The sequence below is a fragment of the Mesobacillus subterraneus genome (assembly GCF_023715485.1).
Classification (GTDB): Bacteria; Bacillota; Bacilli; order Bacillales; family Cytobacillaceae; genus Mesobacillus; species Mesobacillus subterraneus_B.
Genome location: NZ_JAMBOF010000007.1, coordinates 1 through 57,671, shown reverse-complemented (window position 1 = coordinate 57,671; position 57,671 = coordinate 1). Strand labels below are relative to the sequence as shown.

Annotated in this window: 59 protein-coding genes and 1 pseudogene (1 of these 60 running past the window's edge); 19 read left to right on the top strand and 41 right to left on the bottom strand. The window is 40.8% G+C overall.

Annotated elements, in window-relative coordinates:
- From M3204_RS11655 to M3204_RS11635, 5 genes are all read left to right on the top strand, one after another.
- A protein-coding gene (locus M3204_RS11655; RefSeq protein ID WP_251481778.1) for a DUF438 domain-containing protein crosses the window boundary here: on the top strand, positions 1-759 show its 3' portion. The gene continues 471 nt to the left of window position 1, outside the view; 759 of the gene's 1,230 nt are visible here — the last part of the coding sequence; the start codon falls outside the window, past its left edge; it ends in the stop codon at positions 757-759.
- Between the two features lie 426 nt (positions 760-1,185).
- A complete protein-coding gene (locus M3204_RS11650) occupies positions 1,186-1,692 on the top strand; it encodes a DUF2269 family protein (protein WP_251481775.1) in 507 nt (168 codons plus the stop codon).
- 165 nt (positions 1,693-1,857) lie between these two features.
- Complete coding sequence (locus M3204_RS11645) at positions 1,858-2,073, top strand: DUF1659 domain-containing protein (protein WP_251481772.1); 216 nt, start codon at positions 1,858-1,860, stop codon at positions 2,071-2,073.
- A 36-nt stretch (positions 2,074-2,109) separates the two neighbouring features.
- Entirely contained in the window at positions 2,110-2,328 is a 219-nt protein-coding gene (locus M3204_RS11640; protein WP_251481770.1) for a DUF2922 domain-containing protein, read from the top strand.
- 110 nt (positions 2,329-2,438) lie between these two features.
- Positions 2,439-2,639 (top strand): YvrJ family protein, encoded by a 201-nt coding sequence (locus M3204_RS11635; RefSeq protein WP_251481767.1) that lies wholly within the window; start codon positions 2,439-2,441, stop codon positions 2,637-2,639.
- A 257-nt stretch (positions 2,640-2,896) separates the two neighbouring features.
- Here the strand turns inward: M3204_RS11635 and M3204_RS11630 are convergent, their stop codons facing one another.
- The gene (locus M3204_RS11630; protein WP_251481764.1) at positions 2,897-3,514 is read right to left on the bottom strand and encodes an acetate uptake transporter; all 618 of its coding nucleotides are present in this window, start codon (positions 3,512-3,514) and stop codon (positions 2,897-2,899) included.
- 958 nt (positions 3,515-4,472) lie between these two features.
- On the opposite strand from M3204_RS11630, the gene M3204_RS11625 reads away from it, so the two are divergent.
- Positions 4,473-4,748, top strand: coding sequence for a transporter suffix domain-containing protein (locus M3204_RS11625; protein WP_251481760.1), 276 nt, complete (start codon positions 4,473-4,475; stop codon positions 4,746-4,748).
- 39 nt (positions 4,749-4,787) lie between these two features.
- Here the strand turns inward: M3204_RS11625 and M3204_RS11620 are convergent, their stop codons facing one another.
- Both M3204_RS11620 and M3204_RS11615 read right to left on the bottom strand, forming a co-directional pair.
- A complete protein-coding gene (locus M3204_RS11620) occupies positions 4,788-5,660 on the bottom strand; it encodes an AraC family transcriptional regulator (RefSeq protein WP_251481758.1) in 873 nt (290 codons plus the stop codon).
- A 283-nt stretch (positions 5,661-5,943) separates the two neighbouring features.
- Positions 5,944-6,267: a winged helix-turn-helix transcriptional regulator gene (locus tag M3204_RS11615; protein ID WP_251481755.1), complete on the bottom strand. Its 324-nt coding sequence runs from the start codon at positions 6,265-6,267 to the stop codon at positions 5,944-5,946.
- A 168-nt stretch (positions 6,268-6,435) separates the two neighbouring features.
- On the opposite strand from M3204_RS11615, the gene M3204_RS11610 reads away from it, so the two are divergent.
- Both M3204_RS11610 and M3204_RS11605 read left to right on the top strand, forming a co-directional pair.
- Positions 6,436-6,933 carry a lactoylglutathione lyase family protein gene (locus tag M3204_RS11610; RefSeq protein ID WP_251481753.1) on the top strand — a complete coding sequence of 166 codons (498 nt, stop codon included), beginning with the start codon at positions 6,436-6,438 and terminating at the stop codon, positions 6,931-6,933.
- Positions 6,934-6,948: 15 nt separating this feature from the next.
- Positions 6,949-7,929 carry a zinc-binding dehydrogenase gene (locus M3204_RS11605; RefSeq protein ID WP_251481751.1) on the top strand — a complete coding sequence of 327 codons (981 nt, stop codon included), beginning with the start codon at positions 6,949-6,951 and terminating at the stop codon, positions 7,927-7,929.
- Between the two features lie 40 nt (positions 7,930-7,969).
- Here M3204_RS11605 and M3204_RS11600 read toward each other — a convergent pair whose 3' ends face one another.
- Positions 7,970-8,704, bottom strand: a complete 735-nt coding sequence (locus tag M3204_RS11600) for a sulfite exporter TauE/SafE family protein (RefSeq protein WP_251481748.1) — start codon at positions 8,702-8,704, stop codon at positions 7,970-7,972.
- Positions 8,705-9,100: 396 nt separating this feature from the next.
- On the opposite strand from M3204_RS11600, the gene M3204_RS11595 reads away from it, so the two are divergent.
- Positions 9,101-10,642 carry a vanadium-dependent haloperoxidase gene (locus M3204_RS11595; protein ID WP_251481745.1) on the top strand — a complete coding sequence of 514 codons (1,542 nt, stop codon included), beginning with the start codon at positions 9,101-9,103 and terminating at the stop codon, positions 10,640-10,642.
- A 402-nt stretch (positions 10,643-11,044) separates the two neighbouring features.
- Here M3204_RS11595 and M3204_RS11590 read toward each other — a convergent pair whose 3' ends face one another.
- Entirely contained in the window at positions 11,045-12,520 is a 1,476-nt protein-coding gene (locus tag M3204_RS11590; protein WP_251481743.1) for a c-type cytochrome, read from the bottom strand.
- 488 nt (positions 12,521-13,008) lie between these two features.
- Between M3204_RS11590 and sda the strand changes: the two genes are divergently transcribed.
- On the top strand, positions 13,009-13,143 hold the full coding sequence (gene sda, locus M3204_RS23865; protein ID WP_353056037.1) for a sporulation histidine kinase inhibitor Sda: 135 nt from the start codon (positions 13,009-13,011) through the stop codon (positions 13,141-13,143).
- A gap of 65 nt (positions 13,144-13,208) precedes the next feature.
- Here the strand turns inward: sda and yiaA are convergent, their stop codons facing one another.
- A complete protein-coding gene (yiaA, locus tag M3204_RS11585; RefSeq protein ID WP_251481740.1) occupies positions 13,209-13,679 on the bottom strand; it encodes an inner membrane protein YiaA in 471 nt (156 codons plus the stop codon).
- Positions 13,680-13,872: 193 nt separating this feature from the next.
- On the opposite strand from yiaA, the gene M3204_RS11580 reads away from it, so the two are divergent.
- Positions 13,873-14,769: a carbohydrate kinase family protein gene (locus tag M3204_RS11580; RefSeq protein ID WP_251481737.1), complete on the top strand. Its 897-nt coding sequence runs from the start codon at positions 13,873-13,875 to the stop codon at positions 14,767-14,769.
- 73 nt (positions 14,770-14,842) lie between these two features.
- Here the strand turns inward: M3204_RS11580 and M3204_RS11575 are convergent, their stop codons facing one another.
- The gene (locus M3204_RS11575) at positions 14,843-15,316 is read right to left on the bottom strand and encodes a GyrI-like domain-containing protein (protein WP_251481735.1); all 474 of its coding nucleotides are present in this window, start codon (positions 15,314-15,316) and stop codon (positions 14,843-14,845) included.
- A 197-nt stretch (positions 15,317-15,513) separates the two neighbouring features.
- Between M3204_RS11575 and M3204_RS11570 the strand changes: the two genes are divergently transcribed.
- Complete coding sequence (locus M3204_RS11570; protein WP_251481732.1) at positions 15,514-15,954, top strand: YtoQ family protein; 441 nt, start codon at positions 15,514-15,516, stop codon at positions 15,952-15,954.
- Positions 15,955-16,073: 119 nt separating this feature from the next.
- The gene (locus M3204_RS11565) at positions 16,074-16,232 is read left to right on the top strand and encodes a hypothetical protein (RefSeq protein ID WP_251481730.1); all 159 of its coding nucleotides are present in this window, start codon (positions 16,074-16,076) and stop codon (positions 16,230-16,232) included.
- Between the two features lie 204 nt (positions 16,233-16,436).
- Here the strand turns inward: M3204_RS11565 and M3204_RS11560 are convergent, their stop codons facing one another.
- On the bottom strand, positions 16,437-17,330 hold the full coding sequence (locus M3204_RS11560) for a GNAT family N-acetyltransferase (RefSeq protein WP_251481727.1): 894 nt from the start codon (positions 17,328-17,330) through the stop codon (positions 16,437-16,439).
- A gap of 222 nt (positions 17,331-17,552) precedes the next feature.
- Between M3204_RS11560 and M3204_RS11555 the strand changes: the two genes are divergently transcribed.
- Positions 17,553-18,227, top strand: a complete 675-nt coding sequence (locus M3204_RS11555; protein ID WP_251481724.1) for a DNA alkylation repair protein — start codon at positions 17,553-17,555, stop codon at positions 18,225-18,227.
- A 51-nt stretch (positions 18,228-18,278) separates the two neighbouring features.
- Here M3204_RS11555 and ppsA read toward each other — a convergent pair whose 3' ends face one another.
- From ppsA to M3204_RS11530, 5 genes are all read right to left on the bottom strand, one after another.
- On the bottom strand, positions 18,279-20,873 hold the full coding sequence (gene ppsA / locus M3204_RS11550; RefSeq protein WP_251481721.1) for a phosphoenolpyruvate synthase: 2,595 nt from the start codon (positions 20,871-20,873) through the stop codon (positions 18,279-18,281).
- Between the two features lie 439 nt (positions 20,874-21,312).
- Positions 21,313-22,980 carry a hypothetical protein gene (locus M3204_RS11545; protein WP_251481718.1) on the bottom strand — a complete coding sequence of 556 codons (1,668 nt, stop codon included), beginning with the start codon at positions 22,978-22,980 and terminating at the stop codon, positions 21,313-21,315.
- 371 nt (positions 22,981-23,351) lie between these two features.
- Positions 23,352-23,771, bottom strand: coding sequence for a GNAT family N-acetyltransferase (locus M3204_RS11540; protein ID WP_251482341.1), 420 nt, complete (start codon positions 23,769-23,771; stop codon positions 23,352-23,354).
- Positions 23,765-24,205: a GNAT family N-acetyltransferase gene (locus M3204_RS11535; protein WP_251481717.1), complete on the bottom strand. Its 441-nt coding sequence runs from the start codon at positions 24,203-24,205 to the stop codon at positions 23,765-23,767. The genes M3204_RS11540 and M3204_RS11535 overlap by 7 nt, the downstream gene beginning before the upstream one ends.
- Positions 24,206-24,496: 291 nt before the next feature.
- Positions 24,497-25,483, bottom strand: a complete 987-nt coding sequence (locus tag M3204_RS11530) for a Gfo/Idh/MocA family protein (RefSeq protein ID WP_251481715.1) — start codon at positions 25,481-25,483, stop codon at positions 24,497-24,499.
- 193 nt (positions 25,484-25,676) lie between these two features.
- Between M3204_RS11530 and M3204_RS11525 the strand changes: the two genes are divergently transcribed.
- Positions 25,677-26,693, top strand: coding sequence for a serine hydrolase domain-containing protein (locus M3204_RS11525; protein ID WP_251481713.1), 1,017 nt, complete (start codon positions 25,677-25,679; stop codon positions 26,691-26,693).
- Positions 26,694-26,757: 64 nt separating this feature from the next.
- On the opposite strand, the gene M3204_RS11520 is transcribed toward M3204_RS11525, so the two are convergent.
- The 3 genes from M3204_RS11520 to M3204_RS11510 form a co-directional block, all read right to left on the bottom strand.
- The gene (locus tag M3204_RS11520; RefSeq protein ID WP_251481712.1) at positions 26,758-27,408 is read right to left on the bottom strand and encodes a YcnI family copper-binding membrane protein; all 651 of its coding nucleotides are present in this window, start codon (positions 27,406-27,408) and stop codon (positions 26,758-26,760) included.
- Between the two features lie 126 nt (positions 27,409-27,534).
- The gene (locus M3204_RS11515; protein ID WP_285856943.1) at positions 27,535-29,061 is read right to left on the bottom strand and encodes a copper resistance CopC/CopD family protein; all 1,527 of its coding nucleotides are present in this window, start codon (positions 29,059-29,061) and stop codon (positions 27,535-27,537) included.
- 443 nt (positions 29,062-29,504) lie between these two features.
- Complete coding sequence (locus tag M3204_RS11510) at positions 29,505-30,923, bottom strand: hypothetical protein (protein ID WP_251481708.1); 1,419 nt, start codon at positions 30,921-30,923, stop codon at positions 29,505-29,507.
- Positions 30,924-31,675: 752 nt separating this feature from the next.
- Between M3204_RS11510 and M3204_RS11505 the strand changes: the two genes are divergently transcribed.
- On the top strand, positions 31,676-31,873 hold the full coding sequence (locus M3204_RS11505) for a hypothetical protein (protein WP_251481706.1): 198 nt from the start codon (positions 31,676-31,678) through the stop codon (positions 31,871-31,873).
- Between the two features lie 89 nt (positions 31,874-31,962).
- Here M3204_RS11505 and M3204_RS11500 read toward each other — a convergent pair whose 3' ends face one another.
- The 6 genes from M3204_RS11500 to M3204_RS11475 all read right to left on the bottom strand — a co-directional run bounded on the left by M3204_RS11500 (position 31,963) and on the right by M3204_RS11475 (position 37,475).
- Complete coding sequence (locus tag M3204_RS11500) at positions 31,963-32,337, bottom strand: YciI family protein (protein ID WP_251481703.1); 375 nt, start codon at positions 32,335-32,337, stop codon at positions 31,963-31,965.
- 562 nt (positions 32,338-32,899) lie between these two features.
- Positions 32,900-34,180, bottom strand: coding sequence for a TRAP transporter large permease (locus M3204_RS11495; RefSeq protein ID WP_251481700.1), 1,281 nt, complete (start codon positions 34,178-34,180; stop codon positions 32,900-32,902).
- 15 nt (positions 34,181-34,195) lie between these two features.
- A complete protein-coding gene (locus tag M3204_RS11490) occupies positions 34,196-34,774 on the bottom strand; it encodes a TRAP transporter small permease (RefSeq protein ID WP_251481698.1) in 579 nt (192 codons plus the stop codon).
- Positions 34,775-34,786: 12 nt separating this feature from the next.
- A complete protein-coding gene (locus M3204_RS11485; RefSeq protein WP_251481696.1) occupies positions 34,787-35,782 on the bottom strand; it encodes a DctP family TRAP transporter solute-binding subunit in 996 nt (331 codons plus the stop codon).
- Between the two features lie 203 nt (positions 35,783-35,985).
- A complete protein-coding gene (locus M3204_RS11480; protein ID WP_251481693.1) occupies positions 35,986-37,143 on the bottom strand; it encodes a UxaA family hydrolase in 1,158 nt (385 codons plus the stop codon).
- 2 nt (positions 37,144-37,145) lie between these two features.
- On the bottom strand, positions 37,146-37,475 hold the full coding sequence (locus tag M3204_RS11475; RefSeq protein ID WP_251481692.1) for a UxaA family hydrolase: 330 nt from the start codon (positions 37,473-37,475) through the stop codon (positions 37,146-37,148).
- Positions 37,476-37,766: 291 nt separating this feature from the next.
- Here M3204_RS11475 and M3204_RS11470 point away from each other — a divergent pair, with 291 nt between their 5' ends.
- Together M3204_RS11470 and M3204_RS11465 are read left to right on the top strand one after the other, a co-directional pair.
- Positions 37,767-38,837: a YeiH family protein gene (locus M3204_RS11470; protein ID WP_251482338.1), complete on the top strand. Its 1,071-nt coding sequence runs from the start codon at positions 37,767-37,769 to the stop codon at positions 38,835-38,837.
- A 176-nt stretch (positions 38,838-39,013) separates the two neighbouring features.
- Positions 39,014-39,706: a FadR/GntR family transcriptional regulator gene (locus tag M3204_RS11465; RefSeq protein WP_251481689.1), complete on the top strand. Its 693-nt coding sequence runs from the start codon at positions 39,014-39,016 to the stop codon at positions 39,704-39,706.
- A 54-nt stretch (positions 39,707-39,760) separates the two neighbouring features.
- Here M3204_RS11465 and M3204_RS11460 read toward each other — a convergent pair whose 3' ends face one another.
- The 8 genes from M3204_RS11460 to M3204_RS11425 all read right to left on the bottom strand — a co-directional run bounded on the left by M3204_RS11460 (position 39,761) and on the right by M3204_RS11425 (position 46,969).
- On the bottom strand, positions 39,761-40,831 hold the full coding sequence (locus M3204_RS11460) for an Ldh family oxidoreductase (RefSeq protein WP_251481687.1): 1,071 nt from the start codon (positions 40,829-40,831) through the stop codon (positions 39,761-39,763).
- A 65-nt stretch (positions 40,832-40,896) separates the two neighbouring features.
- Complete coding sequence (locus tag M3204_RS11455; RefSeq protein ID WP_251481684.1) at positions 40,897-42,054, bottom strand: UxaA family hydrolase; 1,158 nt, start codon at positions 42,052-42,054, stop codon at positions 40,897-40,899.
- A gap of 2 nt (positions 42,055-42,056) precedes the next feature.
- On the bottom strand, positions 42,057-42,389 hold the full coding sequence (locus M3204_RS11450; RefSeq protein WP_251481681.1) for a UxaA family hydrolase: 333 nt from the start codon (positions 42,387-42,389) through the stop codon (positions 42,057-42,059).
- A 44-nt stretch (positions 42,390-42,433) separates the two neighbouring features.
- Positions 42,434-43,384: a hydroxyacid dehydrogenase gene (locus M3204_RS11445; protein WP_251481679.1), complete on the bottom strand. Its 951-nt coding sequence runs from the start codon at positions 43,382-43,384 to the stop codon at positions 42,434-42,436.
- A 529-nt stretch (positions 43,385-43,913) separates the two neighbouring features.
- Positions 43,914-44,750: a DMT family transporter gene (locus M3204_RS11440; protein WP_251481676.1), complete on the bottom strand. Its 837-nt coding sequence runs from the start codon at positions 44,748-44,750 to the stop codon at positions 43,914-43,916.
- A gap of 208 nt (positions 44,751-44,958) precedes the next feature.
- The gene (locus tag M3204_RS11435) at positions 44,959-45,594 is read right to left on the bottom strand and encodes a YczE/YyaS/YitT family protein (protein WP_251481673.1); all 636 of its coding nucleotides are present in this window, start codon (positions 45,592-45,594) and stop codon (positions 44,959-44,961) included.
- An 83-nt stretch (positions 45,595-45,677) separates the two neighbouring features.
- The gene (locus M3204_RS11430) at positions 45,678-46,400 is read right to left on the bottom strand and encodes an endonuclease/exonuclease/phosphatase family protein (protein ID WP_251481671.1); all 723 of its coding nucleotides are present in this window, start codon (positions 46,398-46,400) and stop codon (positions 45,678-45,680) included.
- Between the two features lie 2 nt (positions 46,401-46,402).
- Positions 46,403-46,969: a hypothetical protein gene (locus M3204_RS11425; protein WP_251481668.1), complete on the bottom strand. Its 567-nt coding sequence runs from the start codon at positions 46,967-46,969 to the stop codon at positions 46,403-46,405.
- Positions 46,970-47,111: 142 nt separating this feature from the next.
- Between M3204_RS11425 and M3204_RS11420 the strand changes: the two genes are divergently transcribed.
- Positions 47,112-47,915, top strand: coding sequence for a nuclease-related domain-containing protein (locus M3204_RS11420; RefSeq protein WP_251481665.1), 804 nt, complete (start codon positions 47,112-47,114; stop codon positions 47,913-47,915).
- Positions 47,916-48,125: 210 nt separating this feature from the next.
- Here the strand turns inward: M3204_RS11420 and M3204_RS11415 are convergent, their stop codons facing one another.
- The 11 genes and pseudogenes from M3204_RS11415 to M3204_RS23860 all read right to left on the bottom strand — a co-directional run bounded on the left by M3204_RS11415 (position 48,126) and on the right by M3204_RS23860 (position 57,654).
- Positions 48,126-48,686: a TetR/AcrR family transcriptional regulator gene (locus tag M3204_RS11415; protein WP_251481663.1), complete on the bottom strand. Its 561-nt coding sequence runs from the start codon at positions 48,684-48,686 to the stop codon at positions 48,126-48,128.
- 7 nt (positions 48,687-48,693) lie between these two features.
- Positions 48,694-50,100, bottom strand: coding sequence for an efflux RND transporter permease subunit (locus M3204_RS11410; protein ID WP_251481659.1), 1,407 nt, complete (start codon positions 50,098-50,100; stop codon positions 48,694-48,696).
- On the bottom strand, positions 50,100-51,611 hold the full coding sequence (locus M3204_RS11405) for an MMPL family transporter (RefSeq protein ID WP_251481656.1): 1,512 nt from the start codon (positions 51,609-51,611) through the stop codon (positions 50,100-50,102). Before M3204_RS11405 ends, M3204_RS11410 begins: the two co-directional genes overlap by 1 nt.
- Before the next feature lie 196 nt (positions 51,612-51,807).
- Entirely contained in the window at positions 51,808-52,998 is a 1,191-nt protein-coding gene (locus M3204_RS11400; protein ID WP_251481653.1) for an FAD-dependent monooxygenase, read from the bottom strand.
- Between the two features lie 645 nt (positions 52,999-53,643).
- Positions 53,644-54,024: pseudogene (locus M3204_RS11395) on the bottom strand (CoA-disulfide reductase); the annotation flags it as partial.
- A 180-nt stretch (positions 54,025-54,204) separates the two neighbouring features.
- A complete protein-coding gene (locus M3204_RS11390) occupies positions 54,205-54,609 on the bottom strand; it encodes a cytochrome C oxidase subunit II (protein ID WP_251481649.1) in 405 nt (134 codons plus the stop codon).
- 475 nt (positions 54,610-55,084) lie between these two features.
- On the bottom strand, positions 55,085-55,786 hold the full coding sequence (locus M3204_RS11385; RefSeq protein WP_251481647.1) for a M48 family metallopeptidase: 702 nt from the start codon (positions 55,784-55,786) through the stop codon (positions 55,085-55,087).
- Between the two features lie 15 nt (positions 55,787-55,801).
- On the bottom strand, positions 55,802-56,125 hold the full coding sequence (locus tag M3204_RS11380; protein WP_251481645.1) for a ribonuclease E inhibitor RraB: 324 nt from the start codon (positions 56,123-56,125) through the stop codon (positions 55,802-55,804).
- A 238-nt stretch (positions 56,126-56,363) separates the two neighbouring features.
- On the bottom strand, positions 56,364-56,564 hold the full coding sequence (locus M3204_RS11375; protein ID WP_026694123.1) for a cold-shock protein: 201 nt from the start codon (positions 56,562-56,564) through the stop codon (positions 56,364-56,366).
- 320 nt (positions 56,565-56,884) lie between these two features.
- Positions 56,885-57,079 carry a hypothetical protein gene (locus M3204_RS11370; RefSeq protein WP_251481642.1) on the bottom strand — a complete coding sequence of 65 codons (195 nt, stop codon included), beginning with the start codon at positions 57,077-57,079 and terminating at the stop codon, positions 56,885-56,887.
- A 455-nt stretch (positions 57,080-57,534) separates the two neighbouring features.
- Positions 57,535-57,654, bottom strand: a complete 120-nt coding sequence (locus M3204_RS23860) for an IS3 family transposase (protein WP_353056069.1) — start codon at positions 57,652-57,654, stop codon at positions 57,535-57,537.
- Between the last annotated feature and the right edge of the window lie 17 nt (positions 57,655-57,671).

Below are 57,671 nucleotides of genomic sequence, written 5' to 3'. Positions count from 1 at the left end.
AAGGAAAATTTGATTTTCCCTTATTTAGAAACGTATGGCATCTACGGACCGACGACGAATATGTGGAGGATCGATGATTTCATCCGTGATGCGATCAAGGATGCCAAAGTAAAACTGGAAGAGTACCACGGTGACAAAAACAGCGTCATTGAAGTGTTCAATTTTATCATCAGAGAAGTTAGCGAGATGATTTACAAGGAAGAACACATTCTCTTCCCGATGGCTTTGAAAAACTTAACGGAGGATGAATGGATCAAAATAGCGCATGAAAGTGATGAAATTGGCTTCTGCCTGACAGGGCCTGCCAAAGAATTCAGGCCTGAAAGAAAAGCACTCGATGCTAAGGCGATTTCCGAGGGCTATATCAAAATGGAAACTGGCATCCTATCATTAAAGCAGCTCGAACTGCTTTTAAACCACCTGCCAGTAGACATCACATTCATTGACCAGGATGACGTCGTCCGCTACTTCTCCCATGGAAAAGAGCGAATCTTCGCCCGGACAAAAGCAGTCATCGGCCGCACCGTCCAGAACTGCCATCCGCCAAGGAGCGTCCATGTCGTCGAAGAACTTCTCGCAGACTTCAAAGCAGGCAAAAAAGACTCTGAAGACTTCTGGATCAAATTCCGCGACAAATATGTATATATCCGCTACTTTGCAATCCGTGACGAGAACAGCCAGTACATGGGCACGCTGGAATTCACGCAAAATATTGATCCGATTCAAGCAATTGAAGGTGAAAAGCGGATTTTATCCTAAACTCCGGCAGCTTCTTTGCTATCATTCCTATTGTTCGGCCCATAGTCTATATGAGAATAAAAGGTAACAGCCTTTCACGGCTGTTACCTATTTTTTTTAAAGGCTGTATTAAAGGTCATTGTTGATTTTTAAGCTCTATTGATTGGAGTGGAAGGCGCGAAGACTCCTGCGGGATGAACGGGTCAGGGGAGACCCCGCAGGAGTGAAGCGACGAGGAGGCTCCCCGGGCCGCCCGCGGAAAGCGAAGCGCCTGGAACGCAAATCAACGGCCAAGTTTAACAGAGCTTTTTAAAAATAAGACCTCAGCAGTAGTCATCATTAAGGCTGGGGCACATTATGAAATTCTTTTCTGCCTATTATAATGAGAAACGTCAATACAGCACGACAACTATTGATTAGTAAAATAACAAGTTGGAGGCATAGAAAATGAGGAAAATCGGTCCTAAAGGGATGAAGTGGCTGAAAATCATTCACGTCTTTCTAGTTGTATTATTCTTTGGGGGAATATTGAGTTCACTGGCGTTAAATTTGCATATTGATTTTACAGAATATGATGAGTCATACCTCGGCTATAAAAACCTGGTCATAATTAGTGACAATATTGTCAGATGGGGGGCAATCGGCACTTTACTAGTGGGTTTCACATATGGATTTTTCACCAATTGGGGATTTTTCAAGCATAAATGGGTTGGTGTGAAATTTATTCTTTATATGATTCAAACGATTGTCGGGATATTTGTTGTCGATAAATTGATGGTAGCAAATATGGAACTATTGGAAACTCAAAAAGAATTAGCTTTAAGTAATCCTGTCTTCATACAAAATCACGAAATAAGACAATATGCGGTTTACTTCCAAGTCGTCGTCACGATTTTCATCTTTATTATTTCCTTTTTAAAACCCTGGAAAAAGAAAAAGCTTCAATCAAAATAATACGTGGTTAATTAAGTCCACGCTTTTATAGTTTTATCTAATCCTAGTAACCTTTGCTTCCCCTCTAAATTCTATGAATAGAGTGGTAGTGACTGAAAAATATTCCACCACCCTGTCCTTTTCCCCTCCCCACCTGTATATAGAAGGTGAAAGGAGGTGAGACACATGGCAATGGCAATGTTGAAGGGGTCAAATATCAGATTGATGTTTGAGACTGGGATTGATGAAAAGGGAGAACCGATCTTCAAGGGCAAGACTTACAGCAATGTAAAAAAGGAAGCTACTGCTGACCAGGTTCAGCAGGCGGCACTCGCTTTAGGAGGCCTTAGTGCTAACACGCTAAGTTCCGTTGAGCGTAATGACAGCTTTGATATCATCTAATTTAACACTCTACTAATCTAATAGGAGGTGAAAAACATGGCTAAAACACTTGAGTTGCAATTTGCCACCGACCTTGGCAAATACGCCAAGCTAACGGTTGATAACCCGAAGGAGCCGATCGATCCAGCAGCAGTCAAGCTTGCAATGGAGCAAATCATCGCGTCCAATGCGTTCTTGCCTACAAACGGTACCCTTGTTGCCGTTGACAGTGCACGTGTCGTCGAACGCAACGTATCCGAATACGAACTAGTGTAATAAGAAAAGCGTAAGCGCCTTGGTCGCTAGAGCTGGACAATTCTAAACGAGAGCCGGTCTTCCTTTAGGGACCGGCTTTTATTGTAAAAAAACGAAAAGGAGGAAAAGCAATGGAGCAGCTGATTCCATTCATCAGCGAGGTTGGGTTTCCGATTGTCGTGACACTGTACTTGCTTCACCGAATTGAAGCAAAACTTGATACAGTCGTCCAATCGATTCAGAGCCTGCCCGCCAGATTGCAGGAAAGGCCTGTACCCGAGCCGGTTTATTCCGCCAATGTCACCCAGAACACGATCCGTGAGATAAATTAGCTGAAGACCATCTCTCTTTAAAAGGAGGGGTGGTCTTTAATTTTCAGCCTGGAACTGCTTGGAAACCTGTCTGCATCAAAGGAAATCCAATTTAATCAAACGTTTGATTAAATGTATCTGAGCCCTTATCACATATGAATTTTTGCACCGGCAGTGATTCATTTCCGGTTAAGTTACCCCTTTTCCACTCAACCCACCCTTTTCATATTCTCATAAACAAAAAAGGCGCTTAGCAATATGCTTAGCACCCTTTCCTCTTACTTCTTAAAAATCCCGAATGGCTTACCAATAGGCAGAACAACTCTTCCAAAGTGGGTATTCAGCACATTCGCTGCTGATCCGTAGAATGACAGAATCGCAATGCTCATTTCAGCCACGGCCGCCAGCATATGGGACGCCTCATGGAAGATATCAAATGAACTTAGTGAAAGTCCAATAAACAAGAAATCGATTAATACGAAGATAAAGAATAAGACTTTATTTGTTTCTAGGGCTCCCACCGTCATGAAGACACTGAAAATCAAATAGCCGATGAAGGCCATTCCCAATTGCTTCGCATCACCATCGGAAGCGAGGCTTTCACCGAAAAATCCTAACTGAATCAGCCAAGTCGTTCCGACACCGAACCAGAAAAGTCCGAACGCGCCAAAAGCTGTCATTCCAAATATATTATTATGCTTGCCATCAAGGACCGCAGCATAAAGCTGTGCTAGTCCACCAAGGAAAATAGCCCATGGAATGATGAGAGATACGCCATCTGTCAATCCCAGTTTCTGAGACGATGCCACCAATGTAACCATCGCCAGTCCAAATAAACCAAGCGCTGATGGATCTGCTGTTGTAATTTTAATCTGTGTTTGATTCTTAGTATCCATTTCTGCCTCCTATAAAAAACATACTTTTGTACTTTACAGGATTCAAGTATACGAGTCAATATGATTTATTTGTCAGTTGCTGCGTTTGATCATCTTCCTTCACTTCTATATTCGTAAAAAGAAGAAAATTAGTTTTAAATGTTAGCCTCCTTTAACCGTTTCTCTTCCGCCAAGAGCATTTCGGGTAATGCAGCACGGCTGCTTTTACCGTTTCTCCTCCGCCAAGAGCATTTCGGGTAATGCAGCACGGCTGCTTTTACCGTTTCTCCTCTACCAAGACTATTTCGGGTAATGCAGCATGGCTGCTTTTACCGTTTCTTCTCCTCCAAGAGCATTTAGGTTAATGCAGCACGGCTGCTTTTACCGTTTCTCCTCCGCCAAGAGCATTTAGGGTAATGCAGCACGGCTGTTTTTACCGTTTCTCCTCCACCAAGAGCATTTCGGGCAATGCAGCACGGCTGCTTTTACCGTTTCTCCTCCGCCAAGAGCATTTCGGGCAATGCAGCACGGCTGCTTTTACCGTTTCTCCTCCGCCAAGAGCATTTCGGGTAATGCAGCACGGCTGCTTTTACCGTTTTTCCTCCGCCAAGAGCATTTCGGGCAATGCAGCACGGCTGCTTTTACCGTTTCTCCTCCGCCAAGAGCATTTCGGGTAATGCAGCACGGCTGCTTTTACCGTTTCTCCCCCGCCAAGAGCATTTCGGGCAATGCAGCACGGCTGCTTTTACCGTTTCTCCTCCTCCAAGAGCATTTCGGGTAATGCAGCACGGCTACTTTTACCGTTTCTCCTCCGCCAAGAGCATTTCGGGTAATGCAGAGGGAGTTTCTCCCCAGCCCACTTAAGCAAGCGCCGAAACAATCTCGGGCATAGTGAATCTGTGGTAAACTATTTAATGTAGCTCATCAGCCGATTGAAGCGGTTAGTCCAAATCAAAGCTACATTATTTTCCGGAGGTTTATGATGCAAACCGAACCTAAAGTTAAAAAAACTTTGCTATATAAAATCGGGATGTCCCTGATTATTTCATCCATCATTTTTTGGGTGATTCCATTTGGCATTCCTTTTCTGCCGCTTTCCAGTAAAATGAAGGTCATCAGTATAACAAGCAGTTTGGTCCTTGCTGAAGTGGTTTTCTGGGTTGGGGCTATCATGGTTGGGAAGGAAGTTGCAGGAAAAATAAGAAAGTACTTCAACCCTAAAAATTGGAGAAAAAAACACAAAGAAGAAGCATAGGGAACTATGCTTCATTTCATTGCCCGGCACAGCCGGCCCTTATTTCCGCCTAACCGGAATCCATATTTCACTCCGGAACTTCGGCGATGTCACATCTTTATGTTCATTCCACAGAATTTCCGGACCTTCAACTTGTTCATAGCTCGAAGACGGGAACCATTCTGAATAGATGCGGCCCCACACATTTTGGAGGGTGTCAGGGAATGGACCTACTGCTTCAAACACTGCCCATGCAGATGGGGCAACTTCAAGTGAAGCCAGATGCTCCGGACACTCCTCCGTTGTCGCTGCGCCAATATAATGATCCAGCTCCCCTTTTCCCTCCATACGTCCCTCGGAAAAGTTCGTGGAAGCACTGATCAATCCCTTAGGCTCTGCATTCGACAGGTCCTTCAGCTCCTGGATTCTTTCCATATTCAAGCTCTTCCACATCTCAGCAATTTCCGGGTTCACCCCGTGATAAATCAATGGCACCCTATCCATGATGCCCACAATGCGGAATGCTTCCTTCTCGACAATTCGATAATTCATTTCAGTTCCTCCCTTTATTGTTAACTGGAAGGTCATCGGCGGATAAGCTTTTAGCGAATGATTTTGATTCCTGGCCTCGGACGGAGTAATCCCATGCAAGCCTTGAAAAGCCCGGGTAAAAGAATCCGGAGACCGGTATCCATACTTTATCGCGACATCAATCACCTTGGCATTACTGTCCTTCAGATCAAATGCCGCTAAAGTTAACTTTCTCCTGCGGATATATTCAGAGAGCGAAACACCAGCCAGGAAGGAGAACATCCTTTTAAAATGGTACTCCGAACAATAAGCCTGCCTCGCCACTTCGCTGAAATCAATCTCCTCCGTCAGGTGATCCTCAACATACTTCAAGGCCTGATTCATATTCTGCAGCATATCCATACAACAACCTCCTTGTAAATCAACAATAACAGGACCTGACACCCTTTACCCGACAATCTATGCACCGTTTTGCAGGGTTAAGCATTTATTGTTCTTTATACCCTTGATGACGGACGATAATTTCGGTTTTCCTTCGATTACAGTCCTTCATAGCCTTGATCACGGATGATAAATTTGTTTTTCAACAGGAATAGGATACGTCCATATGCTAGGAAATTGGTAAAATAACAATACACATCGAGAAGCGTAAGGTATGTCCTCAGGTATCTGTATCTCGTCAAAGTCATTTGCAATCCGGCTCATTCCCCATTCTTCTGTCTCCCCAGGCACACATCATATTCAGGATGTCTTTTAGACTCTCTCCTTCCTCACTGAGGGAGTATTCCACTTTAGGCGGGACTTCATCGTAGACTTTACGATGGATGATTCCGTCTTTTTCTAATTCCCGCAGCTGCTGGGAAAGCATTTTCTTCGTAATGGCAGGCATGCTCCGTTGAAGTTCACTGAAGCGTTTTTCTCCTTCTTTTAACAAACATAAAATGACCACTTTCCACTTTCCGCCGATTACTTCAAGAGTGGCTTCAACTGGCACATTGTATTGTTTCAAGGTTGTACCTCCAAGTTCATTAAAGATATTTTTACGGACATAATAGTCGGGTATACATCAAACAGGGTTACCATTTGGGTACCTGGTTACATAAAAGTGCCGTCTTACATAGTCAGTATCAACTCATTATACTTAAAAAGAACTTTTACTAAAAAGGAGAAGATTCTATTGAACAAACCATATCCGCGTTCTTTTTCACATATTGGATTATCTGTACCGAATATTAAGGAAGCTGTTGAGTTTTATACGGAAGTATTAGGATGGTACGTGATCATGGAGCCATCCGAAGTGGTAGAAGACGATAGTCCGATTGGCCAGATGTGTACCGATGTTTTTGGAATGGGCTGGGGAACGTTTAAAATTGCACACCTTGCCACCTCTGATAAAATCGGCATCGAACTATTTGAATTCCCCAACAACGAAGCGCCGGAGAACAATTTCGAATACTGGAAGACGGGAATTTTCCATTTTTGCGTCCAGGATCCTGATATTGAAGGCCTTGGTGATAAAATCATCGCCCACGGCGGCAAGCAGCGCATGCCAATCCGTGAATATTATCCAAATGAAAAGCCTTATAAAATGGTGTACTGCGAAGACCCATTCGGAAACTTAATTGAAATTTATACACATAGCTATGAGTTGACCTATTCACAGGGTGCTTATTAAAAAGGAGTGACTGTCATGAAAGCTTTGTTGCTAGAGGATAAAGGAAAAGTATTTGAAATGAAAGTGGGCACAGTGGATAAACCGGCTCCCGGTAAAGGGGAAATCCTTGTCAAAATTGTGGCCACTGCCTTAAATCCTGTCGACTATAAAACTGGTAATGGCGGGAATCCGAATTGGACATTCCCGCATATTCTTGGCCTCGATTCAGCTGGGATCGTCGAAGAAGCAGGCACGGATGTCACGAATGTCAAAGTTGGTGACAGAGTCGTCTATCATGGTGATTTAACAAAAAAGGGCGGATTTGCTGAATATGGCGTAACCACAGCTCATACGGTTTCACTGATTCCAGAAGGCATTTCATTTGAAGATGCAGCTGCCCTGCCCACTGCAGGCTATACAGCGTACCAGACCCTGTTTCACAAAATGCATGCTTCCAAAGGACAAACGATTTTAGTTCATGCCGGAGCTGGCGGTGTCGGCGGGTTCGCGATCCAATTAGCCAAGAATGCAGGGCTGACGGTTTTAACAACCGCCTCCTCAGCGAATCATGAATATGTAAGAAGCTTGGGAGCAGATCATGCCATCGACTACCATGAAGAAGATTTTGCAGAAAAAGCCCTGGAAATCACGAATGGGCTCGGTGTCGATTTAGTCCTGGATACAGTAGGACGCGACAATGCGGACAAATCCCTGAAGGCCCTTGCCTTTAATGGACAGATTGCGTTCATTGCCGGACCTCCCAATGTGAATGACGCCATCTCATTTGCACATCCATTATCTTTTCACCAAGTCGCGTTGGGAAGCGTCCACCAATCCAATAACATGAACGAACAGCGAAAACTGGCAGAAATGGGGGACCACATGCTTTCACTTCTTCAAGATGGAAAAATAAATGCTCTTGTTGAGAAAGTCATTTCGCTAGAGGAAGTACCTGAAGCATTGGCCGAACTGTCAACCCGTCGAGTCAAAGGAAAGATTGTCGCCAAAATAAACTGATTTCAAAGGAAGCAAAGGGACGTATCCTTTGCTTCCTTTTTTAAATCACTCTCTCCAAAAAAATCTGAACAATCAATGCCACTGTCATCACCCTTAAGATTGGTTTTACGTGGCTGGGCTTCAGTTTGTCAGCCATCCTGACGCCGATTTGCGCACCTGTCAATGAACCCAGCATCAGGGCAATGGTCACTGGCCAGATCACGTTGTCAGTTGAGATATAAGTGAGAGCTGCTCCAAAACAGCTTGAAAAGGTCGCAAGCCGGACATACCCAACCGCTCGTATGTAGGCAATGTTCAGATGACCCAGCAAATAAAACATCAAAGTGCCTTGTCCCGGACCGAAAAGCCCATCGTACAATCCGATTCCATATAAGCCGGCGACACTTTTTCCAGAAACCTTCAACCCCTCATCTCCTGAGAAATTCCCTTTTCCCAGAAATGATGCAATAAAAGCAAATACCAGCAAACAAATCGCAACCATATACATATTTTCACTTGAGATTTTGGAAGCAATGAATCCCCCGCTGACGCCTCCGACCAAGCTGACAGGCACAATCCAGAAAGATTCCCTGAACGTGATTTTCTTTTCCCTAAAAAGGTGATAGTAGCTAGAGAAAGAGCTGAACGTATTGGAGACTTTATTCGCTGCGATCGCAGAATGCACTGGGATTCCCAGGACGAGCATAGCCGGCAAGTTAATTAAGCCCCCACCTCCCGCCAGGGTTCCGATCGTGGTTGCAATAACTCCGATGATAAAAAGGATGATATAATCCATTTTTATCCACCTCCTGCGTTCATTATATTCCCATCATTACCATAAGGGAATTTAATGTTTTGAATGGAAATCGATAAGAAAAAGTTATTATAATTGCCAGACCCGTTGTTCTGTTTAACATTTTATTCTAACTAAAGAACCGTGTTTCAAAAACGAGATAGGTACGTTTACTTGTCTCGTTTTAAATTACAAAGTGACATTATCGCTCTGCTGCCATTCTCTTTGCGGTACGAATACCACTCCACTATTAACCAATTTTCTATACAATTGTATCTCCCGATTATTAAGGGGCATATGATGAAAGGATACTACTGTTCGTCCATTTGGTTAACGGTAGTTGAACATCTGAATAAGCAGGGTGAGAAAATGCGAAGAAGAAATAGAAGAAAAAATAGAATGAGAAAACATTGTGAAAAAAAGTGTTACCTTGGCCCCTTATCTGCAAAAGAGCGCAATGAGAAGGCTTTTACTATTCGATATGAAGCTGCAGAAGACCAGAGAAACGCTCATCTTTCACGGCCTGTATGTAACGGAGACGAATGGTTATATCCTAAGAAAATAGCAAACTTCTCAAAAGGATTGCCTCATAATTCTCTTGGAGAAGTGGACATGAATTCCTACAACCGTTATATAAAAGCTCTTAATAGCGGTAAAGTGAGTGATTTCAATTCCATACCAATGGGTGGCCCTGTAAAACTTTCAAATCCGCAGGCTGCTTATGCATTGGATTTAATTGGATCTGACAGCCATAAAATGAATCTGGCTGTGCCCCCAACATTCAGCAGTGCATGGCAGGCAGGTGAAATGGCAGAAGTCTACTGGCAGGCACTCACCCGTGATGTGTCTTTTTCAGAATACAGTAGAAACCCTCTCACAAAGGCAGCAGCAGCCGAACTATCGAGACTATCAGATTTTCGCGGACCAAAAAGCAATGGTGAAGTTACGACGGAGACTTTGTTCCGCGGAAATACACCTGGTGATCTCGCAGGACCTTATATCTCACAGTTCCTTTGGAAGGACATTCCTTTTGGAGCCAAAACCATTACACAGCAATATCGCACTACGCTCCCCGACTCTTACCACTTGACTTCATATGATGCCTGGCTGAACATTCAGAATGGGGGTTCTTCCGAGGCTCCCAAATACGATCTGAAATCTCGATATATTCGCAATGGACGTGATTTATCAGCATATGTCCATCAAGACTTCTCTTATCAAGGTCCGCTTTCTGCCTGTTTGATTCTACTCAGCTTTGGAAAAGAAGCCATTGCCCAAACCAATCCATATATGAATTCAGCAACAGAAGGAGGATTTGTCACGTTTGGCGCTGCCCATATTCTCGACCTAGTAGCCAAAGTAACTAGAGCCGCACTAGAAGCGGCCTGGTGTCAAAAATTCCTGATTCATCGGAGACTACGGCCGGAAGAATTCGGAGGACGCGTCCATAATCATTTAACCGGGGAAACTTGTTACCCCTTCCACAAAGAACTATTGGAATCTCAGGTCGTTCAACAAACCTTCAAACAGTTTGGTACCTACTTATTGCCCATGGCCTATCCAGAAGGCTGTCCTACGCACCCTGCCTATCCAGCCGGGCACGCCTGCTTGGCCGGAGCAGGAGCGACAGTGCTAAAAGCCTTTTTCAATGAAAACTTTCATATCCCGAATCCAGTAGAAGCAAACTCTGATGGATTATCATTAATTCCTTACGGAGACACACCCCTGACAATAGGGGGAGAATTAAATAAACTCGCCTCCAACATCGCATTAGGCAGAGACACAGCCGGAGTCCATTGGCGTTCTGATGGGATTGAGGGTTTAAAACTGGGAGAAACAGTCGCCATAGAAATACTCAAGGACTATAGTAAAACCTATAATGAGAGATTTTGCGGATTTACCCTCACGAAATTTGATGGCACTACAATTACCATCAAATAATAAATAAAAATAGTGCCTGCCACTACCCATAGAAGTCGATACTTTCGACAAAAACCGAGTGGTGACAGGCACTTGATTTTAAAGTAATCATCTGTACCTTTTATTGTATCCTCAACCCACAAACTTTCTTTTGTAGTCAGCATAGGTCTCGATTCTCTCCTCCAAAAGACCATAAAAATTTTTGCTGCATCAGGAAAAACAGAAGTGGTGGGACGGTACTGCTGTTCTACGAATTTACTCATATTAACATTTTATGAAACATGGGAACCGTCCCCCTGTGATTCGTGAGATATTCTACACTCTGAATTGCAAGTGTAGTTCAAATTGATACTCAAAGAAAAAACAGCCTAATCCATTAACCGAATCAGGCTGTTTCATTTTTTATGCTGGATGTGAGAAAAATTACTTTTTCTCAGAAAGCCAGTTGGCCAGGATCTTAGCGTCTGTGTCAGATATAAGCCCGCTAGGCATCATGCCTTTGCCGTTTTTGATGGTTTCGAAGATTTCTGTCTTTGTCTTTTTCCCGCCAATTGCATTCAGGGCCGGACCATTTCCACCTTCAAGGTTGGAACCGTGGCAAGTAATGCAGCTTTGCTTGTAGAGTTTTTCTCCCGCTTCTGCAACGGAATGTGTTCCTTTTGAATGAACTTCTTCACTTGTCAGGGCAACGTCCCCGCCAAAAGCGGAATACGGTACAAACTGGATTTCATGCGGCACGCCTTCAGCTGGAATTTCAGTGATCAATTCACCGTTTTCGGTATCCCATACCTGGACACCGCTGACTACTTCACCGCCTAGCTGGTAGCTGTACCTTTTGTCCATTCCATGGTTTAGTGTCCATAGCTCTTTTCCATCTGGGCTTACCCCTGTATGCGCAGGAATTGTTGTACCCGTAGAGTTCCAAATCTTTTCATAAGTTGTGGTGTCGACTTTGAAAATATTATTTCCTCCTGTTGTGACATAGGCAAATTTGCCATCAGGGCTGAAAGAAATATGGATCAGCGCTTGTTCAAACTCAATGCTATCCTTTATTTCCAGGGTTGCCACGTCAATAATGATTGCTTTCTTGACTTCCCCGCCTACCGCTACCCAGACATATTTTCCATCAGGAGTTAAATTTACGCCATGGAGGCTGGCTCCTACCGGGATATCCTTGACAACCTCATTCTTCTTCCAATCAATAACAGTAACCTTATCTTCTTGATCTACACTTACAAACAGGTATGGCGAGTCAATCGCTTTGCCATCCCAATACATCGATGGTGAGATATAGTCCGTTCCTTTGCCTGTTGGAAGTTCCTTAATCTTCTTTTTAGCCTGCACATCTATAACTGATACTGTGTCGCCGTATTGATTTGCTACATACAGATACTTATCATCCGGAGACAGGGCAGAATGATGGCCGCCCTTGCCAACAGGTACCCGCCAAAGCTCTTCGAATGTTGCCGGATCAAGCGCAATCGCATAGGAAGGTTCATCATAGTTGAACCAATCAACAGTAAACATCATTTTGAAATCCTTAGTAAAGGTTACTGCATGAGTGTCATGCAGGTTCGGATATTTTTGCTCCGTCCGTTCAAGCTTCGGACCGCCAGCATCAATTGTCGTCACAAGCTTATGGTATTTCGCATCAATGACCCACAGTTTATTGCTTGATCCACCGCCGACAAAAGCAAGACTCTCACTGCCGAACTTGCCTCCTGCCAGCCTTAATTCGAGATCACTTGCTTCATGCTCCTCTCCGTGCACCTCAGTTGTTGCCTTTTTTGTTTTCTCTGCTGCATTAGACTCTGCTTGGGAACACCCGGCCAATAATAACAGCGATGCTGAAACAGTTGCGATACCCATTTTTAAAAACTTTCTATTAACTGACATCATTCTTCTCCTCCATTACATTTTACTTTCTCTTCTCTGAAATTTGAGGACTGGATGATTGGAAAGAACCAACCATGTTTCATACCTAAAGAATGCATTGGAAATTTGCAGAGACTATCGAGAAAAATGCAACAATCGTTGAACAACTGAAAACAGCTATAAAATTTGGCGAATTGGTGAAAAAATTATATTAGCGAATACACAATCCCTTTAACAGTAAACTTCGTTTTATCAACGAAAAAGAGATTCTATCAGCGAAATAGAAATTAAGTAATTTTTCCAATCCTGTCAGCAGGATCAGCCAACATAGCTTGTAAGGTTGAGAGTAAACAATATACATTTCAGGATTACCAGTATAGGTGAAACCCCCAATAGCTATTGAATCAATGTCCAAGTATTAATTCACAAAGTTTTCATATATTTCAGGACCATATTCCAGTAATCCCTATTAATATAGTTATAAAGTTGTATCAATAGGAGATATCCTTTACATGACTACACTAAAAACACTAGATGATGCATTACTACTTACAGCCTACAGAAAAGCCTTACAGTTAAATCTTTCCTCGGATTTTTTGGGAATCCTCAAAAGTGAACTATTGGCCAGAGGATTAATAGCAAATTAGAAAAAAACAACAAAAAAGTGCGCCAATCCTATACGGACTAGCGCACCTTTAATACTTCATCAATATCAATCTCTTTCTCTTGCTCTCTGTGTATCTCGAATATTCTTCTGGACGGTTATCGCTGCAAAAATACTAAGAACGAATGACATAGCATAGAAGCCCTTTTCACTTAAAACTATACTTCCTGCATTGTATAGGCCGATTGCCATCAATGAAATCGATACAATAAGCGCAAACCAGCTGATACCATAATAGATATTCGTAACGGGTATGTCCTCCTCTTTATCTCTCACTGCTTTTTGCAAAGATACCGCTGCATACAGCCCAAATATCAAAACGGCAAAATAATATCCCTTTTCGTTCAGTTGCATCGCTGCATTGAACAAACCGATCAGATAAGCCGAAACCCCAACTAACAGAGCTCCCCAGGAAGCCCCTTTAAATGCCGAAGTTGGTTCCCCCTCTTTCCTTTCCACTCTCACTTTTGGTTTGTTTTGTTCCGCTTTATTTAATAAAACCTCATTCTCATTAGACATAAATGTCTCGCCCCCAACCTTATGTAATATATAGGCACTGCTAAATCTATTATATAGAATATGTTTACAAATAATAGATAAATTTGTAATTTTTCGAAAGATTCTCATAGAGACAAACACAAGAACCGTCACCGTGTTTCTGTTAAAATATCTGTAAAACATGTAGATTGAGAGTGTTGAAAGGAGCCACAACTTGAATAAGAAAGGTATTACATCAATAGGCGAAGCGATCGTTGACTTTATAGCAACAGATCCATCTAATACAACGTTTCAGCGATTATTAGGGGGCGCTACGGTTAATGTAGCTGTCGGGATTAGGAGACATAGCATTCCCTCCTTTTATTTATGCAAGTTGGGGAAGGATGAGACCAGTCAATTTGTTGAGGAAAAATTAATGAAAGAAGATGTTGATCTTTCCTTTAGTTCTTATCATGTAAAAAAGAAAATGTGCTCTGTTTATATTCACTTGAATCCAATTGGAGAGCGTCATTTCCATTCGTACATAAACGAAACTCCTGATGAATGGCTCACCTCGGAGGAACTTGATAAAAAGCCGTTTATGCGCAGTAAGATCTTTTACTTCGGGTCTGGCACTCTTTTTCACCCAATCGCAAGAAAAACAACCGAACAGGCTCTTCAATATGCAAAAGAAGAGAAAATGGAAATAGCTTTTGATACAAATATCCGGCTGAAACGATGGGAAAGCGAGAATCAGTGCAGAGAAACGATTTTATACTATGTTAACAAGGCAGATATCGTAAAAATGACTGAAGATGAGTTACTATTTTTAACAGAAACGGAAACGCTAGAAAAAGGGTTGGCGCATGTAGCGAAAATGGAGATTCCATTCCTTTTTATCACAAAAGGAAAGGACGGAGCGTATGCAATTCATAAACATATTATGGTGCATGTTCCTGGAATTTCAGTTGAGACGGTCGATACAACAGGTGCCGGCGACGCATTTATGGCTGCCCTTCTATCCTGTTTTCATGACAGAGGGATTCCTAAAACCGAAACTCAATTAACGGATTATACCAAGTTTGCAAATAAAGCCGGGGCCCTATCTGCCACAAAATTTGGATCATTATAATTAAACCCTGGCAAAAAACATGGGGCCGGTTCTCTTGTTTTAGAATACAAGAGAACCGGCCCCATGTGCCTTGTTATTTACTTATGGTATCAAACCATTCTACATCTACATTTTCGTGGTCATTCCAACTATAAAACTTTTCTAAATGCCATTTATTTTTTAGCCTTTGATAGTTGTTATCATCAATCCATTTATGTAATTCATTATAAGAATCCATTATTTTGTCATTTGCCCCTTTATGTCTAATAACGGCGTATTTTTGAGATGGGACTATCAGGGTTACCATGCCAGCTGGGATTTCTTCGTACTCGTTCACTTCCACACCAATCCAATACCCATCTTCGTTGGCACATTCATTTTTCACTACAAATGCACCATACTGATGTAAAGGATTCGTAACCTGTTTTATTTCAATAATGCGCTCGCTTAATCGTAAGGATGCTTTGGGTATTTCAACTATATATTGGTCACCAGGACACAAAACTCGAAAACCCACCAACTTAATTTCGCCAAGTTCTGTAATAGACTGTATTTTTGTCACTGACATATTGATCCCCCTCCTTATAATTAAGGGTTTCAATAAAAACTCTCAAATACCTTCTTTTCCATTGAACTCCCCGTAAACACGTGGACGGTTCTCCTGTTCTTGAAACAAGAGAACCTTTCCTCTGCTCCTAATTCCTTTGAATCCTAAGTAAAGTTTTATATGATGAAGCTAGAAAATAATTCTTAGGAGGCGTTTGGATGGAATTAACCGTATATTTAGCGGGACAGATTCACGATGATTGGCGCGATCAGGTGGCAAAAAAAGCGAAGGAAAGAAATCTGCCTTTAGTCTTCGTCGGACCGCAGACAAACCACGACCGATCTGACCAGATCGGCGAGGAAATCCTCGGCAAGCAGCCGGGCAACGTATACAAGGATGACGCAGCGTCAGATATAAACAACTTTAGGACACAAGTCTTAATGGCAAAATCCGATATCGTCATCGCTCTATTCGGCGAAAAATACAAACAATGGAACACCGCCATGGACGCCAGCACCGCCATCGCGATGAATAAACCAACCATCATTGTTAGGCCTGAATCATTGATTCATCCGTTAAAAGAGCTTTCTAATAAAGCGAATGTAACAGTAGAGACTGTTGAACAGGCTTTGGATGTCATCAGTTATATTTATGAATAATCACAAAGGGACGGTTCTTAATAGGAGAACCGTCCCTTTGTCCGTTGAGAGATTTGTGTTTACTGTGTACCTTTTTGTAAATAATAGGTTTGTTAAAACAAAAACCAAGGAGGATTTATATGAAGAAGAAGCAACAAGTTAAAGGAAATTCAGGTTCTGTTATGCAACCTGGATATTCGGGGACAAATGCAGAAAAAGTAAAACAGCAAATCCAAAAAGATGTAGCCGAAGGTCAAGGTGCAATGACTTCCCGGGAGGCAGGAGCAATGCACGACTAAAAACCACTTATAGTGGTTTTTCTTTTTATGGCTACGTAACTAAATGATTGCCAGACAATGACCTCTACAGAGTCAGGGTTTACCATGACACGCAGCTCTGCATCCGTTGATTTGACCTTAAAGGAAAGTGGGCAGGGATGAAATTGTTTCACAAGAGATCCTATAAAGATTCATGAAACACTAGAACCGTCTCCTTGTTCTCTCCTACATTTCATATCGGTAACACACAACCCCTTCTGCCTCCACAAAACCTTCCTGCAGGTATAGGGCTTTTGCTTGTTCGTTGTCTGCATTTACACACAGCACGCATCTTTTGTATCCTTTTTCCTTGGAGAACTGGATTGCCGCCCTTAAGAGGACCCTTCCTAATCCCTTCCCCTGGTATTCCGGCAAAATGGCCAGGGGTCCTATGTTCATAATGGGTGAATCTTCATATTCATCATCCGAACCTCTCACGACTCCCACTGGCTTTTCGTTCTCAAAAAGGATCATCATTCCGCCGTCCAGGTAATCAGACTCTGACGGCATTTTCGCGACCATTTCAGGCGTAATCGCCGTCTCACTTCCCTTCAGGTCCGAGAACGCAGCATTCCTTACCATGCACCAGGCATCCTCATCCGTGCCAGGTCTGAAACTCCTAATCTCAAAGCCTTCTGGAATAGACGGTTCACGAACTTCCAAATCCTCCCTGACCAGCAGAAAGGTATACCTCTCAACGTCAAACTTCAGCTTCTCCATGACATCCTTCAATTTCTGATTGAGCAAGGGTACAAATAAAAAAACATGATCCAATGACTTTGTATGCTTCAATATCTCCTCGAACAGTTGTTTATAGTACTGGCCGTCATGCGATTCCGAATGAAAAATCCGGAACCTGGCCCTTTTTCCTCTACGATGATAGTCATCCAGAATTAGAGAGGCAGCTCCCTTTATGTTCCCGCTTGAGTCAGTCAAGATATAGGTAGGATTTTCGCCATCAATCTTAAAATTATGTAAGTCCTCATCATACAAAAAGGAATCATCCAGTTCCTTTCGATGTTTTTTACAGTATTCTTTCAAGTTTTCAAGTTGCTCCATTTTTAGTGCTTCGACCTTCATGATTATCCCTTCCTTATAACAGTTGCTCTTTCATTGTTAAACCTTCTATTTTATAACAAATCTATATTCTTTAATTTGCAGAATTATCCTGCTTTTAAGGCGAAGATTTTCAATATCCAAGACTCGAGGAAGATGTTCTTTTACCGCAAGAAATAGGTGCTTCCCATTTAGGTAAACTATACAATAAAGATATTAAATAAATCATGAGATGGTGGAGCTAAAGTGGAAAACTATGTTGACGCGTTATATGAAGCGGCCCTCAAACACCGGAATAGCGAGGAAGCAATCAAGCTATCCAATTACATGCGGAATCAATTTAAGTTCATTGGGCTGAGGTCTCCACAATTGAAGGAAGTATTCAAACAGCATGTGAAGACATACGGCTTGCCGCCAAAAGAAGAATTACATGAGGTGATTACTTCCCTCTGGGAGCTGGAAGAACGAGAAATGCAGATTGCCGGGCTCTACCTGTTAGATTTAATGAAAAAACAGTTCACAGAGGATGATCTCGAGCTGCTTGAACACATAATCACGACCAAGCCTTGGTGGGACACGATCGACCACATAGCGAAAAAACATTTCGGATACTATCTTGAAAAATTCCCGCAGCACCGGCAGCAAATCATCGACAGATGGATCGCCTCCGGCCACCTCTGGCTGATCCGCTCCTGTATCCTATTCCAATTAGGTTATAAGGAAAGAACCGACGCGGCTATGCTCGAGGACATTATTGCAAGAACCTGCCATACAAACGAATTTTTCATCAATAAAGCAATTGGCTGGGCATTAAGAGAATACGCAAAACAGAACCCTGAGAAAGTCATCGAAATTTCTGATACATATCCCCTGTCAAACTTAAGCAGGAGAGAAGCTTTGAAGCATATTGGGAAAGATTGAAAAAGAGGGCCGGTTCTGCTGTTTCAGACGAGAACCGCCTCCCATGTTCAATTACAATATTTCGATATACCCTTCTGATCCGTGGATGCGAATTCTTTGTCCATCTTTTACTAGTTTGGTAGCATGATTCACTCCGACGACTGCTGGTAAGCCATATTCTCGTGCAATTACTGCACCATGTGTCATCATTCCGCCAACTTCTGTGACCAGGCCTTTTATGGATACAAACAATGGTGTCCAGCTGGGGTCAGTGAAGGAGGTGACTAATATATCTCCATCTTCTAGGTCCGCTTCTTCCATTTTGAAGATGACACGGGCTCGGCCCTCTATCACTCCAGAAGAAGCCGGCAGACCGACAATCGCTTCGTCTGGGAGATTTTCTCGTTTGTACTCACCTGTAATGATTTCTCCATCTGACGTGATCACACGTGGCGGCGTTAATTTTTCATATAATTCAAATTCGCCCTTGCGCTTGCTGATGATCTGGTAATCGAGTTCTTTAGTCAGTATGACTTCGTGAAGTTCTTCAAAAGTGAGATAGTATAAATCTCCTTTTTCATGAATAACGTTGGCTTTTACTAGTCGTTCGGCTTCTTTCAAGATAGCCTGCTTATAAACGAAGTAGCGATTAATCATGCCGTATTTCGGATATTCACGATAACCGATCAAACTCCGCAGCTGGCTGATCATTCGTTTAGTTTCCTGGGCTTTTTGTTCCCCATCCGGTAATGGCTTCAGTCGATCTACTAGCTCTAGTTCTTTTTTCAGAGCTTCCTGTCGCCCTTGCTCAAAGATCCGCTTGCTGGCATTGTGCTCTAAGTTTTTGATGTTACTGAGTAGGATAGGGACAAGTGTCGTTGGTTTTTCACTCCAGCGAGTTTTAGTAAGATCGATTTCTCCGGCACATCTCATTCCGTACTTTTTGAGATAAGCCTCGATCGCATCTCGGGTTTCCGGTCCACCCTCAAGCTTAACCAGTTCATAAAATAACTGATCCTCTTTTACATGTTGCAAGAAATCAATGACTTCTGGATATGGACGTATCACATCTGCGACATCCAATAGCGCCAGGCCCATTTCCGATGTAATATTATTGGGCACCGATTGAGACAGCGTGTCTGCTGCGTTCTTTTCGCCTAACCACTTCTCCATGTTTTCATTGATCCATTTTGCCGCATTCATCCCACCCATAATCACACTCATGCTACTTGGATCAAATAAACTCTTCTTCAACTGCTGGATATCTTCCAGGATAAAATCAAATACATCTGATCCCGATTTCGTTTGGATGGTTTGTTTTAACTCGTTTATTGAGATTTCAGTACCCTTGATCAAATCAGAAACGATGGTCGGATCGTTTTCGATGACTGGTGCTTGAAAACCTTTATTTGAACCTAGTTCTTCCTGATCATCCGGTAATGATTTTATAAAATCGCCTCGCTCGACTATGGTCATGAGTGCGTTTTTTGTGAACGGATCGGTTTGTTCCATGGTATCTAATAAAGATTTTCTGCTTGCAGGCACAGTCAATTGCTCCGTTACATCCACAAACAACCTGCCGCCAGCTTTATGCATAGGGCGTAAAGCTGTTAACTGGAATATAGACAGTCCCAATGGTTTCATGGGGTCGCTCATCATTTGCTGGTGACTGACAGATACATAGACGCGATTTTCTTGATCATTCGCTTCAGGGATGGGGTATAACGTGGTGATTGGCCTACTCTGGACAATATAAAATTCATCCTCCACCAGACACCATTCAATGTCTTGCGGGCAGCCGAAATGCACTTCTACTTGTCTTCCTATGCGGGCCAGCTGTAAAATTTGCTGTTCCGTAAGTGTTTGAGTCTTTTGCTGTTCAGGATCAATCTGCTTTGTCTCTGTTCCGCCTTCTTTTCGGCCATAGATCGCTAATTTTTTGGCTGCAATCCTCTTCTCGACGATTTCTTCTTCCCGCACTTTATAGCTATCAGCAGTTACCAGGCCAGAGACTAGTGCTTCTCCAAGTCCAAAACTGGCATCGATGGATAGCACCTTGCGGTTAGAAGTAATCGGATCAGCTGTAAACAAAACCCCCGAAGCCTCTGGAAAAACCATCTTCTGAACGATAACGGATAAAAACACTTGTCTGTGGTCAAATCCTTTTTGCAGTCGGTAGATCACCGCACGATCCGTAAAAAGTGAAGCCCAGCACTTGCTGATATGCTGCAAGATGGCTTCTTTTCCGATGACATTTAAAAAGCTGTCATGCTGGCCAGCAAAAGAGGCATGTGGTAAATCTTCAGCAGTCGCACTCGAACGCACCGCATAAGCATGCTCAGCACCAAACTTGGAGAGATAATGATCAACGGCTCTCACAACATCAGAAGGGATTTCCACTTCAATAAGGATTTGGCGAAGCTTCCTGCTGATTTCAGCAATTTGTTCCCGGTCCTCTGCTTTTAGCAGGGTTAGTTGATCCAACAACGCTTGAAACGTTTCATTTTGTTCGATGGCTTTTTGATATCCCTCGGTCGTTACACAAAATCCTTCCGGCACTTGTATTCCATGAATTTTTGATAATTCCCCTAAATTCAACCCTTTTCCGCCAACAAGCCAAAGCTGTGTCTGATCCATTTCCTGAAAATTAAGAACCACAGAACCCATTCCACATTTCCCCTAACCTTATATTTTTGGTCTCTTTAATGCTGCGAATGCTGACCACTGTTCTTTACCTGATATTAATCCCTCCCACAATCCTCATCAAAGCTCTACTGCATTTTAGCAGTAGTAAATAAGAAGAAACAGTCTATAATCACCATTGGTTATCTGTTATAATTAACTTAGGAAGACTACAGTTTTCATAAAAATAGCTAGACCAAAATATATATTGCTCAACAAAAACACTTGATTAAGTGCTTTTTTTTTTAGCTAGAGACAGAGGATACGGTTCAGTCTACTCCTAATATTTCCCATTTATATGATTTATCAAACGCTGGCAGCGTGCCCTCATGCCACCTTCCATTTGTTTGCTGTCTATAAAAAAATGCCTGACACCCGGTGCTATAACGCATTTCCTCGCCGGGTGTCAGGCACTATTTTTTTACTACAAACCTTGTATCACTAACTCTTTCACTGGCAGGAAGGTTTCGCCGGTATCCATGTATTTGATATTGACCTGGTCGCCTTCTTTCAGATAAATCGCCAGTGGGTTGGTTTCTGATGAGATGATATAGTTCTTCTTATTATCCAGCAGGATGGAGACAATCGTGAAGTCGCCTGTTTTTTCTTTGTAGACGCGCAGCACGGTTCCGCTCGTTTGCTTCTCCTCTGCCTTCGAACTGCCATCCACCGTGCCGCCGCCATGCTGCAGTGCTGTTTTATATTTTCTCAGTGCTTCATTTGGAGTATTTCCATACACCGAAATTTCCGGGTTTGCTGCCGATACGATAAAGTAATTTTGCAGGAAGCCATTCGAATCAAGAACTGATGTCAGCCAGCTTGCTTCTCCATAAAAGTTGTAGAGAATCGGCATTTCGCCATGCCACTTTTTCTCGATGAACTTCTTTTCAATAATCTGAAGCGCCCCTTCGGAATCCATATAGGACTCTTCAAGATTACCCGTATAGAAGGTTGCTTTCCCGGTCCTCGAGTTCGTCAGTGAATACCCGAGCATGGAGTCGACCCCTTCTTTCGGGCTGGTAAAATCGGTGAAATAATACATTTCGCCATTTTCATTGAAAATCGGGCTGACCTGGGCTTCGGTCCCTTCATCAGAAGGCAGCTTCACATCCGTCTTGCCAAACAAGCTGTTCCAATAACCATGAATGTAATTACCGTAATAGCTGTTTTGCAGACTGACCGCTTCTGGAGAAACGGCGCCGTCAATGAATTGAGGTGCATCTGCTAAAGCATACGCCTTCGTATCCCCGGAATCAGGATCAACGACCACAACCCCTGTCACTTTAAAACCGTTCCGGGCAGAGATGAATTCGCCGTACGTCCTGATATAATAAGGCTTTCCTTCGTTATCGACCTCAAGCTGCATTTCTCCGTTAAAAATTGCCTCAGGATATTGCATCCGGATATGGCGTTCGATATTTTTATTGAAGTAGGAAGAAGGTGTATAAACCATCTCCGACTTCATGAATTTTGGATTTGCCGATGAATCGGTCGCACTGATGGTAAAATAACCCGGAGTCGACTCACCATTCCACCATTTGAAAAAGCCCGAGAATTCAACAGGAGCGATATAGACATACTCTCCATTAACCTTCTGGATTTGCAGATTCCCAAGCTCATAATAACTTGTGTTCGGGACCTGACCGAATGCCTTTTTCATCTTATTGCGCGCAAAATGTGGTGGGACACTCGCCGGTGTTTCCTTCTCATCAAACGTCGAAATCTCCATCTTTTCCGCCATCTTAGAAGTTTCATATTTTTCCTCGGCATTAAAAAGAAACGCGATCATAAAATACACACCAATAAGCAAGCTCAGCAAAAACAAGCTCCCTTTAATCATCTGCTCCTTCCCAGCCGCAAATACCGTACCGCCAAACGCAACCAAAATCGCAAACGGCCATAAAGAAGAAAGATTCCTGTCCAAATTAAACAAATAATAAAACGCAAAAGTCACAATCGTAAAAAGGACGATCGCAGCAATCAATAACAATGATTTCACTTTACCGCCGTAATTTTCCCTATTTGAAAAAGGAATCAGAACTAAAGCAGATGCCAATCCAACCATAAGCGCAAATAGAATTATATTTCCCATAAAAATCCCCTTATCAGTTTGTACTTAACGTATACGAATCAGGAGATATAAAGTTTCACCAACTTGGGACAGAGGGAAGGTTCTATTGCGGGACAGAGGGTCGGTTTACGGTTCTGCTTTCCGATAAATTCACATATTTTCTCTATTTACTGGGCACTGGTTTCCTCCCTTTATCACAGCTTGGAAATGAAAAAGTAATATAGCAATAGTTAGCTTTGAAAGGCCAGTCCACTATGTGGCTCGCCTTGAGTTTTTCAGATGAGTAATTTACGCTCCAAATGATTAACTTCATTTCATGAGGCAGACTTACCACATACGTTCGTCCACAGGCTCCCTGGCCCCAATGACCGAAAAAACCTTTAAAGGAAGAATTATTTTGATTTAAAGTAGATTATTTCAGGGTCGCCTTCATCCAAGTTTTCGACTATACCACTCTCAACAAATCCATTCGCTTCAAATACTTTCTGCATACTCTGGTTAGAACGATTTGTAGACGAGAATATTTTATCAGTAGGAGAAGTACGAACCAGATGATTCATCATTTGGCTTGCGTACCCCTTTCGTCTTTTTGCAGGAGACACAATAATCAATGCAATAAAAGTACATTCAAAAAAGTTTGTATCATAAATCGAAAACCCGGCAACATCATTATTTGCTTTTACAAGAATACAATGTCCTTGCTTAATAGCATCCTCAATAAAACCTTGTCTGCTCGTATTACCTATAACCTCTCGATCTATTTGCACAATCGCATTTAAATCCGTTAGTTGTGCCTCAACTATATTCACAATGATTCCCCTCTTAAAATATCCTTCTTCAAATAGAAATGCTTAAATTCTTTTCCCACATTGTCCAATGTACCGTAAACTTCATAACCATTATTTTGATAAAAGTCTAACGCCTGAAAGCTCAAAGTATCCACCTTTATAAAATCACATTCGCTCTCTAGGGCAGCTCGTTCAATTTCTACTAATAATTCCGTTCCATAACCTGATCCTCGTAAATCTTCATCAATCATTAGTGTATGTATTTCCAACCAATTCCAACACACTTCCCCTAAAATGCCTCCACGAACCTGATCGTTCTCATCTAAAAGAATTAGATTCACTTCTTTGTATCTTCCTCTTAAATCCTCTGGAAAATGTCTTAAATTGTATTCGTAAAGTTTATTATTAACATGGCTTTTATAACTTTCGTTTAATTCTTTGGCTATCCGAAATTTCATTTTGCACATCTCCTCCAAAACTTTGCACCACTTATTTGAATATAGATTGTTATTCTCCAAATCTAGCAGTTCATGGAACAAAGTAAGTTTTCTGCATTTAGATCTTAACATAGATTACCTAGCCGTTTTGTTTGTTTTCTAAAACTTTAAATAACAATCAAAATCACATTCGAAATAAATGGTCGGGAGTTTACAAAGCTTATATTGGGCCCATAAAAAAAGAGATAAGCGAGCTCACTTACCTCGAAGGTTCCGACGTCCTGAAATCTTATATGGTACGCCAAACTGGCATCACTCAAACGGATATTTCAATCCCCACTGTCCGCGAATTTCATCCATCAGTTTCATAATTGCTAAAGATTCATCCAACGGCACTACAGGACTTTCTAAAAGCCCTTGACTCAGGCATCTTCCTACTTCTTCTATCTCAAAGGCATAACCAGCACATTGTCTGTCATCATTAAATGTCTCTACTTCCTCACCATCCTTGTACAAGGTTGCTGATCTGGCACTAAAGAATGATGGAATCCGAATAGATCCTTCCGTTCCATGTATGTAGGCTTCATTGTTTAAATCAACTCGAAAGGCGCCGTTAAGAGTAGCGGTCTTTCCAGAAGGATAGGACATGAGAATGGAAAACTGTTCATCCACACCCGTTTCACCAATATGAGCAGTGCTTTGAATCTTCTCTGGGTTTGTTCCAAAAATCATGGATGCAAAGGTTACGGGATAAATCCCTACATCAAGCAGCGCTCCTCCACCAAGGGCCGGATTAAGCAATCTCCACTCTGGATCCCACTGTGCACGGTATCCAAAATCCGCTTTTACTAAAAGGACTTCGCCGATTTCCCCACTGTCAATCCATTCTCTAACCTTAACAATCGAAGGCAGGAAACGTGTCCACATAGCCTCCATCAAGAAAAGCTTTTGATCTCTGGCAAACTGAATGATTTCTTCCAGCTCTCCGCTATTGATGGTAAATGGCTTTTCACAAAGGACAGCCTTGCCAGCACGAAGACATGCCAATACATTTTCCATATGAAAAGGGTGTGGCGTAGCAACATAAATGGCATCGACATCCGAATCCTGCACTAGTTCTTCGTAGCTTCCATAAGCACGTGAAACGCCATGCTCCTCCGCAAACTCGGCAGCACTCTCTTTTGTACGTGAACCAACAGCAGTCTTTTCGGTATTTTTAGCAAACGCTAAATCTTTCGCAAAAGCACTTGCTATTAGACCTGTTCCCAATATTCCCCACTTGATTACTCTTTCGCCCATCTTTCATCCAACTCCTTAAGTATCTAGCATTCCAAAAGAGAACAAACCTTGTTAGTTCATTATACTATTATTCTTTTTTGCTAGAAGTAAAGAACGCAGGGATAGATTTCACATTTCACTTTTTGTAATATTTTACTATATTCGAAAGATACCACATGTTAACATCGGATTAGAAAAGGTCAGGAGAATCCCTATGAAAAATTTAGAAGAAGTCATTAAAGAGGTTCAGTCAAAGAATGATTTTTCAGGAGCGGTGATGGTTCAAGATGGGACCGGTCACACCGCCACTGCCAGCTTTGGCTATGCAAATCGGTCTGATTCATTAAAAAACAATGCGGAAACACGGTTCGGAATCGCTTCCGGCTGCAAGCTGTTCACGGCAATCTCCGTTTGCCAGCTTGTGGAGGAAGGCAAGTTCACCTTTGATACTAGATTGAATGATTGTCTTGATATTGAGTTTCCTAGTTTCAGTGATGAGATTACAATCCATCATTTGCTGACGCATACTTCCGGTATTCCGGATTATTTCGACGAGGACGTCATGGATGATTTTGAGGAGCTATGGATTAAGAGGCCGATGTATCATATCAGAAGCCTAACGGATTTCCTGCCTATGTTCCAGAATGAGCAGATGAAATCCTCTCCAGGTCAATCATTCCACTACAATAACGCAGGATACATATTATTAGGCCTGATCGTGGAACAATCCTCCCAGATGGAATTCACTGAGTATGTTCAAGAACATATTTTTAACAGAGCAGGAATGACTGATTCTGGTTATTTCTCCTTTGACGCCCTTCCGTCGAACACGGCTTTAGGTTATATCGACCTACCAGATGGGACATGGAAAACTAATATCTACTCACTTCCGGTAAAAGGCGGCTCTGACGGAGGAGCTTACGTCACGGTAAAAGATATGATTAAGCTGTGGAAAGCGCTGTTTGGTCAACTTTTACTAACCGCAGAGTCATTGAACAAATTACTGACACCACACGTGCAAGTCAATGAAACAGGCTATTACGGATACGGTGTATGGATTAAGATGAAAGATGATCAAGTGATGAAATACCATGTGATGGGCTATGACCCAGGAGTCAGCTTCCATTCAGGGTATTATCCAGCTACCCAAACCATCGCCGTCGTCTGCTCCAATAAATCTAAAGGAGCCTTCGAGATTATGAGCAGAATTGAAGAACATAGAGAAGCGTAGGGACTTATATGCTCCGAATAAGTAAAAGGCAAGAGAATCATATTCCCTTGCCTGAATGGTTTATTTAGCCTCTTTTTCTCAAAGAAAGAACCAATGCCAACAATCCTGCAATTAAAGCTCCGATTGAAAGATAAAGCGGTACATTGCTGGTTGCTGTATTTGCTTCCACGTCATTTTTAAGGTCTCCAGCAGCACTGTGATCTTTGGAAGAATCAGCTGATGCACCTCCATGTCCGTGATCAGATCCATCTGCAGGATTCACTGCTGTAAAAGAAGCTGGCTTATCTGCATCAGGTGCACCAACCCATTCAACTACACTGCCATCACTGTAGGTTTGATAGGCTTTCCAAACAATCTCTTCAGCATCATCGGCAACTTTTCCTTGCACGTTGAATTGAACGAATTCAGATGCTGTTAAACCTTTTCCTTCAGTGGTCCACGTAGCACTCGTGATTTTTCCAGTGTCATCTTTTTGAACTTCGTATGTCCAGCCTGGTTTAGCTTCAAAGCGGGTGATATTCACTTCTTCAGGAAATTTTACTTCCACTTTCATAGTTTGAACATCTTCACTTTCAGAAGGAACCCGGACAGTGAATACTTCATATTTTCCTTGTGTAGTTTCCTGTGGCTGAACGGTCACATGCGCGCTTGCAACACCAACAAAAAGAGTGATCGCACCAATCATTGATATCGTTAATGTTAAAAGTTTTTTCATTTTGAAATCTCCTCTATTTTTGGCTCAGTTAAACTGGTCTGTTGATTTCTGCTCCAGGCGCTTCGCTTTCCGCCCCAATCAACACGTTCTTAAAAACACTTTGTCCTTTAACAAAGCCAATATTTTTTAATAAACAATAAAATCCTTATGGAATACCTTCTCATTGTCCTCTGAATCTACGATTCGAAGCTCTGCGGTCCAGTTTCCTTCAATTGGAAGATACCAGCCATTGATCTTGAATTGAACGTTCTTGGACTGTTCGATTTCGGAAAAAGGAACTTGGATCGGCTCGATTTCAAGGTTGTCTTTATAGATTAAAAATAGCTCAATCCGTTTAATCTCTAAATCTTCATTATGCGAATTTGCTGTAACCTTGAAATGATTGTACCCGGGTGTCTTTGGTGAGATCGTTGTTGTAAATTCAAGGTTACGATCTTGCTTTTTCCATTCCAATGGTTCGTTTTCCGGGAGTGGATTTAAGTAAGTTATAACACCAACAATCGCTAAAATCATGATCATCAAACTGAAATCGATTTTTACTAATGTGCTGATTGAATCTTCATTTTTCTTTTTCATTGTATACCGTAAAATTGCACCAATTGCGATTACAAGCAGGACTAAGGCAATTTTAACCAGAAGCATTTTTCCCCATAGTGTATGGAGCAGATAATCGAGTTGCGGTACAAAGATTAAAGTGTAAGCTGATCCCGTTCCAATCAGTATAAGCATGCTGATTAAGGCAACTTGCGAAAAGAATGGAAGGAATTGTCTAACGTGTTCCCTCTGCTTTTTCCAGTAGGTCAGAATATACAACAGGCCACCTGCCCAAATGGCGGCTGCAAGTAAATGGACGACATCAAGGTCAAGTGTCATCGAGCGGATTTCCGACTCAAAGGCTGCAGCATGTCCATTAAAACTCTTTGCGATAATCACCATCAATACCCAAATTAAATCGACCGATTTGAAACGAAGTAAGAGTGGAAAACCTACTAGAGATAAAAGCACAGAAGATACCAAAGATAGACCTACTGTTGTGCCGGTTAAAATCGACAGTACCTCAGTCAGTGTCCAGCGTTCCAGTATATCTGACAATTGTACGGTTACCAATCCCAAAGTGGTCAGGAACAGCGCAATTTGTAATAGAAAGGCCCTCTGTCTAAAGGTTGACTTCATTTCTGGTTTTAAAGTATAGATGGATCCCCAGACAATCCAGCCTGTCGTCAGGATCAATGCCATAAAATAAAGAATCCTCACCACCGACCTGAAAACATTAAAACCAGCTGAACTTTTTTGTTTTTCTAAAACTTCCTGGTTAATATCCCTTTTGAAAACCGTTTCTTCCCCTATAGAGATGACATAGGAACTCCTGATTGGGTGGCCATCCGCTGAAATGACATTATAGGATATGACATAATTTCCGTCAGGCAGATCAGGCAAAAATTGCTTTATGGATTTTTGATCCTTACTCATCTCCGGTTTTGCATTGACGACTCTTTCCCCATTTTCATTAAAAACCTTAATCGAATAGAGTTCGTTTTCAAGTCTTTCATCAAATAACAGAACAATTTCTTCCGGAGAATCTTTTAATTCACTATCCGGCCCAGGCTCAGCCATCTTAAGCGTCGCATGCGCAAAGACTTCTTGCGGAACCATAAAAATAAAAATAAGAGAACATAGAATGAAAAGATTTCTAATGGCAGTTCGCTCGCTAACTATAACTATCACCTACCTCTTTCAAAATCCACATACCCTAGAGTGTATCATTCAATCCTATATACAATCAATAAAAGGTTTATGGAAAAAAAGAACGTGGGGACGGTTCTGATGTCCCCCTAAATTACACTTTCTTACAAAACACCAGAACAGCCTCAATGTCCCATCAGAGTAGGTAATCTATTCAGCGTATCATTGAGCTTAACATAAAAAAAAAACACCCCGAAGGATACTCATTAATAAACTTTAAGTGGTTCAATGTTGATTTTTAATACTACGGTTGCGGGCTCATGAACTATATTCATGAGCCCGTGGGACATTTCTGTCGCCCTACAATATTTTCACTTTATGCAAGACACTGTAAACGTCGCCATTTCCCTACTTTAGCCTGTCTCCTGGTCGCTCCTTAATTGTGTATAAATCTGCTGATAGGCTGAAGCCTCATTGACCATGCCTTTGTGCTGATACATTTTGCACAGCTGCCTGACCGGAGCTGGATCCGCCGGGTTGAGTTCCATTTCCCAGAAGAAACATTCGATTGCTTGATCATATTGATTAAAATCTGCGTAAAATTTCCCCAATTCCATCATCCTGTTTGGATTCTCCATAAGAGCTGCCATTTCACTGATTTTTCGAATGATGATAGAATGTGGAAAGTTTTTCTGAATCGGTTTCAGTTTTTCACAAACAACTGCCAAGTCATGCGCCTCCATTAGCTTTGCTGTCAGCTGCAGAATTCTTGGTTCAAATTGCTTCAGGTCATTTTCCTGAGCAACTTGTTGATGGAGCAACAAAAACTCATCCAAGTGAGAAGACACAAATTCAGCATCAATATGCTTCCAAAGTTCATTAAGGACCTGATGAAACTCTGCTGGCAGATCCTCAATGAAGGGGAATAAATAAACTGCCGCTTTCTCATATTGCCCGTCTCTCATCAATCCTTCAATGAAAGTTCGAGCTTCCGGTACCCATTTATATGGATTTATTTTTGCATGGGATAAGACTAGAATCCAATTTTCGAGGGGGATGTACTTCAAGGCCAACTCTGTTTGGCTCTTAACGGACTCAGAAGTAAGATTCCTTTTGTCATCAATCCAAAGCAACAGCCCTTCTGCATACCGCTCTTCGTTTTTTAATATCTTTTCGAGTATTTGAAAATGTTCGGTGTTTTTCCGATTCGTAAAGCAATGGAACTCTGCAAATAAGGGGTCCTTCTTTTGGATTGCCGATAAAGAAGAAGTAGTGTAGAAACTCGAATATGAGCTGTATTCCCGGGAATGGAGGCGCTCTTTAAGGTTTTCCAGGGAGGGAGATAAGTCGGATAAAATATGGATCGATTGAAAGGCCTTGGAAAAACTGCCGTTTCTTCTGTAGTGGAAAAAGATATTGTCGATCGGTTTGAAGAGCTGTTCTGTTGAGAAAAACGAGTCGAGTGCTGCGGCAATACATGGTATTTCAACGAGGGAATAATTGCGCTGGAGATGATTGAAGAGCTTGTTTTTAGCTGGTATGGCTAAAGCTGTAGAGGGAATTAGTACTGGCAGAAGCGGGTGCTTTTGATCTAAGATGATCCCTTCATTCAGCATTTTATCAATAAATGACCCTTTTTGAACCTTTTCGAGTTGCTCACCATAGATAAGGGCATTTTTGTAGAAAATAAGATAGTATTTTTCGTTTAATTCAGCTTGGACCTCGGTTACCATGAATCTGGCGAAGATCGCTGTCCGCACAACTTCTCCATTTACCATAACCCTATTAGATTTGAACGATATTTTTGTCGGCATTGTTAGTTCACTATTCATGAAACATTCGGCCTCCTAATGAATCGTATATTTATTTCTATAGTTTAATTATACGTAAGCCTTATTAAAAAAGCGACATTGCCCTTTTGTAACTCGAAAAACACCTTAAAAGGGTTGCTGCTTAGGAAAGAGGGATGCCTCGAGTACCTTAATGATATCCCTTTTGTAACGTTAGAAAAGCAAATAAAACCAGAAGAGGTTAATATCTCTCTCCTGGTTTTAATTATCCTTAATCAGTAGGTGGAAATTTGGCAGCAATGCTATCGGCAGTCAATTGTCAGTGTCAATTCAGTACCTTTTATAAAACTTTTCACAAAATCAGCAAAGAATCAAGGTAACTCTTTATCGTCATCTTCCTCGAAAAAACAATTTTCTTCACAATCCAATTGTTCGTCCACCCAGTAAAGGCTTTGATCAGTCAGCAATCCTACCATTTCATCCCGTTCCGCGACAGCGGGACGGTTCTGCCGTCTCAAAAAGCAACTTTTTTTCTTATTTCGAGACACCGGAACCGTCCCTTTATCGCGCGATACAATCAATAAAAGGTTTTTGAAAAAAGAACGTGGGGACGGTTCTGCTGTTTCAACTTACGATTTATGAAACACTGTACCGCTCCGTGTTTTCATCAATAAAGAAGGTAATTAATTCCATTATCTAGAATACTTATGTAAAAGCAAAGTGAGTAGGGGGAGTTTTGAAAGGCTCTTTTCGTTAAGCTTGTGCCTTTTGAAAAAGATAAATGGAGGTTAGCTATGAAAAATAATAACATGATTGCACTTATTGTTTCTTTAGTAGTATTAGTAGGTTTTCCTATTCTTTTTCTCTTCATATCATTGATTACAGGGCAATGGGGTTATCTTGCGTGGAGTATCCCACCTTCCTTAGCTGCAGGATTGACTGGATTAATGATCACTCTTAACCAAATAAAAAAAGCGGGGGAAAATGCGTGAAAACAGAGGGACGGTGGTCAAGCCCCCAAAAAGTAACATATTTTTACTTATTTCGAGACACCGGAACCGTCCCCATGTCTCATGGTAACTCATTTATCATTCTTAAAGTAATGAACAGGACGGATTTCAATTCGCCAGTCAAACTCTTCCCCTTTGCTGACTTGCGTCGTCGGATGAAGAGAGGCTAGCTGGATCGCCTCATCCATGCTTTCTGCTTCAAAAATGAAAATGCTGCCAATCATTTCTTTTGTTTCTGTAAATGGACCATCTGTTACGATAACATTACCGTTCACACGGCGCAAGCTTTTGGTCTCTGACTCCAGACCGGCATCAAGCAGAACCTTACCGCTATCATAAAATTTCTCAATGTGCGGCTGACATTCACTCATAACTGCCTCAATCTCTGCCCTTGGACGTGCATCCATTTTTTTAGGGTTGAAATAGCCCATACATAAAAATATCATTATCATCTCTCCTAAATCACTCAAATTTTTTGTATCTAATAATACGACATAATACGACGATCAGCAAACTGAAAAAATCTACCAAATTCTAATATTTTTTTATTCCATACAACCTTTAGGCCTGTTTCAATAGGAATTTTTGTTCCTTAAAATTTTGTGTTAACGAAGCCCACTATGCCAACCCATGGACCCAACCTCACTTTACAAATGAATTTACCTTAATTTTAACCCAATAAATAACAATTACAATTGATTTCTCCATAATAAAACATTCGGTCATACTGACTATCGTTGTTTAACTGTATTCTTTAGTTTTGGCGCATTCTTTGCTTTTAGAGAGGAGTTGACGCGACAGCGGGACGGTTCTGCCGTCTCAAAAAGCAACCTATTTTTACTTATTTCAAGACACCGGAACCGTTCCCTTGTCGCGTTTCTCAAATGGCGCATAATTGTAATCTTATTATAAATCATGGGACATGAGGACCGTCCCCATGTCCCCCGTGGTCTATGTTATTTTTCTAAATCAAAAGAAGCATAGGGTGAACTATGCTTCCTATGCTTCCTATAAAGTTGTTAAAAACATTGAAATAGCTGGAATGTAAGTAATGATGATTAAATCAAATACCATAATTAAAATAAATGGCACAATCGCTTTAACAAGTTTGTCGTATTTAATATTAGCGATTCCTTGTACGATAAATAAATCCAGACCAACTGGAGGAGTAATTAAACCTATGGAAAGGTTAACTACCATGATTAGACCAAAGAATACTGGATCGATTCCAACTCCTATCGCAACTGGAAGGAGTAATGGAGTTAAAATTGTGATGGCAGCAGATGCATTAAGGAAGCATCCAGCTATAAAGAATATGATGTTAAATATTAGTAAGATAATATATTTGTTTTCTGAAATACCCATGACTGCCTTTGCTATCAACTGTGGTATTTGTTCCGCTGTCAATAACCACCCAAATAGATTCGCTGCTGCAATGATGAAAACAATCATAGCTGTCATTTTTGCCGCATTTAGAAAAGTAGTTGGCACGTCTTCCCATTTTAAATCTTTGTATACAAATTTACTTATAACGAATGCATAGGCAGCTGCTACGGCACCAGCTTCCGTAGGAGTAAAGATTCCTCCACGAATACCGAAAATAATAATTAATGGAAGGATTAATGCTAAGACCCCTTCAAAAAATGCCTTCTTGAAAGACACAAACTCAAAAGTTCCTTTCTCTTCAGCATAATTGTTCTTCTTAGTAATCCAGTAATTCACCAGCATTATTGACAATCCAATTAATATTCCAGGGATAATTCCAGCAGTAAATAAATCGCCTATAGATACTCCCGCTGTTACACCATACACAATCATAGGAATGGACGGTGGTATAACAACAGCGATGGTCCCGGCACTCGCCACGGTAGCTGCAGCAAATCCTGTGTCATAGCCTTTTTTCTCCATCATCGGAATCATCATTTTACCGACTGCAGCCGTATCTGCTGCACCCGATCCTGAAATTCCGGCGAAAAACATGCTAGTTAAGGTAGAGACTTGAGCCAATCCAGATCTTATCCATCCGACTGAAGCAAAAGCAAATCCCGCTATTCGCTGGCCCATACTGCCCGCCATCATGAATTCACCAGCCAGCATGAAAAAAGGAATCGCCAGCAACGGGAATGAATCGGTAGAGGTAATCAGTCTTTGAGGAATCACTTCTAATGGAATGTAATATATACTGGCAAGAAAACCAGCTACACTGGCCCAGATAAGGGAGATAGCTATTGGAACGCCTATCAACATAAGCAAAAACAATATTGAAACAACAACAAGTGCTACTGTCATCTTAGTTTCACTTCCTTAGCCCATATTTGTGTTTTCTGGAATAACTTCAACATTATTCAGTGGTATTCTAGTATCTGCCTTTGAAAGAATTTCAAATAAACGCGCGAACGAATGTACCATACAAATTAATGAACTTAACAGGACTGCCACGTAAACGAATGTCATATTAAGTCCTAAAGAAGGGGAAATTTGAAGAGTTGTAAACTTAAGGATTCTTAAACCGAAAATAGACAGAAATATAAACAATCCAACATTAATGACCTCAATTAAACTTAGCAATCTATTTTTCCATTTCTCGGATAAAACATTTATCAATATTTCTACTTTTGCATGGCCATTGTGTTTATAAACTGTTCCAATACCAAGGAAGACAATCCAAACAAATAAATAACGAATTAACTCCTCTATCCAGGTGAAATTGAAAATAGAAAAATCGATGAATGGCAGGAGTTCCTTCGTTACTGAACTTTGTAATACAAAACGAGAAAACACCTGGTAAACGGTACAAATGAAAGCAAGTGCAAATAAGAAAATGATGACCGATCGGGAAATGCCATCAATTTTTGAACTTAACTTTTGAAAATTATTTTTCATTTCCTCATCTCCTTATTTCATATCTTTAACTTTCTGTATTAAATCCTTGCCTAGGCTTTTTTCAAATTCCTTATAGACGGGCTCGACTGCTTTTCGGAATGATTCCAAATCAGGATTTTCTTCTATTTCTATATCAGTGGCTTTAAGCTGCTCTAATAGTTTATTTTCTTCTTCCATTGCGACTTTTCTTTCATGCTGAATTGCTTCTTTTGAAGCATCGAGAATAACTTTTTGGAGATCTTCAGGTAATGTATCGAAGGTAGTCTTGCTCATTAAAAGAATAGCTGCATCATAATTGTGTGCGGTTAATGTGAGATGGCCTTGAACTTCATGAAATTTATTTAAGTAAATTTGGGCAAGTGGATTTTCTTGACCATCCACAACCTTCTGTTCTAGTGCTGTATATAATTCTCCGAAAGGAATAGGTACAGGGGTGGAACCAAGAGCTTTAATAAATGAAATGTAAGGAGGTGACTCTTGTACGCGCAGCTTTAAATTCGCTGCATCCTGTGCTGTTTTTATCGCTTTTTTATTATTCGTCATATGTCTCCAGCCATTTTCCATATAGCCCAGATTAATAAGACCTTTATTCTCTAATCCGGTTGATATTTCTTTGCCAATTTCTCCATCCAGCACTCTGAAGGCATGTTCACGACTTTCAAATAGATACGGTAAATTCAAAAGGTTAAATTTGGGGGCAAAATTGGTTACAGGAGCAACAGAACCGATATGAAAATGAATGGAACCTATTTGTGCGCCTTCAATCTGATCTCGCCCGTTTCCCAATTGGCTGCTTGGAAAAATATCAATCCGGATTCTCCCATTGGAATTTTTTTCAACTAACTCTTTAAACTTAAGTGCACCTTGTTGGTATGGATGAGTTTCAGTTTGTAAGTGTCCTAACCGAAGAACATATTCTGCTTTTGTTTCTTCTCCTGAAACTGCATTTGAGCATCCACTTAAAGTTATCAAGATAAGTACTATCAATATAGTTAAATAATTTTTCAAGTCGGCCCTCTCCTTTATAAATGTAAGCCCTTACATATTAAGGATAAAAAAATCAGAAGCAATATTTTATTTAAACTATCATATAAGGAAGAAGATAACAATACTATTCTAACTATTCAGTCAATTTAACCCATAAAGAAGTTTAATAGAAGCAGTGGAATTTGATACTTATTCCACCGCTAAGACTATTAAACAATTTTTCTTTAAGCACTACGATATAATTTAGTCATAACAAATTCCTTGTGTCCCAATGCTTCAGCACATGTCAATCTTCCATTTACTGTTCGTGCGATGACTTCCATAAGCTGGTCCCCGGCTTCCTCCAGGGTAATGCTGCGTGATAGAAGTCCCTGCACATCCACGTCGATATGCTCACTCATCGTACCAGCAGTGATAGGATTCGCTGTAATCTTCACAACTGGTTCTATTGGGTTGCCAATGATGTTGCCTTGCCCAGTTGGGAACAGATGGAGTACTGCTCCTCCTGCTGCCATCAAAGTGATGCACTCTGCTGCCGCAGATGAAGTGTCCATAAAATATAGTCCGCTACCGTTCTCCGGGCTTTCTGCTGGATCCAATACTCCGATGACCTCTTTTGTACCCGTTTTAGCAATGTTACCTAACGCTTTTTCTTCAATAGTTGATAATCCTCCGGCAATGTTGCCCTGGGTTGGCTGGGAGCCAAGCAGGTCTACTCCTTTGGATTCAATCTCTCCCACATAGTTGTCATAAATCCTCATGAACTTTTCTTTTAGCTCATCGGTTGCCATCCTGTTATAAATAAGATGCTCTCCTCCAGTTAATTCTGAGGTTTCTCCAAAGAATACAGTTGCTCCGGCATCCAACAGCCGGTCAACAGCTTGTGAAACTGTAGGGCACGAACCTAGACCTGTTGTTGTATCAGACTCACCGCATTTTATACTAATCGTCAGGTCCTTCAGCTCAATAGGTTCTTTTTGTAGTTCAGAAGCCCACTGTACATATTCCTTCGCCTTCCAGGATGCTCTCCTTATTGTTTCGAGATCACCATTTCCTTCGATGGAAAAATATGAGACTGGCTTTCCAGTTTTAGCGATACCATCTGCAATTAGCTTGGACCAGTTCTCTTCAATACCAATCACAACAACTGCTGCCACGTTAGGATTAGAACCAATCCCAATCATTGTCCTAAAATGCAAATCAAGATCCGGGCCATATTGGAGCCTGCCATATGCATGCGGCAGGGCCATAGTTCCCTGGATTTGTCTTGCCACTGCCTCACATGCTGCGTTTGAAATATCATCAACCGGTAAGATGATGACATGGTTTCTTACTCCCACTTTTCCATTTTCTCTGCGATATCCATACAATCTTTGTTCCATCCTTACCACCTCGCCGTTTTAATATTGTGAGTGTGTACATAGTCCCCTGGCTTCCATACTTGGGTAGTCAGCCCAATCTGAATTCCATATTTAAGCACCGGTTGACCTTCTCCTAAGTCCACAAGAGCAATCTTATGTCCCAGCGGGATGTCACCATTTGCCACCAGCTCGACTTCTGTATTATCGTTCATGAAAATCCCGGTTACTTTTTCGCCTTCCTTAATCGGCGAGGTAGCCACACCTACATGATCCCCCTTCTCATGAATTAGAAATTTGTGAGTACTTGTTTGCCTCTCATCAGCTACTGAAACTTTCTGTGCAGAACTGCTCATTAAGAAACCCCCATTCTTTTGGTCGAGTGACCCAACCAATATATTTATAGTAAAGCACGCATTTTTTTCGCACGCAACTGTTTTTTGAATATTTTTTATTTTTTTAATTTTCAATGTTAATTCTCTAAAACATCTTGCTGATCTGTAAAAAAAATGTTTTAATATTAATGAATTGGTTGGGTCACTAAACCAATTATTGCATTTAATTACGTCGTGGAAAGAAATTTTGTTGAAAGGAAATCAGGAACCACATACTACATAGTCTTTTAATAAGGGGGAACTTCTTTGAGCATGACAGGAGCCAGGAAGCAAAAAAATGAAATAGAACAGTTAACTCCAACAAAAATTCTAATCTTAAGAATGAAAAAAGCTTTGGGAAATCGCACAGGGTGGATAAAGGGAGTTATTTTAACGGCCGTTTTGGCTGTTTTAGCAGGGTCGTTAGCCAGACTGCCTTTTTTTTCAGTTATGGGTGTAATGATCATATCAATAATCCTGGGAATGGCCTGGAAAGGATTAATGGGCATCCCGGAAAATAGCCAGGCTGGCATTACCTTTAGCAGTAAAATCCTCCTTCGTGCAGGAATCATTTTAATGGGCCTCCGGCTTAACTTTGAACAAATTATATCAGCTGGGTATTCAATTATAATAATTGATATTGCTGTGATTGCCTTTACTCTCTCGGTAATGCTCTATATCGGAAAACTCCTTTCTATCGATAAGCACCTTTCTGCCCTTATTGCAGTTGGAACAGCAGTGTGTGGTGCTGCCGCAATTGTCGCTGTAGCTCCGTTAATAGGCGCAAGAAAAGAACTAACTGCTATCTCAGTAGCATTCATTGCGATTGCCGGTACTGTTGTCACTATCATTTACTCATTTCTATATCCTTACCTGGACATGAATTCATATGATTACGGCCTATTAACCGGCTCTACCTTACATGAGCTGGCACATGTCATCGCAGCTGCAGTACCAGGGGGAGCGGAAAGCAGCGATACTGCTATTCTAGTAAAGTTAGGGCGTGTTGCCCTGTTGATACCAGTTGCACTTATACTGGCCTACTTTTATAAAAAAGATTCCGTTTCTGATGAAAGAATGACGTTAAAAAACCTTCCTGTTCCATGGTTTATATTTGGATTTTTAGCTATGTGCCTGGTAAACACAATTGGTTTACTGCCGCCTCTACTTACAAGTGGACTAATTGATTCTAGTGTATTTCTTCTTTCCATGGCTATGGCAGGTTTGGGGTTAGGCGTGAATTTTGCAGAATTCAAAAACCTAAACAGTAAGGTTATATTCACTGGTATAGCAGGTTCTGTGTCTTTAATCTTCCTTGGAATATTGATTACTAAAATCTTTTAATAAATCATAATACCTTCTACTATATTGATATATAAATATATAAAAGATTAGCATTTGCCTGCTGCATTTTATCGTGCTTTAATAAAACTAGATATTCAGCAAATTACGACATTAAACATCATATCCCGCGAAATGATTTGATAAATAAAAATCGCGTTTTGAGAGGATTGTGCGCAATGCAATTTAACCGGAAAGGTGTTTCAGAACAAGTTGCAGACAGTATTAAGAAAAAAATCCATGATGGAGTCTTTACGGCCGGCCAAAGAATTCCGGGAGAAAGAGATATGGCCATAGAGCTTTCTGTAAGCAGAAACACAGTAAGAGAAGCCTATAAAATTCTTGAGGCTTATGGCTATTTGACTGCAAAGCATGGAACAGGTGTATTTGTTGCTTCTCCTGAACAGCAAATGCAAAAAATGGCCGAGGCGTTTTTTGTTTCCACAGACCAGATTAAAGACTTCTTCGCGGTACGTAAAATCCTAGAGGAATCAACCGTAAAATGGGCTATAGAAAATTCGGATACTGATGATTTTAGTGAACTGGAAGAGATAGTTAAAGAAGCAAAGGAAGCTGCCAAAAACAACAATCATGACAGACTATCTGACTTAGACCATAAATTTCATTTAACGATCACCAATTATTCTAAAAATATGGTATTGATCAGAATCATGTATTATTTAATTGATCTATTGTCTGAGTCCAGAACAAAGTCTGTTCAAATCCCAGGCAGGTCGATTCAATCTGTCAAAGAACACAATAAGATCTTAGAAGCAATTAAAAAGAAGGATGTCATTCAGGCACAAAGATATATGAGAGAGCATCTAGAAAGTGTTGAACGCTCAATAACAAATAATAATATCGCAAAATAACAAAAAGGCTGTGTGAGAAAGGAGTAATCCTTAACCACACAGCCTTTTCTTTATTTATAAAGCGGCACTCTTTTCTATACAACTCGGAAAAAAGACATTATAGGCCTCTCCAAGCATGCTTAATTCCTTTTCTACATTCCCTGATAACTCAATCCCGTTTATTCTTCCTTGATCTGCTGCACTTTTCCTTCTCTCTCCGGGATACCTGATATCCTCAATCTCCGGCCTGGAAGGGACCAGTTTCATTTCCTTAATCAAATCATTAATTGAATGAAAGAATGAGTTCAAGTCCATAAATTTTTCGATATCAATAATGATAAAAAAGTGCCCAACATTCGCATTGCCCTCTTCTTTTTCATTATATATATTTTTGACATTAGGCCCAAAAGCGGCTCCGGATAACACACCCGTTAATATCTCCACAGCCATAGCCAGAGCAGCTCCCTTTGCTCCTCCCATGGGAAGAACAGAACCCTTAAGCGCTTCTCCTGGATCTGTAGTTGGATAACCGTTTTCATCTATGGCCCATCCTTCTGGAATCCTGGTACCCTGTTTTTCAGCAAAGATGATTTTCCCTCTTGCGACAATACTTGTTGATAAATCAATAATAACTGGTACATCATTCCCAGTAGGGAATCCAAAAGCGATCGGATTCGTTCCATAAAAAGCGCTTTTACCTCCCCAGGGTGCAATGCCAGGCGGTGAATTGGTAAAAGCAATACAAGCTAAATTTTCATTACACGCTAATTGGCAGAAATATGAGGCGGTGCCAAAATGATTGCTATTTTTAACAGCAATCGCAGATATGCCCGAGTTCTTTGCCATATCGAACCCTTTCTTTACAGCTTTATAGCTGACAACATGGCCAAGTCCGTTATCCCCGTCAACAACTAGTACAGAAGGACTTTTTTGATCAAAGTCTATCTGTGGTTCCAGATTGATTCTTTTATCCAAAAACCTTTTAATATAAATCGGCAGCCTGCTTATCCCGTGGCTGTCTACTCCTTCAAGGTTGGCCTTAATTAATGAATCTGCCACGATGGCTGAATTTTCACTGCTCATTCCTATTTTCGTCAAGAGATCAGAACAAAAGGTTACCAATTCTTCTGCTTTGTATCTAGGCATTAAAGTACCCCCTATTTTCGATTAAAAAAGTTCTCCCTGCACAACAGGCCGGGAGAACGAACACATTAAGCGCTTCTGTATAATTTTGTCATGACAAATTCCCGATGTCCCAGGGCTTCCGCGCAAGTTAAACGGCCATTGACTGTCCTGGCGATGACATCCATTAACTGATCCCCTGCTTCTTCTATAGTAATTGTCCTGGAAAGCAAACCTTGCACGTCTACATCGATATGTTCACTCATCGTAGCAGCGGTAACTGGATTTGCTGTAATCTTCACGACAGGCTCAATTGGATTACCGATAATGTTGCCCTGGCCTGTCGGGAATAGGTGGAGTACGGCTCCGCCCGCAGCCATTAATGTGATACACTCTGCTGCTGCTGAGGAAGTATCCATGAAATATAAACCATTCCCGTTTAGAGGTTTCTCCGCAGGATCAAGAACACCAATTACCTCTTTTGTTCCTGTTTTAGCAATATTACCTAACGCTTTTTCCTCAATAGTGGAAAGCCCTCCAGCAATATTGCCCTGTGTCGGCTGGGAACCAAGCAGGTCTACACCTTTTGATTCTATTTCCCCAACATAATTTTCATAGATACCCATGAACTTATCCTTTAATTCATCTGTTGCCATGCGGTTATAGATAAGATGCTCTCCGCCTGTCAGCTCTGATGTTTCACCAAAAAATACTGTTGCTCCTGCATCCACCAGACGATCGACTGCCTGCGAAACTGTTGGACATGAACCTAATCCTGTTGTTGTATCGGACTCGCCACATTTAATGCTCACAGTCAAATCGCTCAGTTCGATCGGTTCCTTTTGCAGCTCTGATGCCCATTGTACATATTCCTTAGCTTTCCATGAAGCCTGTCGGATGATCTCCAAATCCCCATTCCCTTCAATAGAGAAATACGAGACTGGCTTTCCTGTCTCTGCTATTCCATCAGCGATCAGCTTGGACCAGTTTTCCTCGATACCGATTACCACTACTGCGGCTACGTTAGGATTGGAACCAATTCCAATCATCGTCCTGAAATGAAGGTCCAAATCCGGTCCATACTGAAGCCGGCCATAGGCATGAGGCAGTGCCATTGTCCCTTGAATTTGCCTCGCAACTGCTTCACAAGCTGCATTAGAAATATCATCCACTGGTAAAATGATGACATGATTACGAATACCTACTTTTCCATTTTCTCTGCGATAACCGAATAATTGATTTCCCATCCTTACCACCTCGCCGTTTTGATATTATGAGTGTGTACATAGTCCCCTGCAATCCACTTCTTTGTTGTCAGCCCGATTTGTATGCCATATTTAAGCACTGGCTGATTTTCCTCTAAGTCAACCAGAGCAATCTTATGACCTAAAGGAATGTCCCCTAAAGCAAGGAATTCCACTTCCGTATTGTCACTCATGTATATCCCTTTCACTCTTTCACCAGCCTGGATGGGTGAGGTTGCAACGCCTACATGATCCCCCTGCTCATGAATCAAGAACTTGTGAGTGCTAGTCTTTCTTTCTTCATTAACCACTGTTTCTGTCTGGACAGATTTAGTCATAAAACTTCCTCCTATCATTTAATAATATAAAATCTATAAATCTGCTAAATAGCACATAACGAAGTTTCACCGTTTAAGGATTTGCTGACTTCCTTTGCGACGAGTAAAGAAGTTCTTAGCTGCGATTCTTCTGTTAACCCAGCAATATGAGGTGTTAAAACGACATTGTTGCAGTTTAGCAATTTATGTGTGGAGGTAACAGGCTCTACTTCCAGCACATCCAAAAAAGCACCTGCTATAAGGTTATTGTCTAAGGCTTCAGCAAGATGATTTTCTTCGATAATGCCGCCTCTAGAGGTATTGATGATAAAAGCATCATTCCTCATCATTTTAAATTCATTGCTTGAAATCAAATGCTTGGTTTCCATTGTCAAAGGTACATGCAGGGAAACGAAGTGTGCTTCACTGAGTAAATCCTCCAATGAACTTTTTAATCTCACGCCGGTTTCTGAGATAATATGATCATAAGAGGTTATGAATGGGTCATAGCCAATAACATCCATCCCAAAAGCATTTGCTCGTTTCGCAACACGGTGAGAAATTTCACCCAATCCTATAAGACCAAGTTTTTTATTGCTAAGCTCCCTGCCAGTAAAAGTCTTGCGATCCCAGTTCCCACTCCTGATATCAAGATCCGCTAGCTGAAGCGGCCTTACTGCACTTAATAACGCAGCCATTACATACTCAGCTACAGATGTTGCATTTGCATGCCGGGCAAAAACTACTTTAATCTCCTTTTCTTTTGCTGCTTTTAATTCAATATTATCTAAACCAACGCCAAGCCTTCCGACAATTTTCAGGTTACTGCTTGCTTCTAATAGTTCTTTGTCGACTCTTGTTTGATTCCTTACAATAAGCCCATCATACTCTCCTATGACTGCCAAAAGCTCATCTCTTTTTCTCCATAACGATTCATCATAAACTACATGGAAGCCATTTTGCTCTAACTCTACAATCCCTTCAGGCCATATCATTTCAGTAATCAAGACTTTCATAGAATATCTTTTACACCTCCAATGGTTCAGTGACCCAACCAATTTATATTTTTATTTAATCACCTTCTTTTATTAAAGTCAATAAATATTTAGAATATTTTAAATTTAATCCTCCGACAGTATTTTCTTTATTGTTCTTTCAACTGAAAAAAGAAGGCCTCTTATATAAAGAAGCCTTCCTTTCTAATTTTTAAATCCGTACCCCTCGGGAACTCCCCAGCTAGACCAGCTGCCAAAGGACTACTGCTACTTAAGCAACCTCCTAATTAAACAAAAGATCCTTTCCAAAAAAGAAAGGATCTGCCTATCAATAAACCTTATTGAAATAACTCTTCTAATGCCAGATCAGATACTTTCTCATAGACTTTGCAATCTTTATGGAATGTTATTGCTGAAGGAATGACATGCATTGTCATACGTCGATTTCCGAAGATCATAATTGTAATCCTGTTTCGAATCTCGTGTGGGCATGAGAACCGCCCCTGTGTCCCTATCGAAAAAGGCAACCGATGGCGGCTGCCTTTTCAACTCAAATTTTTGTAAAAATAATACCAAGCAAAGCTGAAAAAATTCCAACAAGCTGATACATTTTGATTTTCTCCTTAAAAAGCCAGATGCCAGCAAGTATGACGACCAGGCAATTCAGGCTGACAATCGGGAAGATGATGCTGGCTGTTCCCTCTTGCAAGGCATAAAAGTAACAGCTGTAGCCGATGACACTGATCAAGCCAACGAGGGAACCGATATTGGCTTCTGTCCGCTGCCAATGCTCTTTTTCCCGAATGCTGTTAATCCCCAAATAAATACTTCCGCCGCCATACATGCAAATTAATGTATTAAGCGAACTGATTTGCAAATAAGAAGTGGTCTTCATCAAGATTCCAAGAATCCCGAACGAAAGAATGGCCAAAAGCACCCGGAAAAGCCATGGACCATACTCGGTTCCGCGGTTCGAACCTGGCGAATATTGAATCACTAAGGCCGAACCCAGAATGAAAACAATGCCCAGCCACTGGAGCAGGCTGATCTGTTCGTGAAAAATAATCGCTGCACCGAGAATGGGAAATATCGCGTTTGCGCCTACCAGAGGCGATGTCAGGCTGGCCGGTCCCTTCTCAAATGCCCTCGACATTTGGATATTCCCATTTGCATTCAATATTCCAATCAGGCCGCCAAGGACCATTGCCATAAAGTTAAACTCCAGCGCCCTAGCTATCACTCCATAACCAAGGGTGACCAGAAAGGCTACCAAGTAAAAGAAAAACTGAATATGTACCTTAGATAGATGTCGTGCTGTACTCCATTTAAAAATCGTATTATTGATCCCAAAGCTTAACGTCGTTATAAATGCCGCGGCAATCCACATGCTGATCCTTCTCTCTCTATCACTTTCCCTCCCTCATTTTAAAACTCTATCAGAGTATTCGCAATCTTTTTTTTCGTGTTTCTAAATAAAAAAAAGAACCCCATAAAGGTTCTCCTTTTAGCCACTTTTAGAGCAGGTTTTACTTCTCCAAAAATCTCCTTCAAGTGAGACAGCGAGACTGTTCCGCTGTCCCCTTGTCTCTGTTTTATTACATAAAAATCACCTTTTTGTTTATTGAGTTAGATAACTTTTCAATCCATCTTGTACAGACCTTGTAGGAAGCCTGGAAAATAGGACTCTGGATAAATGTATAAATAAAGGTGAAAATAAAGACCGGCCCGCCCAATAATATGGCAACCACCAGCACAACACTCTCGACAATAATTCGCACTCTGCTGATTGAATACCCGAGCTTAACTGAAATCGCAAGCATAAATCCGTCTCTTGGCCCTGATCCGATTCGAGCAGCATTATACATTCCGCCTCCGATACCCATGATCACAACGCCAAGCAGCAATACCAAAACATCAAACATGAGAGTGGAAGCCTGGGGCAAAACATCCAGCCAGAGAAAAAAGTCAACCATCGTACCAACCATCAACGCATTAATAAAAGTACCAATATTAACAAAAGTTCGATCAATCAAAAGCGAAACAAGAACTAACATGACACCAAAAAGCACGTTCCATGTTCCGATTGTAAAACCAAACTTCTCATAAAGTGCAATATTCAATACATCCCAGGGGTGGACTCCTAGGTACTTTACCTTGATTGCCACAGCTATACCGTAACTAAAAAGTATAAGTCCGACTATAAAAAAGGGAACTTGTATTTTAAGTTTCATTTTATCACTTCATTTCTATCAACTTAATAAAAGCATTTAAAGTAGGAGTTTCGATGGTATTTTGCTGCCTCTCCCGCTTTTTTTCAATCACCCAATTCAGAATTAAGTTCCATAAATATCGGCATATGATCACTGAAACTAATCCATTCATCATAGGTTCCAATTTCGAAGTTTCTTACCTGTTTAAGGAGTATTTCTGACGCAAAAATAAAGTCAATGTGAAATGGGATAGATTTACTCTTCCTAAAATAATGCGTTGGCTGTGATTCAAGACCTTGTTCCTCATTAAACAAATGATGATATGTGCTTCGAATATTTATTTTCCCCAGAAAATCAATTACATCAGAGTGGGTTCCTACACGTTTAATGTGATCAAATATTTTATTACTGTTCCAATCACCTGCAATAATACACGGCTCTTTAAGTAAGGCTTCATAATACTTTAAAGCCAGAAATATTTGCCCTATATAGCTATCAAACCTGCTCTTTGTAAATTGAGACCAAATTGCAAACAGAAGGAAATCTTGTTTTCCAGTGACTATTAAAGGAATAATATAGCGAAAATCCTTATTATAGGATGGATGCAACTTTATATTAAAGGCATCATTTAAATTGAGTATTCCGATGCCCTTATTTAAATTGTCACCAAACCAGAGAAATTGATTAATAGCCTTAAGGTGATTTTTCCCTCTCCATTTTTCTGGAGCCTCACATTCTGGGATGACTAAAATGTCTGCGTTGTATGGGATTATATTATCAATTTTGTCTCTGAATCGCATAGAAGCATTCCATGTAACGAGCTTCATATTCAAACTCCTTCCACGTTATGCGACAGTACTGTCCAGGTCATTTCACCATCTATATAGTGTCCCGATAACTCCGTTAATCGATCTTTTGCCCATACTTGTTGTTCGAGAGTCAGCCACGAGTCATCTTCAATATATTCGTATTCCGCTTCATGGATAAAAGCTAAATAGTACTGAGTAGTAGGTGATGGTGTAGCATCTATATAGTTCTTTATTTTTTGTACATCGTCTTCGAAAAACTTCATTGTACTGCATGCTTTATACTTCAATTCAATGATTGCCAGAACATTATCGATATCATCCTTCAAATGATTATTGTTACCTGGATCACCATTCAATATCACAATGGCAAGGTCCGCAATAAATCCAGCATGATAAAATTCCGTATAAATCCTTAAATTATGCTTTTCTAATAAACTAGCAAGTTCAGTCCGTAAATGGTAATAGAGAGCATTCTTTAAAGTATCTTCTTTTAACAGATAAAACGACTCATGGTCTTTTGAAATCTTATCTAACCAAGTATTTCTGATTGCGCGGTCAATAATTTTCAGTACTTTCCCCAACTCCACAGAAATCACCCCTTCAACAAACTCCCTAAACCCAAGTCAGGAATTAGTTATTTTTTCCATTATATCAAATAAAAGCTTAAGTAAAGAGGGTATTAGAACGAAAGTATAAGAGAGGAACACTTTACAGCAAGGAGAGAGGATCATGTTATTATTTCTTAATTTCTTGAAAAAGCAAAAGACAGAGGCAACTCCTAAAAAGGCGAAAACTGTTGCTCCAAAACAGGTTGCCGTAAGAAAAGGTGAAATTGGAGAATACAAGATTGATATACAGCTAGATCAGCTCCCAAAGGACTGCCGCTACTTAAGTGACCTTCTTATAAAGAACCCAAAAGCAAAGTCAGGATATTCACAGATTGACCATGTTGTGTTGACACCATATGGCATTTTTGTGATTGAAACGAAAAATTATCAAGGAACGATATACGGCGGGAAAGACAGAAAAACATGGTCAGTCAATGGAAAGTTCAAAATGTTGAACCCGTTTGTCCAAAACTACGGGCATATAAAAGCATTATCATCCTTGATTGATCAAAAGTACGATGATTTCTTTGTATCCTTTGTTTCTTTTACTAAGCGAGCTACGTTTAAAGTTGATTTGGAATACCGGAAAATACAGTCAAACGAACTTATCGTTTATGATATCGAGCTATCAGAGTTCATTCACCGAAAAGTTTCTGTTTCAAAAATTCAACATAAAAAACCACTTTTAAGCGAGAGCGAGATTTCAATGGCTTACAATGTATTTTCAGATGCAAATATAAAAGACCCTGCAATTAGACAAGAACACGAGCAGGCATTAAAGGCTGATACTACAGACAACACCACTCAAGCAACTTGTTCAATCTGTAATAAATCCGTGTCTGATAGAGTTAAATCATATTGTATATCAAACCATAAATTCAATGGGAAGATTTATTGTTATGAGCATCAGAAAGATGTTTATTAACAGTTTATTAACAGTATATAAAGGAAAAAAGCTTGGGATATTCCAAGCCTTTTGTTAGCTATATGAATGTGAATGAAAAAACATCTGCATGTCTCTAATCAAATTTAAAGGGAAGCATTATTTAGCTTCCCTTAGGTTATTTAACCATCATTCAGCTTTTATTTCGACTCCCGAATGGGACAAGAGCAGCGTCCCTTGGTCCCCTTTTTTTTATAAGTTGGCCATTAACGAAGTCGTATAATGGTCCAAAATCTTCTGTTTTTCTTCTTTTGCTAATTTGTAATAGGGTGTCTCCTTTACAAATAGAACATTGCTGACAAGGATGCCGGTGATCTGGTGTGCAAAGATCCCTGGATCGGCGGCAATGTTTTGTTTTTCAAAATGCAGCTGGATTCCTGCCTTCAATCCATTATATATTACGCTCGGAAAATCAAGATCCCCAGTTAGGTTCCCCATCAAACTTTCGGAAACAAGCATTTTAATCAATTGATGGTTTTTGGATATTACCTCCAGGCGTTCATCGAGAATTTCTTCAAAAAATCGGTCGGTTCCCTCTTCAGCCAGTTTAAATATCCTGGTTTTGAAGTGATTTTCCAGTGATTTCTTAATTACTGTCTCGAATAAATTTTGCTTCGTTGAAAATTTCCGGTATAGGGTAACCTCTGCAACATCTGCTTCTTTGGCTATTTCCTGGGTAGTTGATTGCAAAAAGCCTTTTTTGATAAAGACATTTATTGCGGCTTTTATAATTTGGTCTGTTTTATCTCTCAAGCACCGTTCACCCCGTTTTTGTTTGCACTTCCCTCTCAGCTTTCGTTTTAGTCTTTACCAGCCTGTCTAGTAGGACCAGTATGGCTGGCATGACGATGATTGTGCTGATCAGTGAAAAGAAAACGTTTATTAAGGTCATCATACCAAAATTACTTAAAATAACGAAGTCTGAAACAAGAAGGGCACTAAAACCTCCTATCACAGATAACCCTGAAGCTAAAACAGCCTTGCCAATTTTTTTGTTGGCAATCAATATTGCTTCAACACCAGAGAAACCTTTTTTCCTTTCCTCATAAAAACGCTCCATGATCAAAATTGTAAACTCTGTCCCTATTCCGATAATCAAGGCGCCAAGTGTGGCAGTAAGCGGTGTATAGCTTATATCAAACAAATACATGATGCCTCCAGACCACCCAACAATGAAAAGAATAGGAAGCAGCGGAATAAAGGCCTTTACGGGATGTCTGTAGATCGCCAAAAGTCCAATAAAGACAAGCCCAATTCCAAGCAAGGTCATTTCATGACGACCGGATGTCAGCGAAGATACCATTTCAACATCCAGTACTGATTTGCCCGTAACAGTTGTATCGATGCCATTCTGCTCCTCGGCTTCAACATAGGACTCCAGATTGCCGATAAACTCTTTCAGTGCACTCGCCTCAAGGTGTTTAATGCCAACTGTGATAACGCCTTTTGTCCCTCCTTCATTCACCAGAAGCTTAACCTGATCCTCGGGCAAATCATTTACAATTCCCTCTGGATCCTCTGGAATCTTCCCGTCATTTGTCTGTTCAAGGACACTTGCAATCGACTTTGTTTCTACTACTACTTCAGGAAATTCATTGGTGATCGATTCTGTCATTCGGCCCGTCCAGTTGATTGTTTCTTTATCCAGTACATTGTCGGTACTGTACATAATCGTTACCTGGTCGGTTGTTCCAAGTATATCCCTTAACTTATGAATATCCTTTAATTCCTGTGTATCCTGCGGCATAAAAGTTTCTACATCGGTCTCTACTCCTGCTTTTAAATCTCCCCATATGCCAAAAACTGCCGTGGATAGAGCTAGTAAAATGACCAGCCATTTTAAAGAAATTACTTTCTTTGTTAGTCCCTCAAGGAATCTTTCTGATTTTGACGATTCACCTGTTTTGACGCCTTTCTTGCTTTCTTTTGCAAAAAAATGATCCCTTGTAAATAGAATGGGAATCAAGATGAATAAGCCTGCAAAAAAGCTGATGACGATTCCAAGTGTCAGCATTTTCCCGAAATCCTGGATCATGGGAACAGGTGAGGTAAATAGCGCCATAAAGCCAAGCCCTGTCGCAATAATGGCTGTCATTACAGCAGGCACTATGTGTTTGACGGTTTGTTTTAAACTTAAAATGCTTTTCTGTTTATTGTTTTTTTCCATTATGCCTCACCCCTTGTGTCCATTTCTTCTGAATAGCGGCTCTGGAACTGGATCGCATAGTCAATGCCAAGCCCAATTAATATCGGGAATACAGCCATTGAAACCATTGTCATCGGAATGCTCAGCCATCCCATCAAACCAACAGTTGCGACAACTGCCAGCAAAATGACCACAAGTGGAAGCAATCTCCATCTGACCTTGAAGACGAGCGTTAAAACAAGGATCATGAACAGGATGGACAGACCCATCATTTTTTGCATGCTGTCCTTCATTGATGTCCTGATCGCATCGTCAAGCACCGGCTTCCCTGACACCATCGTTTCGACGTTTTCCAGTCTATTGTCATCAAGATATTCTTTAATCGCGCCTGAAATCTCACTTTTCACCGAGTCATCAACATTCCCTTCCAGCTTCACGATGAAAAGCATGTACTTTTCGTCTACGATCACCTCACTGAATAAATCGCGAAGGTCACCATCCTCTTCATAAATCATTTTATCCAGCGTTTTTTGTTTTTGCGGAAGGCCCGGGGACATATTATCCGAATAGGAAACCATTGTTTCCAGGTTTTCGCTGATTTTGATCAAATTGCTCCCCATTTCAGAAAGCCCGGCAGACAATGTTTTTAAATCATTCAATTGGCTTGCTTGCTTCTTATTCAATTCACTGAAGGTGGCCTTTTGACTATTAAGCCCCTGTTGCATCCCGCTTAGCCCTTTAATCGTATTTTCAGGTATGACCGTCATTTTTGAACCATTCAAGGAGGCTTCATTCATTTTTTGCGACAGCTGGACGAACTGATTGCTCATCTGGATCAGCTGCTGAACCTGTTTTTGCTGCTGCGGATTTGAATCAAGCGATTTTCCCAGCTGTTCGCTGACTTTTTGCATGTTCAGAGCAGCCTCGTGCAATTGCCCCCCCATTTGCGCATATCCATTCGCCATCTGGGCAGTTCCAGCAGACAGCTTTTTCTGGCCCTCGATCATTTTACTTAATCCATTGTTTAGCTCAGCCAGGTTCTGTTCGATATTTTTTCCGCCGGGCGGCTGTCCTCCGGCATTCTGGTTCAGCTTTTTGCTTATCTCAGTCAAGCTGCTGCCCATTTTGTCCAAACCAGAAATGACTTCATCAAGACCTTCCTTGTATTTTTCGGACTGCTTGACAGAAATCTGATTGATCATCGTATTAGGACTTATAACCGTATAAATATCCTCATAAGAACCCAGCTTTTTTTCCAATCCCGCCATGTGGTTAACAGTATCGATTGTTAAAAGGTCTTCAGATTTTTCAGCTTCGTATAATACAAGAATCGATTCACCCCCAAACTCTTCCTCCAATGCCAGGTTATCCTTGTAGGCTTTTGTATCTTCCTCAATCAGAGTTTCATTGCCGGTAGCCATTTTCATTGCAGGCGCACCAGCAGCAAAAAGCAGGACAACGACAATAGATAAGATAATAAGCTTCATAGGGTTCTTTCGGATTAACTCAGATAAAAACGTCAGGATTTTCATAGCTTCCCCCTAAAATTAAGTTAGTACAAACTAACGTTTTGCGAAAATTTTTGTTATACCTTCTGATTGAATGTTAGTTATAACTTTGACTGGCCGCTTTGATATAACATTTGAAATTCGTTGAAGAATCTTGCTTTTTGCGGTAATGTTCGTTAGTGACAACTAACATACAGCTCGAAAAAACTCATTTTTTAACCTACCCTGCCTTTCTCTGATTTACAGGGAAGAAAAACTTTTTCATAAGAATGTTGACTAGCGGAGTTTTAGACATAAATTGTACGAGATATGGACGCAACTGGGATACAATCGGATTTGTGGTAAAAATCAATGATTCCACCTTGATTTGTAACCTTTGAAGTTCATCGGCTTCGGGCTTGCGTTTTTTTTCTATCTCTGACAACTTATTAACCGAATAATCACCTTCGTTAAGTGCTTCAAGAATGACTTCAGCAGCCACAATAGAATCAGCTAAAGCCACATTAATTCCGATTACACCAATCGGAGTCATCACATGAGCAGCATCACCCACCAAAACTAATCCATCTGCAGCCCAATGGTCCAATGTCAAGGAAATGACTTGTAGCTTGACAAATTGTTTTGAGTTTTCCACCCGTTCTTTTAATTCCGGAATTTGTTCAATTACAAGGTCTTTAATTTCTTTATAGTTATTTTCTTTTACCCTGGCTTGTTGTTCCTTTGTAAATGTATATCCTATTTGCATTTTATCTGGGTACTTTGGAATCATGAATAAGTTATTTTTCCCAGTAAACATATACATTAATTCATGAGGTAAATGGGATGGCCAATCTATTGTGAACCAAATTAAGTTACTGCGATGATGCTCATTAACTTCCTTAAATGACGCTTCTCTCCTAATTGTAGATTGCCTTCCATCACTGCCTACCGTTACTTTAGCAAAAACTTCTGCTGGCTCCTTTTCAATGGTACCTTGCACTCCAATCACTTGACCGGTTTCATCTTTTAAAAGGGTTTTAACATTAGAGTTGAAATGCATTTTAAAGTTCGGAAATTTTTCCGCCTCTTTTAGTAATGCCTGAATGAATGTTGATTGTGCCATTTGAATGGCATAAGGGTATTCTCTAGAAATGTCATCCATTTTAAATTCCATTATTCTTTTTCCTTTATAATGGATCCCGCCTTGTGCTATTTTCTTATGAGGCTGCTCCAGTATATATTCAAGCATGTCAATCTGATCCAGCAGTTGCAGGGTAGATGGCTGAAGAATTTCTCCCCGGTAATCTCGTTCAAGATTAGCGAACTTCTCTAAAAGCAATACTTCATGTCCTTGTTTAGCTAATAACAAACCAAGTAATGCGCCAGATGGCCCTGTCCCTACAATACATACATCTGTTTTGATATTTTTCATGTTTATTCCTCCAATTCTTAAAAGTAAGTTAGCAAGTACTAACATTAGTTGTGAAAAATACTATCGTTAACTACCTAACAATAGAAATACTCTGTAGCTAATCCCCTGAAATGATAGAGGTTACAAACACGATTATAAGTGAATGATAGTAGTCGCCAACACAAGAAGTATGTTAGTAATAACTAATATTCCATATAAATGAATGTTAGCGAGATGATCATGCATTGTTAGTGCTTACAAGCATAATAATAAATTTATTTCGTTGAATGATATTGAGTTAATGCCTCTTCACTAATCACAACTGTATCTCCAACTTTTCCTCCCTCGTTCATGACTTTCATTGCCTCTGCTCTTGCCATGTTCATTGCCCTTTTGTCTCCCGTACGTTGAGCTTCAATATATTGAGCTTTTAGCTTACTCAAATTTCCCGCTTGTGATATCCCACTTATCATCATTGCACCCTTGTGTTAGTTAGCACTAACATTAGTATACCAAAGTATTTAACTTTGTAAAGATTTTTAATCAATGTTTTATAAAGGGAAAAAAGAAAGACGCGAGGGACATACCTTTGCTTCCAAAAACCAATCACGAAAAGGGCGCAAAAGGTTCCTCCCCTTTGCACCCATTTATTTTCGCCATCCCCACCTACTCCACTCTCCTAGCTGCCTGCTGAATAGGATCCCAGACCCCATTATATGGGGGAGCATACGCCAAATCTACATCAAGCAGCTCTTCGGTCGTCATGGAATGGAATATGGCCGTCGCTAGTACATCGATTCGTTTATCGACGCCATTTTCTCCAATAATTTGCCCGCCAAGAACTTTATGTGTCTCTTTATGGTAGACAAGTTTCAATTTCATTTTTTTATCATCAGGATAGTAACCAGCGATGTCAGATGCAGTAATGGTTACAGAGCCACAGGGGATGTTCATTATTTTTGCCTCTTTTTCTGATAGCCCTGTTCTCCCCAGGGTTAAATCGAAAAACTTGATAATGGATGTGCCTACAATTCCTTTAAATGTTTTATCGGGACACGGGGACGGTTCTTGTGTCCCGAAAACCCCATGCTTTCTGGTTATTAATCAGATAAAAAACCCCTATTGGTTTCGGTCTTACACTTCCCTTTATTAATCTGGAAATTAAGATTCTACAAGCTTTTATTTCGACTCCCGAATGGGACAAGAGAACCGTCCCTATGGATCTTATTAATCAACAATGTTTAGTTTAATGACCATCTCTTCATGATCTTCTGCAGCACCGCAAACTGTGGAACAAATTAACTTGTATTCGCCAGTTTTCTCTGCTGTGAATTCAGAAGGAGCATCAGCTTTAAGGTCCAAACCTAATTCATCATTTCCGATGGTATGCAACCCTTCTTTATTAACCAAGTTCAGCTTCACTTTCTTTCCTTTTTGAATCGTTAACTCCCTATCAGAAGTGAATTCCCAATTAGTAGCCGTGATTGTAAACTCCTCTACTGACTGATCTGCTGATGCTGCGGCGTTTTCTTCATTCCCGGCCGATGTATTTGCTTTTTCCTCAGTCCCCCCGCAAGCGGCTAAACTTATTGTTAAAGCTCCAGTTAATAGCATTAATCCAAACTTTTTCATTGCCTCTCCCCCTTAATGTAATGGTCTCGAAGGTTATTATAACGAGGAGAATTTACCAACCAAGTGAATCAAATCACGCAATGTGATTTTTGTTACTATCTTTTGGATTACGTTCATAAAATGTTCACAAACGAAGGAGCACAGGGACGTTGATATGCTCATTGTGTACCCATCACCGTTCCGATCGTCACACCCATTTGTGGAATAGAACCGAAGAATCCTCTGCGTTCTGCTGAACGGAAATGGGGACGTACCCTGTGTTTTTCTGATAAACAAGGCGCAGATCAGCGCCAAAGCCAGATAGCCCTAATTCTCGTCGGTCAAAGTAAATTGTGGGATCGGCTTAGACTCCAATCATAAGCAGCGATACGCTATCCAATTTCAAGAAAAGAACGCTCATCTATCCCTTTTTAGTATATGGATAATATTTTTGAAGTTTTTTGCTCCGCTGAGAGGATCTGTCACCCCCGCTACACTAAACCTCCATCCTCCACCCCGACACAGCGAGCCAGCGCTCACACCGTTCATATTCAGGCATGATTTTTCCGACAAGCCGCCAAAATGAACGGTCGTGATTCATATGGACCATATGGCACATTTCATGGACGACAACATAATCAATCACTTCTATTGGTGCCATGGAAAGCTTCCAATTGAATGTCAAATTCCTCATGGAATCACACGTTCCCCAGTTCGTCTTACTGTCCGTGATTCGCATCGAGCGCGGCTTTATTTTGAATTCGCTTTGATAAAATTTAACCCGTTTTTCGACTAATGCTTTGCACTGCTGATAATAAAATCGCTTCAAAGCCTGTTTGATGCTCTCTTCATTTTGCTCATTCACGTATACATGGAGCTTGTCTTCCTCGAACACGGCATTGTCTTTTTCGATATCTGCATCCTGGGAAATCAGAATGTGATAGAGCCTGCCCAAATATAGAAATTGTCCGCCTGGTCCGTACTCTTTTTCCCTACCGGCCCGCTCTTTCATTTCCTTCGCCCTTTGCAGGATCAAGTCCCATTGGCCTTCTAGGATTTGGAGCACACTTGCATCTGAGGTCCCCTTAGGAGCGTGGACTTCGACATGGCCGTACAAATCCATATAAATGCCGATTGTTTTCCGATTTTTATAAATCAAATCATACCCGATTGTTTCACCTAAAAAAGTATGAAGCATGTCATCACCTGCATTTTATTCTATAAATACGCCCCAGCCATCAGAATGGCCGCCGTAAGGCTTGCTTATTTTATCCAGCTTTTCCTGCACTTTTTTTAATTCGCTATGGTTAAGGAGCATCCTTTTCGAGTAACTGCAAGCCCACTCATCTGTCTCATCATCCTGCTCGAGTAAGCCATGCAAGCCTTCTTCCTTCAATACGGGCAGAAGCTTCTCGCCAGTTGCCTTATCCGGCACAGCTATAAAAAAATCGACTGGCTGCGGCTTTTTAAAACTGACACCTTCATTAAACAAACTGCGCAATGCTTCTCCATCTGCGTCGTTTGGAAATTTCATCATCCATTCCTCCATTTGTGTGCCTTCTATGTTGTCATTATCATGCACTTGCTAAATTTCTCTAATCATTTGATTATGAGATTGTTGTGTTATAATGTAAATAACCTTTTGCTTTAAATTTTTTACTTTACCGGTACCATGCCCCTACTCGTTCGTTGAGTAGGGGTTTTTTTATTGCTGTTATTTTTGAAAATAAAAAAACAGACCCTTTTGGAGTCTGTTTCGGTATGCTATATCAAAATTAAGCTTTTTGAACGTTAGCAGCTTGAGGTCCACGTGCACCTTGCTCAACGTCGAAAGTAACTTTTTGACCTTCGTCTAATGATTTGAAGCCTTCAGATTGGATTGCAGAGAAATGAACGAATACATCTTCTCCACCTTCGCGCTCGATGAATCCGAAACCTTTTTCTGCGTTAAACCATTTAACTGTACCTTGTTCCATGTTTGTTGCCTCCTAGTGCTAGAGCACATTGTATTACTATCCTTGCCCAAAGTGATCATTAGAACGAAGAGTCGAACTTTACACCGAACAAAAATAATTCTACCTAAGAATAACAAGATTTAGGAAAAATTGCAAGGGACCTTAGTAGGATGACTTCCTCTTAATAATGTGTGAGTTTGAGTTGAATGGAGAAAGTTGTAGTTCAAGAGAAAATCACGGCTTATTTTTGCACCAGAAAAAGGATAGATGAGCCGCAAAAAATTGCTCAATCTATCCTTTTTTAAAACCTTCGCCTATACCTGGGTTTTGCCTTATCCATCCTACAAAAAAATCTCCTCACCTAGATTCAGTTCTTTCGCCTTTTCGAAGACACCCTTCGCCACAGCAAAATCAAAATAAGCCGCCCCAACCGATTTAAAAATAGTAACATCCTCAACTCCACGTTCAATCGGATTCACATGAAGTTCTGCCAACGTCCCAGAAAGCCGATCAAACGACCATTTCCCTAGACTCACTGCATCAATAAATTCTCCAGCTTTTTCACCGGGACACGGGGACGGTTCTTGTGTCCCAAAAACCCATGCTTCCTGATTATTAATCAGAAAAAAAACCCCTATTGGTTTCGGTCTTACACTTCCCTTTATTAATCTGGAAATTAAGATTCTCCAAGCTTTTATTTCGACTCCCGAATGGGACAAGAGAACCGTGGTCAAGCCCCCAAATAGTAGAGTCTTAAATGAAACATATTGATTTTACTGAAGGGAATTGCTCCCTGGTTTAATCATTTAAACTTGATCGTTCAGCTTAAACACTTGACATGGAGCCTCTTCTCGCATGACTTTCGAGCCAGGAAGCAGCTGGAGGATATCAGCTGCCTCTCCGAAAAAAGGTATCATGCGTTCACTCCACATCAAGTGATGCATTACTAAAAAATCAACTCATTCATTTAAAGGGAGCCATTTCCTTCCCTTTATGCTGCGGAAAACTTCTTACGGAAGTTAACAGGAGACTGCCGGTCCAAACGCTTTTGCCTTCTTGTGTGATTATAACGGTAGATAAAATCGTGTATTTTGGCTTTTAAATCCTCTATATTTTGTACAGAATAAG

Coding starts and splice junctions, on each gene's coding strand:
- M3204_RS11650 (WP_251481775.1), top strand. CDS start 1,186: ATGAGGAAAATCGGTCCTAAAGGGATGAAGTGGCTGAAAATCATTCAC.
- M3204_RS11645 (WP_251481772.1), top strand. CDS start 1,858: ATGGCAATGGCAATGTTGAAGGGGTCAAATATCAGATTGATGTTTGAG.
- M3204_RS11640 (WP_251481770.1), top strand. CDS start 2,110: ATGGCTAAAACACTTGAGTTGCAATTTGCCACCGACCTTGGCAAATAC.
- M3204_RS11635 (WP_251481767.1), top strand. CDS start 2,439: ATGGAGCAGCTGATTCCATTCATCAGCGAGGTTGGGTTTCCGATTGTC.
- M3204_RS11630 (WP_251481764.1), bottom strand. CDS start 3,514: ATGGATACTAAGAATCAAACACAGATTAAAATTACAACAGCAGATCCA.
- M3204_RS11625 (WP_251481760.1), top strand. CDS start 4,473: ATGATGCAAACCGAACCTAAAGTTAAAAAAACTTTGCTATATAAAATC.
- M3204_RS11620 (WP_251481758.1), bottom strand. CDS start 5,660: ATGGATATGCTGCAGAATATGAATCAGGCCTTGAAGTATGTTGAGGAT.
- M3204_RS11605 (WP_251481751.1), top strand. CDS start 6,949: ATGAAAGCTTTGTTGCTAGAGGATAAAGGAAAAGTATTTGAAATGAAA.
- M3204_RS11600 (WP_251481748.1), bottom strand. CDS start 8,704: ATGGATTATATCATCCTTTTTATCATCGGAGTTATTGCAACCACGATC.
- M3204_RS11595 (WP_251481745.1), top strand. CDS start 9,101: ATGAGAAAACATTGTGAAAAAAAGTGTTACCTTGGCCCCTTATCTGCA.
- M3204_RS11590 (WP_251481743.1), bottom strand. CDS start 12,520: ATGATGTCAGTTAATAGAAAGTTTTTAAAAATGGGTATCGCAACTGTT.
- sda (WP_353056037.1), top strand. CDS start 13,009: ATGACTACACTAAAAACACTAGATGATGCATTACTACTTACAGCCTAC.
- yiaA (WP_251481740.1), bottom strand. CDS start 13,679: ATGTCTAATGAGAATGAGGTTTTATTAAATAAAGCGGAACAAAACAAA.
- M3204_RS11575 (WP_251481735.1), bottom strand. CDS start 15,316: ATGTCAGTGACAAAAATACAGTCTATTACAGAACTTGGCGAAATTAAG.
- M3204_RS11570 (WP_251481732.1), top strand. CDS start 15,514: ATGGAATTAACCGTATATTTAGCGGGACAGATTCACGATGATTGGCGC.
- M3204_RS11565 (WP_251481730.1), top strand. CDS start 16,074: ATGAAGAAGAAGCAACAAGTTAAAGGAAATTCAGGTTCTGTTATGCAA.
- M3204_RS11560 (WP_251481727.1), bottom strand. CDS start 17,330: ATGAAGGTCGAAGCACTAAAAATGGAGCAACTTGAAAACTTGAAAGAA.
- ppsA (WP_251481721.1), bottom strand. CDS start 20,873: ATGGGTTCTGTGGTTCTTAATTTTCAGGAAATGGATCAGACACAGCTT.
- M3204_RS11545 (WP_251481718.1), bottom strand. CDS start 22,980: ATGGGAAATATAATTCTATTTGCGCTTATGGTTGGATTGGCATCTGCT.
- M3204_RS11535 (WP_251481717.1), bottom strand. CDS start 24,205: ATGAAATTTCGGATAGCCAAAGAATTAAACGAAAGTTATAAAAGCCAT.
- M3204_RS11530 (WP_251481715.1), bottom strand. CDS start 25,483: ATGGGCGAAAGAGTAATCAAGTGGGGAATATTGGGAACAGGTCTAATA.
- M3204_RS11525 (WP_251481713.1), top strand. CDS start 25,677: ATGAAAAATTTAGAAGAAGTCATTAAAGAGGTTCAGTCAAAGAATGAT.
- M3204_RS11520 (WP_251481712.1), bottom strand. CDS start 27,408: ATGAAAAAACTTTTAACATTAACGATATCAATGATTGGTGCGATCACT.
- M3204_RS11515 (WP_285856943.1), bottom strand. CDS start 29,061: ATGGTTCCGCAAGAAGTCTTTGCGCATGCGACGCTTAAGATGGCTGAG.
- M3204_RS11510 (WP_251481708.1), bottom strand. CDS start 30,923: ATGAATAGTGAACTAACAATGCCGACAAAAATATCGTTCAAATCTAAT.
- M3204_RS11505 (WP_251481706.1), top strand. CDS start 31,676: ATGAAAAATAATAACATGATTGCACTTATTGTTTCTTTAGTAGTATTA.
- M3204_RS11500 (WP_251481703.1), bottom strand. CDS start 32,337: ATGATATTTTTATGTATGGGCTATTTCAACCCTAAAAAAATGGATGCA.
- M3204_RS11495 (WP_251481700.1), bottom strand. CDS start 34,180: ATGACAGTAGCACTTGTTGTTGTTTCAATATTGTTTTTGCTTATGTTG.
- M3204_RS11490 (WP_251481698.1), bottom strand. CDS start 34,774: ATGAAAAATAATTTTCAAAAGTTAAGTTCAAAAATTGATGGCATTTCC.
- M3204_RS11480 (WP_251481693.1), bottom strand. CDS start 37,143: ATGGAACAAAGATTGTATGGATATCGCAGAGAAAATGGAAAAGTGGGA.
- M3204_RS11475 (WP_251481692.1), bottom strand. CDS start 37,475: ATGAGCAGTTCTGCACAGAAAGTTTCAGTAGCTGATGAGAGGCAAACA.
- M3204_RS11470 (WP_251482338.1), top strand. CDS start 37,767: ATGACAGGAGCCAGGAAGCAAAAAAATGAAATAGAACAGTTAACTCCA.
- M3204_RS11465 (WP_251481689.1), top strand. CDS start 39,014: ATGCAATTTAACCGGAAAGGTGTTTCAGAACAAGTTGCAGACAGTATT.
- M3204_RS11460 (WP_251481687.1), bottom strand. CDS start 40,831: ATGCCTAGATACAAAGCAGAAGAATTGGTAACCTTTTGTTCTGATCTC.
- M3204_RS11455 (WP_251481684.1), bottom strand. CDS start 42,054: ATGGGAAATCAATTATTCGGTTATCGCAGAGAAAATGGAAAAGTAGGT.
- M3204_RS11450 (WP_251481681.1), bottom strand. CDS start 42,389: ATGACTAAATCTGTCCAGACAGAAACAGTGGTTAATGAAGAAAGAAAG.
- M3204_RS11445 (WP_251481679.1), bottom strand. CDS start 43,384: ATGAAAGTCTTGATTACTGAAATGATATGGCCTGAAGGGATTGTAGAG.
- M3204_RS11440 (WP_251481676.1), bottom strand. CDS start 44,750: ATGTGGATTGCCGCGGCATTTATAACGACGTTAAGCTTTGGGATCAAT.
- M3204_RS11435 (WP_251481673.1), bottom strand. CDS start 45,594: ATGAAACTTAAAATACAAGTTCCCTTTTTTATAGTCGGACTTATACTT.
- M3204_RS11430 (WP_251481671.1), bottom strand. CDS start 46,400: ATGAAGCTCGTTACATGGAATGCTTCTATGCGATTCAGAGACAAAATT.
- M3204_RS11420 (WP_251481665.1), top strand. CDS start 47,112: ATGTTATTATTTCTTAATTTCTTGAAAAAGCAAAAGACAGAGGCAACT.
- M3204_RS11410 (WP_251481659.1), bottom strand. CDS start 50,100: ATGGAAAAAAACAATAAACAGAAAAGCATTTTAAGTTTAAAACAAACC.
- M3204_RS11405 (WP_251481656.1), bottom strand. CDS start 51,611: ATGAAAATCCTGACGTTTTTATCTGAGTTAATCCGAAAGAACCCTATG.
- M3204_RS11400 (WP_251481653.1), bottom strand. CDS start 52,998: ATGAAAAATATCAAAACAGATGTATGTATTGTAGGGACAGGGCCATCT.
- M3204_RS11390 (WP_251481649.1), bottom strand. CDS start 54,609: ATGAAAAAGTTTGGATTAATGCTATTAACTGGAGCTTTAACAATAAGT.
- M3204_RS11385 (WP_251481647.1), bottom strand. CDS start 55,786: ATGCTTCATACTTTTTTAGGTGAAACAATCGGGTATGATTTGATTTAT.
- M3204_RS11380 (WP_251481645.1), bottom strand. CDS start 56,125: ATGATGAAATTTCCAAACGACGCAGATGGAGAAGCATTGCGCAGTTTG.
- M3204_RS11375 (WP_026694123.1), bottom strand. CDS start 56,564: ATGGAACAAGGTACAGTTAAATGGTTTAACGCAGAAAAAGGTTTCGGA.